Source organism: Palleronia sediminis, assembly GCF_004358695.1.
GTDB lineage: Bacteria > Pseudomonadota > Alphaproteobacteria > Rhodobacterales > Rhodobacteraceae > Palleronia > Palleronia sediminis.
Genome location: NZ_SNAA01000016.1, coordinates 1 through 55327 on the forward strand (window position 1 = coordinate 1; position 55327 = coordinate 55327).

Here is a 55327-nt window from a genome sequence, read left to right on the forward strand (position 1 = left end):
ACCGAACAACGAGCCAGATCAACCAACCCGCCGCCAGCCCCGGAAGACCGCCCCAACCGCGCCTCAGCGCCGCCGGTGAAGCGCTATCTACGGACCACCAACCAAACCCGCAAGAGGGAAAATCGCCTGCTCGCGAAAAAGAGAGCGTGACGTGGGGTGAGCCGCTGCCAAGCCCCCTTCCCCGCGCCGATCCTGCCGGAAAGCCGAAAGGTGCTGTCGCGCGTTTCCCGGTGGTCAGGCGCGCCGGCACCCCCCTAGACTCGGGCAACGATCACAGGACCGGGGACGGACATGACCGCACGCTATTACGCGCCCACCGGAGGGCATCCGCCGCAGGACCAGCTGCTGACCGACCGGGCGGCGTTCACCGACGCCTATGCCGTCATCCCGCGCGGCACGATGCGCGACATCGTCACCAGCTTTCTGCCGTTCTGGACGGGCACGCGGCTCTGGGTGTTGTCGCGCCCGCTCAGCGGATTTGCCGAGACGTTCTCGCAATACATCATGGAGGTCTCGCCGGGCGGCGGATCGGACCGCCCCGAGACCGACCCCGGCGCCGAGGCCGCGATCTTTGTCGTCGAGGGCACGGCCACCATCACAATCGAAGGCGTCGATCACACCCTTTCGCCGGGCAGCTATGTCTACATGCCGCCTGCGACGGACTGGGCGTTCCACAACGAATCGGACGCGCCGGTGCGATTCCACTGGCTGCGCAAGGCCTATGAGGCGGTCGAGGGGCTCGACCTGCCCGATGTCGTCGTGACCTCGGATGCCGAGGTCGCGCCCGTGGCCATGCCGGGCACGGATGGCGCATGGGCCACGACACGCTTTGTCGATCCCGCCGATCTGCGCCACGACATGCATGTCACCATCGTCACGCTGCAACCCGGCGCGGTCATCCCCTTTGCCGAAACCCACGTGATGGAGCACGGGCTCTACGTGCTCGAGGGCAAGGCAGTCTATCGGCTCAACCAGGATTGGGTCGAGGTCGAGGCGGGCGATTACATGTGGCTGCGCGCCTTTTGCCCGCAGGCCTGCTATGCCGGCGGGCCGGGTCCGTTCCGCTACCTGCTCTACAAAGACGTCAACCGGCACATGGCCCTGCGTCCGGCGCTGTCCGCGCCGATGCGCCGTGCGGACCTCAGGCAGGCGGCCGAATAGGCGCCACCCCGGCAATGGCGACGGTCAGCTCGGCCGCCGCCGACATCACGGCCGCGGCGATGGGGGCGCTGCGGTCGCGGTCCATCCGGCTCGTCGGTCCCGAGACCGAGATCCCCGCCACCGCCTCGCCGTGAACGTCGAAGACCGGCGCCGCGATGCAGCGCATCCCGACATTGCGTTCCTCGTCGTCTATGGCGTGACCGCGCGCCCGCGTCGCCGCGAGATCGGCGGCCAGCGCGTCGGCGCGTTGCAACGTCTTGGGCGTGAAGCCCGGCAGCCCGCTGGCCGCCGCGATCCCCGCCACGCGGGCGGCCGGCATCTCGGCCAGCAGAGCCTTGCCGATCCCCGAGGCATGCAACGGCGACAGGGTGCCCGGCGGGAAAAAGGCGCGGATGGCCTCATGCGTCTCTACCTGGCTGAGAAACAGGACCGAATCACCCTGCACGCGACCCAGGTTGGCCGTCTCGCCCGTGACCTCCATCAGGCGGCGCATGATCGGGCGGGCGCGTTCCACGAGGCTGGTGCGGCGCAGGAACTGCGCGCCGATGACGAAGGCGCGCGGCCCGACATGCCAATGCTGCTCGAGCCGGTCGAGCTCGACCAGCCCGCGCGATTCGAGCGTCACGAGAACGCGGTAAACGGTCGCGGGCGACTGGCCGAGATCGCCCGCCAGCGTCGAGAGCGACAGGCCCGAATGCTGCCCGAGATGGTCGAGGATCGCCATCGCGCGGTCGAGCGACTTGACCACCGCGGCGCCCGTATCGTCCCAGCCGCGCGGGCGTCCGCGCATCTTGCGGGTGGTCCCGCCGGCATCCCTGGGGGAATCCATCGACTGTGCCTTGCCAAACATGAAATTCGATTTCACGATATGAAAAATATAACGCCTTGGCAACACGCGTGAATCCGCCCCTGCGCGTTTTTGAAATCGTTTTTCAAAAAAATATCCCTGCGCCCGAAACACGGCTACACAAGGGCATACCCTATCAAGGAGACGGTCATGAGCTTCCAGAACCCGGTTTTCATCCCTGGCCCGACCAACATCCCGCGCGAGATCCTTCAGGCCTGCTCCATGCCGACGATCGATCACCGGTCGGCGCTGTTCGGCAAGATCCTGCATCCCTGCCTCGAGAACGTGCGCAAGATCCTCAAGTCGCGCAGCGCGCATGTCTTCATCTTTCCCTCGACCGGCACCGGCGGCTGGGAAACCGCGATCAGCAACACCCTGTCGCCCGGCGACAAGGTTCTCGCCGCGCGCAACGGCATGTTCAGCCATCGCTGGATCGACATGTGCCAGCGCCACAAGCTCGAGGTCGAGATCGTCGAGGCGCCCTGGGGCACGGGCATCCCCGCCGACCGCTACGAAGAGATCCTGACCGCCGACAAGGGCCACGAGATCAAGGCCGTGCTGGCCACCCATAACGAGACCGCGACGGGCGTGCGTTCGGACATCGCCGCGGTGCGCCGCGCGCTGGATGCGGCGGGCCACCCTGCCCTTCTGCTGGTCGACGGGGTCAGCTCCATCGGGTCGATGGATTTCCGGTTCGACGAATGGGGCGTCGATATCGCCGTCGCCGGGTCGCAAAAGGGCTTCATGCTGCCGCCGGGCCTTGCGATCCTCGGGTTCTCGGACCGCGCGATGGAGGCGACCCGCACGGCGCGCCTGCCGCGCACCTTCTTCGACGTGGCCGACATGGTCAAAGGCTATGCCGCGAACGCCTATCCCTACACCCCCGCCGTCGGGTTGATGAACGGGCTCAAGCTCTCGACCGAAATGCTGCTGGCCGAGGGGCTCGAGAACGTGTTTGCCCGCCATGCCCGTATCGCCGAGGGCGTGCGCGCCGCGGTTGGCGGCTGGGGGATGAGCCTTTGCGCGGCGTCGCCCGACCTCTATTCCGATACGGTCAGCGCCATCCGCACCCCCGAGGGGTTCAACGCGACGACGCTCGTCACCCATGCAGCGGAAACCTATGGCGTGGCCTTCGGAGTCGGCCTCGGCGAGGTGGCCGGCAAGGTCTTTCGGATCGGCCACCTTGGCAGCCTGACCGATGTCATGGCATTGTCGGGTATCGCCACGGCGGAAATGTGCATGGCCGATCTCGGCCTCGATGTGAAACTCGGCTCGGGCGTCGCGGCGGCGCAGGAATACTACCGCGCGCACCCGGCCGCGCTGCGAAAGGAAGCGGCATGAAGGACGACGCTCCGATGGAGATCCCCGGCTACGAGGACATGCTGGCCGCGCATGAGCGCATCCGCCCGCATATCCGCCGCACGCCGATCCTGACCTCGGACTATCTCAACGAACTGACCGGCGCGCAGCTTTTCTTCAAATGCGAGAACCTGCAGGAGCCGGGTGCCTTCAAGGTGCGCGGCGCCACCAACGCGGTTTTCGGGCTGAGCGAGGACGAGGCCCGGCTGGGCGTGGCGACCCATTCCTCGGGCAACCACGCCACCTGTCTCAGCTACGCGGCCGGGCGCCGGGGCATCCCGTGCAACGTGGTCATGCCGCGCACCGCGCCGCAGGCGAAAAAGGATGCCGTGCGCCGCTATGGCGGCACGATCACCGAATGCGACCCCTCGACCACCTCGCGCGAGGAGACCTTTGCCCGCGTGCAGGCCGAGACGGGCGGCAATTTCGTTCACCCCTACAACGATCCGCGCGTGATCGCGGGTCAGGGCACCTGCGCCAAGGAATTGATGGAACAGACCGACGGCGTCGATATCGTCATCGCGCCCATCGGCGGCGGCGGGATGATCTCGGGCACCTGCCTGACGATCTCGACCTTCGCACCCGAGACGCAGATCATCGCGGCCGAGCCCGAACAGGCCGACGATGCCTATCGCAGCTTCAAGGCGGGCCACATCATCGCCGACGACGCGCCCGAGACGATCGCCGACGGGCTCAAGGTTCCGCTCAAGGATCTGACCTGGCATTTCGTGTCGCGCCATGTGACCGATATCCTCACCACCTCCGAGGACGAGATCGTCGACGCGATGAAAACGACGTGGAAATATCTGCGCGTGGTCATGGAACCCTCTTGCGCCCCGCCGCTGGCCGCGATCCTCAAGAACAAGGACCGTTTCGCCGGCAAGCGGGTCGGCGTGGTCATCACCGGCGGCAATGTCGATCTCGACAAGCTGCCCTGGACACTTTGAAAAACGGAGTCTCTCACATGAACGCACCAGTGAAACTCGAAGGGCTCGAAGTCGGCTATGACGTGCCGGCCCTGCCCGGCATGGACGAGGCCGATATCCAGACCCCCTGCCTGGTCCTTGATCTCGATGCGCTCGAGCGCAACATCAAGAAGATGGGCGACTACGCCAGGGCCCACGGGATGCGTCACCGCGTCCACGGCAAGATGCACAAGTCCGTCGACGTGGCCAAGCTTCAGGAAAAGCTCGGCGGCGCCGTGGGCGTGTGCTGTCAGAAGGTGTCCGAGGCCGAGGTCTTTGCCCGCGGCGGCATCAAGGACGTGCTCGTGTCGAACCAGGTCCGCGATCCGCAAAAGATCGACCGCCTGGCCCGTATCCCCAAGCTCGGCGCGCGCGCGATCTGCTGCGTCGACGATCTCGAGAACGTGCCGCAGCTTTCCGAGGCGGCGCAGCGTCACGGCACCCAGATCGAGTGCCTGGTCGAGATCGATTGCGGCGCCGGCCGCTGCGGCGTGACCACCACCCCCGCGGTCGTGGAGCTTGCCAAGGCGATCGAGGCCGCCGACGGGCTCAAGTTCGCCGGCATCCAGGCCTACCAGGGCGCAATGCAGCATCTCGACAGCTATGACGAGCGCAAGGCCAAGATCGACGTGGCCGTGGCGCAGGTCAAGGACGCGGTCGACGCGCTCAAGGCCGAAGGGATCGAGTGCGACATCGTCGGCGGCGGCGGCACCGGCAGCTACTATTTTGAAAGCAACTCGGGCGTCTATAACGAGCTGCAATGCGGCTCCTACGCGTTCATGGATGCCGATTACGGCCGCATCCTCGACGCCGACGGCAACCGCATCGACCAGGGCGAGTGGGAGAACGCGTTCTTCCTGCTGACCCAGGTGATGAGCCACGCCAAGCCCGACAAGGCCATCTGCGACGCCGGCCTCAAGGCGCAATCGGTCGATAGCGGCCTGCCGGTGATCTACGGGCGCGACGACGTGGAATACGTCAAGTGCTCGGACGAACATGGCGTGATCGCGGACCCCAAGGGCGTGCTCAAGGTCGGCGAAAAGCTGCGCCTCGTGCCTGGCCATTGCGACCCCACGGCGAATGTCCACGACTGGTATGTGGGCGTGCGGGGCGGCAAGGTCGAAACCGTCTGGCCCGTCTCGGCCCGCGGCAAGGCCTACTGAGCGCGCTCGCACGTCCCGCACGGCCGCGCCTTGGGGCGCGGCCCATACCGCCCGCGCATCCGGCCCCCCCAGGGGTCACGGCGCGGGCGTTTCTTTTTTGTCCAAGGAGAACTTTGCCCATGTTCATCGTGCCCGAACGCGACATCGCCGATCTGATGACGCAGGAGGCCGCCTATGACGCGGTCGAAAAGGTGTTCGCGTCGATGGCGTCCGGCGACGCCTACAATTTTCCCGTCATCCGCGAGGCCATCGGCCATGTCGGCGCGCTCTACGGCTTCAAGGGCGGGTTCGATCGCGCGGGGCTGACGCTGGGGCTCAAGGCGGGCGGCTACTGGCCCGAGAACCTCGAGCGGCACGAGATCATCAACCACCAGTCGACGATCTTCCTGTTCGATCCCGATACCGGCCGCGTCAGCGCCATGGTGGGCGGCAACCTGCTGACGGCGCTGCGCACGGCGGCGGCCTCGTCGGTGTCGATCAACCACCTCGCGCGCAAGGACGCCAAGGTGATGGGCATGATCGGCGCGGGCCATCAGGCAAAGTTCCAGCTTCGCGCGGCGCTGAAGCAGCGTGCGTTCGAAAAGGTGATCGGCTGGAACCTCCACCCCGAGATGCTGCCCAATATCGAGGAGGTCGCGCGCGAGGCCGGCTTGCCCTTCGAGGCGGTCGAGCTCGACGGGATGCGCGAGGCCGATGTGATCGTGTCGATCACCTCGTCCTTCGAGGCGTCCCTTGCCGCCGATCAGGTCAGCCCCGGCACGCATGTCGCCTGCATGGGGACCGACACCAAGGGCAAGCAGGAAGTGGCGCCCGAGCTGCTGGCCCGTGCCACCGTCTTTACCGACGAGGTCGCGCAATCGGTCAGCATCGGCGAGGCGCAGCACGCCGTTGCGCAGGGCCTCATTGCCGAGGGCGATATCAACCAGATCGGCGCGGTGGTGAACGGCACCCATCCGGGCCGCAGCTCGGCGGACGAGATCACGCTGTTCGACGGCACGGGCGTCGGGCTACAGGATCTGGCCTGCGCTGCGGCGGTCGTGGCGCTCGCGCGTGAAAACGGGACGGCCATCGAGGTCGAGGTCTGAGGCCACACCCCATCGTCGGCCCGACAGGCGCCCCCCGGTTTCCGGGGGGCGTTTTCCGTTTCGCGCCGCGCCCCTCGGCCATGAAAAAGGCCCCCCGGAAACCGGGGGGCCCTGATCGTCCGCGGAGGCGGCCGGGTCAGACGTTGGCGGCCGTGGCCTCGGTCTTGGCCTTGAGGCCCGCGCCGTGTCCGGTCAGCCCGCCCGAGACTTCCTCGGTCGACTCGTCGGCCAGGGTTTCGGGCAGGATCAGGTTCAGCACGATGGCGATGAAGGCCGCGGGCAGGATGCCGCTTTCGCCCAGCACACGCAGCGTATCGGGCAGGTGCTGCAACGCGCTGACCGTGGTCGGCCCGGTATTCATCACCTCGAGCTGAAGACCCAGCCCGACTGACAGCGCCACCGCAAAGATCACCATGTTGCGCCGGTTCCAGTTCACGTCCGACAGCATCGACACACCGGCCGCGACGACCATGCCGAACATCACGATCACGCCGCCGCCCAACACCTCGATGGGCACCGTGCGGATGACGCCGCCGACCTTGGGCACGAGCCCGCAGACGATGAGAAAGATGGCGCCGATGGTCACGACATGGCGGCTCATCACGCCGGTCATGGCGATCAGCCCGACATTCTGGCTGAACGAGGTGTTCGGGAACCCGCCGAAGATACCGGCGACCGCCGAGCCGAGCCCGTCGGCATAGGTCGCGCCGGTGATCTCGGCATCGGTCGCCTCGCGCCCGGCACCGCCCTTGCAGATCCCCGACACGTCGCCCACCGTTTCCACCGCCGAGATGAAGGCCATCAGGCAGAAGCCGATGATCGCCGCGACGCTGAACTCGATCCCGTACTTGAATGGCTGCGGCAGCGCGAAGGCGGCCGAGTTCTCCCACGAGCCGACGATCGCCTCGAAGGGCAGCTTGCCGACGAGGATGCAGTAGACATAGCCCACGAGGATGCCGATCAGCACGGCCGAGATCGACAGCATCCCGCGCGCGAAGAACTTGAGCCCCAGCGTGACGAAGACCACGATCAGCGCCGGTGCCCAGCTTGCCATCGAGCCGTAGCTCTCGGACCCGCTGGCCTTGGCCGGCACGCCGCCCGCCGCGTATTCGATGCCGACCTTGACCAGCGCGAGGCCGATCATCGTGACCACCAGCCCGGTGACGAGCGGCGGCAGCGCAAAGCGGATGCGCCCGATGACGAGCCCGAGCGCCGCGTGGAACATGCCGCCGATCAGCACGCCGCCGAACAGCGCGGCCAGTGCGTCGACACCCTTGCCCGCGACGAGAGGGATCATGATCGGGATGAAAGCGAAGGACGTGCCCTGAACGATGGGAAGCGCGGCGCCCACGGGACCGATGGTCAGCGTCTGGAGCAGCGTGGCGACGCCGGCAAAGAGCATCGACATCTGGATAAGGTAGAGAAGTTCGGGGAAATCGGGGCTGTTGGAGCCGAAGCCGAAGCCCGCCGCCCCGGCCACGATGATCGCCGGGGTCACGTTCGAGACGAACATCGCCAGAACGTGCTGGATGCCCAGCGGAATGGCGCGATGCAGCGCCGGTGTATAGTTCGGATCGCGGAGCTGTTCCGGCGTCCCGATGGATGATGCGGCCATGGTGGTCCTCCCTTTAGCCTTTCGCCGACACCCCGATCAGGTGCCTCCTTCCGGCGCGACACGATATGGCGTGTCGAACCAATGCTCCTCCAGGTTCGGACCGTCTCCGATCCGGTCCACTACCGCGAATAGGCCCGGCGCGTGCAGCGGGGTGAGAACCCCGTGCCAGGTTCCGCGGTAGAGATTGATGCCCTGCCCCGGACGCGTCAGGAACGCGCGCGGGCGGCCGGGCCGCCCCCCGTCATCGGGGGCCACGACGACGAGAAACCCGTGCTCGGTCATCGGCAGGAAAGCCTGCGCGCCGTCGGGGTGCCGCTCGACCATGTCGAGCGTGTAGGGCAGGCTGCGCGGCTCGGCGCGGAACAGGCTGATGCCCGCGCGCCCGCCGTCGAACTCGAGCCGGGCGAGATCGTGATAGCGTCCGCACAGCCCCTGGTTGATGATCCTGTCGGGCGTGCCCTCCGCCTCGAGAACGTCGCCGAAGGGGGCGAAACCCGCCGCGGTTAGCGGCTCGGTGACGATCGAGCGGCTCATGCGGGCAGTTTCTCGCGCAGGCGCAGCTCGGCGATGCGCTCGACCTGTCGGCAGGCCTCGGCGAACTCGGTCGCGCGGTCATGTTCGATCCGGCGCCGGAACGCGTCCATGATCGACGCCTTGGTGTTGTCGCGGACCGCGATGATGAAGGGGAACCCGAACCTTGCCTGGTAGGCGTCGTTCAGCTCGGTGAATGTCGCGCGTTCCTCGTCGGTGAGCGAGTCGAGCCCGACCGACGCCTGTTCCGCCGTGGATTCGGCCGTCAGCCGCTTGGCCGCCGCCAGCTTGCCCGCGAGATCGGGATGCGCCGTCAACACGCCCAGCCGCTGTTCCTCGGAGGCCGAGCGGAAGATACGCGCCAGCGCCGAATGAACCCCCGTCGCACTGTCATGCGCGGGCCCGAGCTCGAGCGCATGGGCGCCCTCGGCGATCCAGGGCGAATGCTCGAACACCCCGCCGAACTCGGCCACGAAACTCTCGCGATCCATCTGCGATGGGCGCGGGCGGTCGACCGGCGGATGCTCGGCCGCCCAGTGCCGCGCGATCTCGAGCCGGGTTGCGAACCACACCCCGTCATGTGCGCGGAAATACTCGATCGCGCGCTTGAGCGCCGCGGCGCGGCTCGGCCGGCCGATCAGGCGGCAATGCAGACCGATCGACATCATCCGCGGCGCGCCGGCCTCGCCCTCGGCATAGAGCGTGTCGAAAGCATCGCGCAGCATCGCCTCGAAATCGTCGCCCGAGGCGAAACCCGCCTGGATTGCAAAGCGCATGTCGTTGCAATCCATCGTGTAGGGCACGACAAGCTGATCCTTGCCGCCAGCCTTCATCCAATATGGGAGGTCATCGGCGTAACTGTCTGCGATATAGTCGAAATCACCCTCTTCGGCGGCAAGGTCGTTGGTGTTCATCGAACACCGCCCCGTGTACCAGCCGCGCGGGGGGCTGCCCGTGACCTCGGTATGCAGGCGGATCGCCTCGCGGATCTGGGCGCGCTCGTCCTCGGCCGTCATGTCGCGATGCTCGACCCATTTCAGGCCATGCGACGCGATCTCCCAACCGGCGGATTTCATGGCGGCGACCTGTTCGGGGCTGCGCGCAAGCGCCGTGGCGACCCCGTAAACCGTGACGGGCAGATCCTTGAGCATCCGGTGGATCCGCCAGAACCCCGCGCGCGCGCCGTAATCGTAGATCGATTCCATGTTCCAGTGCCGCATGCCGGGCCAGGCCTGGGCGCCGGTGATCTCGGACAGGAACGCCTCCGATGCCGCATCCCCGTGCAGCACGTTGTTCTCGCCCCCCTCCTCATAGTTGAGAACGATCTGCACGGCGATCTTCGCCCCGTTGGGCCAGTTGGCCGCGGGCGGCGTCTTGCCGTAGCCGGTCATATCGCGGGGATAGCGGATCACGTCGTCGGTCCTCTCGGATGGGATGACCCTTTCTAAACCGAAAGACGCCCGCATTTTGTCAAATTAAACCGAAAGGTGCCTCTTGGCGCTCCGGTTTGCGCGGCGCGGCCCCTCGGCCCTACAAGGAGACCGCAAAACAGGAGCTTTCGCGATGGCCGGATATCTGACGACCCATGTTCTCGACACCGCGCGCGGCTGCCCGGCCGCGGGCCTGCGGATCGAGCTGTTCCGGCTCGACGGCGACACGCGCATCCATCTCAAGACGGTCGAGACCAATTCCGACGGGCGCACCGATGCGCAGATCCTGCCCGCCGACGAGTTCCGCACCGGCACCTACGAGCTTGTCTTTCACGCGGGCGCCTATCTCGACGCGACCGGCACGCCGCCCGAAAGCCCGCGGTTCCTCGATGCCGTGCCGATCCGCTTCGGCATGTCCGAAGAGGCCCATTACCACGTGCCGCTCCTGCTCTCGCCCTTTGGCTATTCGACCTATCGCGGAAGCTGAAACCGCTTTTCCGCGTCGCGCACGACCGAGGCGATACGGTCGATCATGAACTCCATGAACAGCCGCGTCTTGGGGTCCTGCCGCCTGCGATGCGTGAAAAGGCAGGCCATCTGGATCGGCTCGGGCGGGGTCTGCGTGGCCACGGGCACGAGCCGCCCGGCCTGAAGGTGATCCCCCACCTCGAAGATCGGCTTCATCGCGATGCCCTGCCCCGACAGCGCCCAGTCGGTCAGCACATCGCCATCGTCGCATTCATAGCGCCCCGCGATGCGATAGCGCCGCGGCCCGTCCCTGGCCACCAGCCGCCACTGGAACTCGGTCGCGCCGGGAAAGCGCAGATTGAGACATTCATGCCCGTCGGCCACGATCGCATCCCCGTCGCGTGGGTTGCCGTGTTCGGCGATATACGCGGGCGACGCGCAGAGAACCCGCGCCACATCCGCGATCTTGCGGATCCTGAGCGTGCTGTCCTCGGGCTGGCCGAGAAAGAAGGCGAGATCGAGCCCCTCGGTGGTCACGTCAACCTTGCGGTCGGTCAGGCGCAGGCGGACCGACACCGCGGGATAGGCGCGCAGGAACTCGGGGATATGCGGCGCGATGAGCCGGCGCCCGACCCCCAGCGGCGCCGCGACATAAAGCGATCCGCGCGGGTTCTCGGTGATGTCGACGATCTGTGCCTCGGCGCTCTCGACCGCCTCGAGCACGCCGCAGGCCCCGGTGTAGAAGGCCTGCCCCTGCTCGGTCGGGGTCAGGCTGCGCGTGGTGCGTTGGAACAGGCGCACGCCCAGGTGTTCCTCGAGCTGGGATATCCGCGACGAGGTGACGGCGGGCGACACGCGCAGGTCGCGCCCCGCGGCGGACATGCTGCCCAGCTCGTAGACGCGCACGAAGGTGCGGATATTGTCGAGATAGGACATTCGGGGCGGGCTTTCCGGTCGGTCGTCGTACCGCGACGCTAGCAAGGAATGCCCGGTCGTCAAAGCCCGGACGTCGCGGGATCGGCGCGGCCCGCATGGCGGCCGCGCCGGGATTGCGTCAGCCGACGACGTTGAACTCGGGGCCGTAGGGATAGCCCGTGATGTTCTCGTTCCCGTCCCCGGTGATAATAAGGATATCATGCTCGCGGTAGCCACCGGCGCCGGGCTGCCCCTCGGGGATGGTCAGCATCGGCTCCATCGAGATGACCATGCCGGGCTCGAGCACGGTGTCGATATCCTCGCGCAGTTCCAGCCCCGCCTCGCGGCCGTAGTAATGCGACAGGATGCCGAAGGAATGGCCATAACCGAACGTGCGATATTGCAGCATGTCACGCTCGGCGAAAAAGACGTTGATCTTTTCGGCCACCTCGGCGCAGGAGACGCCGGGTTTCAGCAGGCTCATGCCGTATTCATGCGCGCCGACATTGGCCTCCCAGACGTGGCGGCTGGCATCGTCGAGCTCGCGCACGAACAGCGTGCGCTCGAGCGCGGTGTAATAGCCCGAGATCATCGGAAAGGTGTTAAGGCTGAGGATATCGCCCACCTCGAGCGCACGCGCGGTGACGGGGTTATGGGCGCCGTCGGTATTGATGCCCGACTGGAACCACACCCAAGTGTCGCGATACTCGGCCTGCGGAAAGCGTTTCGCGATCTCGAGCTCCATCGCGTCGCGCCCCGCCATGGCGATGTCGATCTCGCGCGCGCCGACCTTGATCGCGTCGCGGATCGCGTAGCCGCCCACATCGGCGACCGCGGCGCCGTGGCGGATCAGCGCGATCTCGGCTTCGGACTTGTGCATCCGCTGGCGCATCGTCGCCGGGGCGATATCGACGGTCGAGGACGGCTTGAGGAACTCGTCGAGCAGCGCCTTTTGCGCCAGCGTCAGGTGATCGCCTTCGAAGCCCACGACCCGGCCCTCGCCCGTGACCGAGCGGATGGCGCGCCAGTAATTGTTCCGCTGCCAGTCGGTATAGGTGATGTTGTCGCCGTGGCTGCGCCGCCATGGCTGGGCCGCGTCGATGCCCGCGCTGATCGTCACGCTTTCGCCGGCGGTCACGACCAGCCCGTAGGGCCGCCCGAAACTGCAATAGAGAAAGCCCGAATAATAGGCGATGTTGTGCATCGAGGTCATCACGCAGGCATCGACGCCATGCTCGGCCATCGCGGCGCGCAACCCCTTGAGCCGCGCCTCGTATTCGGAGGCCTCGAAGGGCAGGACACGCTCGCCCTGGTGGAAACGGTAGAATTCGGGTCGGTCCATCGGAACACTCCTTACAAGCGTTCCGCGCGCGGGCGGGTCGATCTCGACTTGCCGCGGTCGCGGAAAAGCAAGATCCCGGCGTTCAGGACGGGTGCAAGGGGCGCGCGGAGTGCGCCGGCGACGCCATCGCCTGCCCAGCCCCGTCTATGGCGCGAAATCGGGATTCGGGCAAGATGGCACGGGCCCGCCCGCGCCCCGGCCGTCACAGCGGGTGCAGGTCGAAAACCTTGATCGCCAAGGCCACCGCGGCGGCCATGAACACCGTCTCGGCCAGCAGCAGCGCGGCCGCCGGGCGTCCCACCTTGAGGATCTCGGCGGGGCGCGTCCTCAGCCCGACCGCCGCGATGGCCACCAGCAGCAACCAGCCCGATCCGTCCTGTGCAAGCCGCTGCACCGCCTCGGGCAGGGGCAGCACCGTGTTCAGCGTCGCAAGTGCGACGAATGCGAGGACGAAGCCCGGCACCAGCGGCGGGCGCGCGCCCTCGGGCGCGGTCTCTCCGCTACGCAGAACCAGCGCCGCCAGGATCACCACCGGCGCCAGCATCGCCACGCGCAACAGCTTGACCAGCGTCGCGGTCTCGCCCGCCTCGTCCGAGATCGAGAACCCCGCCCCGACGACCTGCGCTACGTCATGCACGGTCGCGCCGATATAGATCCCCGCGGTCACGTCGTCGAAATGCATCGCATGGCTGAGCAGCGGATAGAGGATCATCGCCAGCGTCGACAGGATCGTGACGCCCACCACGGTGAACACCAGCCTGTCGTCGGACTTGGCATCGCGCGGCAGGATCGCGGCGATGGCCAGCGCGGCCGAGGCACCGCAGATCGCCACCGCCCCCGCCGACAGGAAGGCAAAGCGATAGCGGAACCCGAAAAGCCGGGAGGCCGCGAAGCCGAAGCCGATGGTCAGCGGCACCATGGCGACCACCATCGTCACCACCGGCCAGCCCAGCGCGCCGACCATGCCGAAACTGATCCGCAGCCCCAAAAGCGCCACGCCCAGCCGCAGCACGTCGCGCGCGGCGATCGCGATGCCGGGGCCGCAACGCGCGTCGTCGGCCATGAAGTTCAGCGCGATCCCGAAAAGCAATGCCAGCAGCATCGCCGGGGCGCCGTAATGCTCGGATATGAACTTGCTCGCCAGCGCGATGATCGCCGCCAGAAGCAGGCCGGGAAAGGCACCGCGCAGCCGCTGGCCAAGGCCCTTGACCGAGGGAAGGCTGACGCGGGGCGGCACCCGCCCCCGCATCTTCACGCGCCCGCGGCCAGCGTCCCGGCCTCGTCGAGATAGCGGATCGGCACCTCGATGCCGTCGGCTTCGGCCTCGGCCAGTGCCGCGCGACGGCGGGCGCCGGGCAGGCGCGTGCCCTCCATCCCGGCGATGAGGTCGAGCAGCGACGCCGTGCGCGCGCCGAACCCGTCCTCGGGGCGCAGCACGATCAGGGTCTGCCCGACCCGCGGCGCCGGCCCCTCGGCGTCGAAAAACGACGCGGCCTCGTGGCTGAAGGCGCTGCCGGTGAAGGCGGCGGCGAGCAACTCCACCATCAGCGCGAGCGACGTGCCCTTGGGCCCGCCGATGGGCACCATCGTTCCCGCGAGCGCCGCTTCGGGGTCGGTGGTCGGCTGCCCGTCGGGGTCGAGCGCCCATCCCTCGGGAATCGAGCGTCCCGCCTTTTTCGCCGCCATCACCTTGCCGCGCGCCACGCGGCTGAGCGAGAGGTCGATGACCAGCGGCGGCCCATCGGCGACCGGCGCGGCAAAGGCGATGGGGTTCGTGCCGAAGACCGGTGTGCTCGCCCCCCATGGCGCGATGGCCTTGGGGGCATTGGCGACCATGATGCCCACAAGCCCCGCCTGCGCGATCTTTTCGACCTGCACCGACAGCGCGCCGCAATGATGCGAATTGGCAATGCCCATGACCGCGGCGCCCGTTTCGCACGCGGCCGGGATCCCCGCCTCGAGCGCCGCGTCGAGCGCGGGATAGGCAAAGCCCCGGTCGGCGTCGATCAGCAGCGATGACGGGCCGCGATGCGTGACCGCGATCCGGGCGCCGGCATTGATCTTGCCCGACCGGACCTGCGCGGCATAGTCGCCCAGCCGCGAAAAGCCATGGCCCCCCTGCCCCTCGGCCTCGGCCGCGACAAGCGCGGCGGCGACCGAGGCGGCGGCCGGGTCGGGCACGCCCTGCGCGACGAGGGCGGCGGCGATGAGGCGGCGCGCCTCGGGCAATCCGATGCGGCGGGTCTGTGTCATGGAACGGGTCTCTCCGGGGGGTGTCGTGCTTTGGGAGCGTCCAGCGGGCGACCGCCCGCTGGACGCGGCCCGGTCAGGCCGAGCGATAGAGCTTGGTCATCGAGAACTCGCGATGTCCCAGCGCCTCGGCGGCGGTATTGCGGCCGTTGGCGGTGCGGCGGATCATCTCGATCAGGGCGTCGCCCGCCTCGTCGATCGTCATCTCGCGGCGCAGGATGCCCGAGACGTCGACATCGACATGCTCGCCCATGGTGCGCACCGTGCGCGGATTGGCGGTGATCTTGATGACCGGCACGATGGGGTTGCCGACCACGTTGCCCTGCCCGGTTGGGAAGGTATGGATCACCGCGCCGCCCGCGGCCATCAGCGTCACGCATTCGGCGGCCGCAGACGAGCTGTCCATGAAATAGAGCCCCGCGCCCGAGCGCGGCGCCTCGGCCGGGTCGAGAATGTCGATGAATTGCGAGGTCCGGCCGATCTTTTCGAGATTGCCCAGCGCCTTTTCCTCGATGGTCGTCAGGCCGCCCTCGATATTGCCCTTGGTGGGCTGGCTGTCGGACAGGTCGTCGGTCTGGTGGGCAAAGATGACCTCGTCCTGATAGGCCTTCCACATCGCGTACCAGCGGTCGCCCACCTCTTTCGACACGGCACGTTCGCGGCAGATATGCTCGGCGCCGGTGATCTCGGAGGTCTCGCCGAAAAAGCCCGTGATGCCCTCGGGCAGCAGCTTGTCATACATGTTGCCCACCGTCGGGCACGATCCGAGCCCGGTGGTCGTGTCGCTCTCGCCGCATTTGGTCGAGATCCACAGCTCGGAGATCGAACATTCCTCGCGCTGCATCTCGGTCGCGGCATGCACGAACTCCTTGGCGGCCCAGGACGCGGCGCGGATGGTCTCGAAATCGCCCTTCTGCTCGATCGAGAACTCGGCCACGGGCTTTCCGGTCTCGCGGATGCCGTCGGCGATCTTGCGCGTCCAGCCCGGCTCGATCCCGATCACCACCACGGCCGCCACGTTGGGGTTGGCGCCGGTGCCGATCATGGTGCGGAAATGCAGCTCGAGGTCTTCGCCGAACTGAAGACGGCCATAAGCGTGCGGGATGGCCAGCGTGCCCTTGACGTTGTTGGCCACCGCCTCGCAGGCCGCGTTCGAGATGTCGTCCACGGGCAGGATGAGGACATGGTTGCGCACGCCGACCCGGCCGTTCTCGCGACGATAGCCCTGTACGGTCATGTTGGAGAAGTTCGATGCCATGGGACGGGTTCCTTACCAGCGCTTCGTTTTGCAGTTGTGGGTGTGGACGTGTCCGCCCTTTTCGACATCGGCCGTGATCCTGCCGATATCCTCGCCGTACTTGATCGCGGTATCTCCGGCCTTGAGATCGCTCAGCGCGACCTTGTGGCCGATGGGCACGTCGGCCTTGGCCGTCAGGCGAAAGCTCGAATCGTCGTGGGTCACGACGCACAGCATGTCGGTGCCGGCGGTCAGGCCCTCGACCACCACGACGCCGACATTGTCGGCCGCCTCATGGACAAGCAGGTGCGGGATTTCGGACATACGGGGTTCCTTTTCTTTCGGCCTCGGGAAACGGGACGATCCCGGTCGCGGCGACGGTATCGCGGGGCACCCCGCGCAAGGCGGGCGGCGCCGCCCATGACGCGCGAACCATGCCGCGTTGTCTTGCGGATATCCAGACCGCCCGCGACCGGCGGCCCTCGGGCTAGGCGGGGTCTCGGTCCGTGCGCCCGAGATCGAACGCCTCGCCGGGAAAGAAACGCTCCAGCCGGATATCGGCGCTGCGGGCGTGCCCCTCCATCCCCTCGAGCCGGGCGATGCGGGCGGTCGCCTCGGCGACGGGGCGCATGCCCGCGCGGGTCGACCGCTGCCAGGTCACGAGCCTGAGGAACTTGTGGACGGACAGCCCGCCGGTATACCGCGCCGCACCCGAGGTCGGCAGGACATGGTTCGGCCCGCTGACCTTGTCGCCGAAGGCCACGGTCGTCTCTTCGCCGAGAAAGAGCGAGCCATAGCAGGTCAGCCGGTCGAGCCACCAGTCGAGATCGCCTGCAATGACGGTGAGGTGCTCGGGGGCATATTCGTCCGAGGTCGCGGCCATCGCCTCGCGGTCGGCGCAGACGATCACCTCGGCATGGTCGCGCCATGCCGACGCGGCGTTCTCGCGGTTGAGCGGCGGCAGCGCGGCGATCAGCGCGGGCACGCGGTCCATGACCGCGCGGGCGAGATCCTCGTCGTCGGTCACGAGCCAGACGGGCGAGTTGTAGCCATGCTCGGCCTGCGCCACGAGGTCGGCCGCGACGATGCCGGGATCGGCGGTGCAATCGGCCAGGATCAGGCTGTCGGTCGGACCCGCAATCATGTCGATGCCGACGCGGCCGAAGAGCTGGCGCTTGGCCTCGGCGACGAACTGGTTGCCGGGGCCGACGAGGATATCGGCCCGCGGCAGGCCGAACAGCCCGAACGCCATCGCCGCGATCCCCTGCACGCCGCCCATGGCCATGATCGCATCGGCCCCGCAGACATGGGCGGCATGGATGACGGCCGGCGCGATTCCGTGACCGGCGCGCGGCGGCGCGCAGGCGACGACATGACCGCAGCCCGCGACCCGCGCCGTCGTCACCGTCATCACCGCCGAAGAGACATGGCTGTAGCGCCCGCCCGGCACGTAGCAGCCGGCCGCCGCGACCGGGATCGCCTTTTGACCGGCGACGAGACCCGGCACGATCTCGACCTCGACATCGCGCAGGCTGGCCCTCTGCGCCTCGGCGAAACGGCGCACGTTGTCATGGGCAAAGCCGATATCGTCCTTGACCCGCTGCGGCACGAGGCGCGAGGCGGCTGCGATCTCGTCGCCGGTCAGCAGCACGTTGCCCGTATAGCCGTCGAGGCGCGCCGAATAACGCAGGGCGGCCGCCTCGCCCCCGGCCTCGATGTCGCGCAGCATGTCCTCGACGATGGCGCGGGTGTTCCCGGCATCGGCGGCGGGGCTGCGGGGGGCGGTCTTGAGATAGGCGCGGGTCATGCTGTCCGATCCTTGGGGGCGCGGGGGCTTGTGCCGGTCAGTCGTCGGACCCGTCCGGCCCGGTCACGCCGATCTCTACCCCGTTTTCGCGGCAGAGATCGACGACGCGGCGGGGCAAGGGCCGGTCGGTGAAGAACGCGTCGAGCCGCCCGAGATTGGTTACGCGCACGGGTGCCTTGCGCCGGAACTTGGAGTGATCGGCGACGAGGAAGGTCCGCCGCGAATGATCGAGAATCGCGCGGGTAACGCCCGCCTCGCGGATGTCGAAATCCAGGAGGTCCCCATCCTCGTCGAGCGCCGAGCATCCGATCACCGCGATATCGAACTTGAACTGCCGGATCGTCTCGAGCGTGAGATCGCCCACCAGCCCCCCGTCGGACCGGCGCAGCGTGCCGCCCGCCACGACCACGTCGCAATCGGGATTGGCGGCGAGCGTGGTGGCGACGTTGATGTTGTTGGTCACGGCGAGGATGTTGCGATGCGCGAGCATCCGTTCGGCCACGGCTTCGGTCGTGGTACCGATATTGAGAAACACCGAGCAATCGCCCGGAATGGCCGCGACGCAGGCCGCCGCGATGGATGCCTTGGCCTCGGCGTTGAGCGAGCGGCGTTCCTCGTAGCCGATATTCATCGTGCCCGATGGCAGGACCGCACCGCCATGCACACGCTCGAGCCGGCCGGCATCGGCCAGGTCCGACAGGTCGCGCCGGATCGTCTGAAGCGTGACGCCGAAATGATCGGCGAGGCCCTCGACCGTCACCTTGCCGTCGCGCCGCGCCATGTCGAGGATTTCGGGATGGCGGATCGTCTGGGACATATGTTCGCTTTGCTCCGCATCGGGCGTGGCCGCGCCGCGCCGACTCCCCAGCGTCACCTGTTCTGAAACAGTATGATACGGGGCGTAATTCATCCTAGGCATAAGCTCCCCGGACAAGCAGGAACAGAATACCGCAAAAAAGCGAAAATCAAGGGTTTCATTTCGCGCTTTGCAGTCCTAGGGTCCGGCAAAGCCGTCCACCTTGCCTTTCGGACAAGGGCTGGCGACGGTGAAAGGCATCGGACGGCCGGAAACGGCCCGCGACGGATCGCCCCGGAAAATGCCGGTGCGCCCCATGCGCCGCGAGGAGGCGGGTTCGACGCAAGGGGGGAAAGACGCATGAGCCTCGTGCTCGATCACGTATCCAGAACCGCCGGGGGCGAGACCCTCATCTATCCGACCGATCTCACGCTCGAGCCCGGCACGATGAACGTGCTGCTCGGCCCGACCAATGCGGGAAAGACCTCGCTCATGCGGCTGATGGCCGGGCTCGACAAGCCGGCGAGCGGGCGCATCCTGTGGAAGGGCGAGGACGTGACCGGCCAGCGCGTGCAAGATCGCAAGGTCGCGATGGTTTATCAGCAGTTCATCAACTACCCCTCGATGACCGTTTACGACAATATCGCTTCGCCCATGCGGCTGATGGGGCTCGACGCCGGCGAGATCGACCGCCGCGTGCGCGAGACCGCCGACCTGATGCAGCTCGGCCCCATGCTCGAACGCAAGCCGCTGGAGCTGTCGGGCGGCCAGCAGCAGCGTTGCGCGCTGGCCCGCGCGCTGGTCAAGAACGCGGGGCTGGTGCTGCTCGACGAGCCGCTAGCCAATCTCGACTACAAGCTCCGCGAAGAGCTGCGCGCGGAAATTCCCAGGATCTTTGCCGAATCCGGCTCGATCTTTGTCTATGCCACCACCGAGCCCGAAGAGGCGCTGCTGCTCGGCGGCAATTGCGCGACCCTGTGGCAGGGGCGTGTGACCCAGTTCGGCCCCACCCCCGAGGTTTACCGCAAACCCGCCGACGCCACCACGGCGCGCGTCTTTTCCGACCCGCCCATGAATTTCCTCGAGGTCGAGAAACGCGACGGCGTGCTGGCTTTCGGCGAGGGCGAGACGCTGCCCGCGGGGGCCTTCGGGCCCGAGCTGGCCACCGGGCGCTACACCGCCGGGTTCCGCCCCAATCACCTGTCGCTCGACCCCGGCGCGCAGACCATTGCCTTTGACGCCACGCTGGCCGTGACCGAGATCACCGGATCGGAAACCTATGTCCATCTCGACCACCACGGCGCGCGCTGGGTGGGGCTCGTCCACGGGGTGCGCGTGCTGCGCCCCGGCGAAAGCCTGACCGTCCATCTCGACCCGCGCCACGTCTACCTTTTCGACGAGGCCGGCGCGCTGGTGCGGCCCGCCCCCTATGCGGAGGCCGCGTGATGGCCAAGATTACCCTGTCGAACCTCGCGCATTCCTACCTGCCCGATCCACAATCCGAGGACGATTTCGCGCTCAAGGAAATGACCCATGACTGGCGCGACGGCGAGGCCTATGCCCTGCTCGGCTCGTCGGGATGCGGCAAGACCACCCTGCTCAACATCATCTCGGGGCTGCTTCGTCCCTCGCACGGGCGCGTCCTGTTCGACGGTCGCGACGTGACCGACCACCCCACGGCCGAGCGCAATATCGCCCAGGTGTTCCAGTTCCCAGTCGTCTACGACACGATGACCGTGCGCGAGAACCTCGCCTTCCCGCTCAAGAACCGGGGCCTGCCCGCCCCCGAGATCGCGCGCCGCGTGCAGAAGGTCGGCGACATGATCGGGATGGAGGCCGTGCTCGATCGCAAGGCGCGCGGCCTGACCGCGGATGCCAAGCAAAAGATCAGCCTGGGCCGCGGCATGGTGCGCGAGGACGTGAACGCGCTGCTCTTCGACGAGCCGCTGACCGTCATCGACCCCCATATGAAATGGGAGCTTCGGACCCAGCTCAAGAAACTGCATCACGATTTCGGGCATACGATGATCTACGTGACCCACGACCAGACCGAGGCGCTGACCTTTGCCGACAAGGTCGTGGTCATGTATGACGGCCGCGTGGTCCAGATCGGCACCCCGCAAGAGCTGTTCGAGCGTCCCGCCCATACCTTTGTCGGCTATTTCATCGGCTCGCCGGGCATGAACCTGTTCGACGCGCGGATCGACGGGACCAAGGCGCAGATCGGCGGCACCCGGTTCGATCTGGGCACGACCTACCCGCTCGGCGGCGGCCGGGTGAAGATCGGCGTGCGTCCCGAATACATCCGCCTGTCCGATACCGGGCTGCCTGCGCGGGTCAAGCGGGTTGAGGATGTCGGCCGCCACAAGATCGTGCGGCTCGAGATGGACGGCGCCGAGGTGAACGCCATCGCTGACGAATCCGGCACGGTCCCCGATGGCGGGACGCATGTGCAATTCGTCGAGGGCGGCGTGAACGTCTATGAAAACGACTGGCGCGTCGCGGCCCGCCGGGAAACGGAGGCCGCGGCATGAAGACCGACAACCAGAAGGCCTGGTTCCTCGTTCTGCCGGTGCTGGTGCTGGTGGCCTTTTCGGCGGTGATCCCGCTGATGACGGTGGTCAATTACTCGGTGCAGGACACGTTCGGCAACAACGTCTTCTTCTGGGCCGGGCTCGAGTGGTTCGACCAGATGCTGCATTCGGAACGGATGTGGAATGCGCTGGGACGCCAGCTTGCCTTTTCCTCCATCATCCTCGCCATCGAGATCCCGCTCGGCGTGTTCGTCGCGCTGAACATGCCCAAGAAAGGGTTCTGGGCCTCGTTCTGCCTCGTCGTCATGTCGCTGCCTTTGCTGATCCCGTGGAACGTGGTCGGCACGATCTGGCAGATCTTCGGCCGGGTGGATATCGGGCTTCTGGGCTATACGCTCGACGCGCTGGGGATCGACTACAACTACACCCAAGGGTTCTATGCCGCCTGGACGACCGTCATCGTGATGGATGTCTGGCACTGGACGTCGCTCGTTGCACTTCTGGCTTATGCCGGGCTGCAATCCATCCCCGACGCCTATTACCAGGCCGCCAAGATCGACCAGGCGAGCCGCTGGGCCGTGTTCCGCTATATCGAGCTCCCCAAGATGCTGGGCGTGCTGATGATCGCGATCCTGCTGCGGTTCATGGACAGCTTCATGATCTATACCGAGCCCTTCGTCGTCACCGGGGGCGGCCCCGGCAACGCGACGACGTTCCTGTCGATCGACCTCGTCAAGATGGCACTGGGGCAGTTCGACCTCGGCCCGGCGGCGGCGTTCTCGCTGATGTATTTCCTCGTGATCCTCGTGATCTCGTGGGTGTTCTACACCGTGATGGTTAACCTCGACCGGAGGGACGCGAAATGAGCGATGCGACCATCGAGGCCCCCGGCGCGGGCCACCTGCCCGAAGACCTGACCGCCGCGCGCAACGACGTGCGCACGGCGCGCCGGTTCCGGCCCTCGGGGTCGGCCGTGGTGATGGGGCTTTACCTGCTGTTCCTGATGCTGCCGATCTACTGGCTGCTGAACATGAGCCTCAAGACGAATACCGAGATCCTCGGGCAGTTCTCGCTCTGGCCGCAGAACCTGACCTTGCAGAACTACGCGACGATCCTGACCGATGCCTCGTGGTACATGGGCTATGTCAACTCGCTGATCTACGTCGTGCTGAACACCGCGATCTCGCTCACGGTGGCGCTGCCCGCGGCCTATGCCTTCAGCCGCTACAACTTCATGGGCGACAAGCACCTCTTCTTCTGGCTGCTGACGAACCGCATGGCGCCGCCCGCGGTCTTTGCCCTGCCCTTTTTCCAACTCTATTCGTCGGTCGGGCTGTTCGACACCCATATCGCGGTAGCGCTGGCGCATTGCCTGTTCAACGTGCCGCTCGCCGTATGGATCCTCGAGGGGTTCATGCGCGGCGTTCCCAAGGAGATCGACGAAACCGCCTATATCGACGGCTATTCCTTCGGGCGGTTCTTCATCAAGATCTTCATGCCGCTGATCTCGTCGGGGATCGGTGTCGCGGCGTTCTTCTGCTTCATGTTCTCGTGGGTCGAGCTTCTCCTGTCGCGCACGCTGACCAGCGTCGAAGCCAAGCCCATCGCCGCCACCATGACGCGCACCGTGGGCGCGGCCGGCGTCGATTGGGGCGTTCTGGCCGCGGCCGGGGTGCTGACCATCGTGCCGGGCGCGCTCGTGGTGTTCTTCGTGCGGAACTACATTGCCAAGGGCTTTGCCCTGGGGAGGGTGTGACGATGCAATGGATGGCCTGGACCTGGCCCACGGCGGCCTTTTTCCTCGTGATCGCGCTGTTGCTCGTGGTCTTCAGCATCCTCGCGATCAAGCGGCCCGAGACGCCGCGCGTGGGCGTGCTGGGGATCGAGACGACGCGGGGTGACCGATTGTTCATCACGCTGCTCGCCTCGGCCTTCATCAATCTCGCGTGGCTGGGCTTCGGCATCGCGCCGCAGGCCTGGGCGCTACTCGTCTGTCTTGGCGTCGCGGCGGTCATATTCCGCTATGTCTGACGGATTTCTTCGACGTTCACCAAACCATGGGAGGTAAACCATGAACGTTACACTCAGATCCTCGACCGCGCTTGCGCTGGTCTGCGGCCTCGCCGCCGGGCCGGCGCTCGCCGGCATGGAGGAAGCGCGCCAGTTCCTCGACACCGAAATCGACGGCATGTCCACCCTGACCCGCGAGGAGCAGGAGGCCGAGATGCAGTGGTTCGTCGATGCCGCCGAGCCGTTCCGGGGCATGGATATCAACGTCGTGTCGGAAACGATCACGACCCATGAATACGAGTCGCAGGTCCTCGCCCCGGCCTTTGCGGCGATCACCGGGATCAACGTGACCCACGACCTCATCGGCGAAGGCGACGTGGTCGAAAAGCTGCAGACGCAGATGCAGTCGGGCCAGAACGTCTATGATGCCTATGTCAACGACAGCGACCTGATCGGCACGCATTGGCGCTATGGGCAGGTGCGCAACCTGACCGACTGGATGGCGAACGAGGGCGCGGACGTGACCTCGCCGACGCTGGATCTCGAGGATTTCATCGGGACGCAGTTCACCACCGGCCCTGACGGCAATCTCTACCAGCTTCCCGACCAGCAATTCGCGAACCTCTACTGGTTCCGCTACGACTGGTTCAACGATCCCGAGATCAAGGCCGCCTTCCAGGAGGAATACGGCTACGAGCTCGGCGTTCCGGTCAACTGGGCGGCCTACGAGGATATCGCCGAGTTCTTCACCGGCCGCGAGATCGACGGCGTCGAAGTCTATGGCAACATGGACTACGGCAAGAAGGACCCGTCGCTCGGCTGGCGCTACACCGACGCGTGGATGTCCATGGCCGGGATGGGCGACAAGGGCAGCCCCAACGGCCTTCCGGTCGACGAATGGGGGATCCGCGTCAACGAGCAGTCCCAGCCCGTCGGCGCCTGCGTCGATCGCGGCGGCGCCACCAACTCGCCCGCGGCGGTCTATGCCGTCGACAAGGCGATCCAGTGGCTCCAGAAATACTCGCCGCCCTCGGCCGCGGGCATGACTTTCTCCGAGGCGGGTCCCGTCCCCGGACAGGGCAACATCGCGCAGCAGATGTTCATGTACACCACCTTTGTCGCGCCCCTGGTCGACAGCCCTGCGGTGATGAACGAGGACGGTACGCCGAAATGGCGCCTCGCTCCCAGCCCGCACGGCGTCTACTGGGAGGAAGGCATGAAGGTCGGCTACCAGGACGTGGGATCCTGGACGCTGATGAACTCGACCCCCGTCGACCGCGCCAAGGCCGCCTGGCTCTATGCGCAGTTCGTCACCTCCAAGACGGTGGACGTCAAGAAATCCGACGTGGGCCTCACCTTCGTGCGTGAAAGCACCATCGACTCGGATCACTTCACCGAGCGGGCCGGACGCCTCGGCGGCCTGATCGAGTTCTACCGCTCGCCGGCGCGCACCGCATGGTCGCCCACCGGCACCAACGTGCCCGACTATCCCAAGCTGGCACAGCTCTGGTGGCAGAATATCGGCGACGCCATGTCGGGCGCGAAGACCCCGCAAGAGGCGCTCGACAAGCTCTGCGCCGACATGGAAAGCGTCATGGAGCGGCTCGAGCGGGCCGGCGTCCAGGGCGAGTTCGGCCCCGCGCTGAACGAACAGCGCGATCCGTCCTACTGGCTCGAAGAGCAGCCGGGCGCGCCCAAGCCCAAGCTCGAGAACGAGGACGAAGAGCCGGAAACCATCGCCTATGACGAGCTGGTGAAATCCTGGCAGCAATAAGCCGCGATACCGTCTGAGACCGGGGCCGGCGCGTCGCAGGACGCGCCGGCCCTTTTCCGTGGCTCAGCCGAGCAGCAATTCCGCCTCGTGGCGACGGGCGATCAGGCGCGAGGCGCGATAGGCCTCGATCCCCTCGGGGCGGCCGAGTTCGAGGAAAAGCGACAGGATCTCGCCGCGCTGATCGTCCTGAAGCCCGTTCATCGCATAATCGCCGGGGTGAAAGGTCTCGGTCCAGGCACCATCGGCCAGCACGACCTCGTGACGGTCGCACATGATGTGCACATAGGTGACGCCCGCCCTTGGCATCGTCCGGGCGACGCCCGCCCGCGCGCGCAGATGCTTGGCCGCTATCAGCACTTCGGGCGTGGCGAACAGCAGCTCGGTATCCCCGCCCTGGATCAGCATGCGGTGGTTCGGCGACACCAGCATATCCGTTTCGGGGCAATCCGGCCCGAGCGATCCGGCGCGGATGAGCACCGGGCGCAGCTCGGTCCGGCGCATCATCTCGGACGGGGTCACATCGCGCGCGCCGACCCAGCTTACCGTCTGGAACCCGTTGTCGCGGGTCAACACCCGGTCGCCCGGCCGCAGATCCTCGACCGCGACGAGCCCGCGCCGCGTCAGGATGGCCGTGCCCGGCGTGAAGCAGATGCAGGGCGGCGGCGCGTCCACGCTTTCGACCGAGGCGATCCGCCCGATATCGTCGAAATCGACCCGCGTGCCATCGCTCAGCGTCGCGATCCCGCCATCCTGCAGGTCGTCGTCGATCCCGTCCTTTTCGCGGATGATCGCGCGGATCTCTCCCGGGTCGAGGGTAAAGGTCTCGCCGCTTTCCAGCGTGACGGAAACCGGACCTTCGACATAGAGCGTGTCGTTCTCGTCGGCCCCCTTGGCCGATCCGCCGCGCGAGCCGGACCCCGACCCCGAGCCGTACAGATGGGACGAGCCGCCAAAGACCGTGTCGGTCCCGCCGCCCTGCAGCCCGACAAAGAACCGGTCGCCGCCCGATTTCGAGCCCGAGCCGCCCTTGCCACCGATCAGCAGGTCCTCGCCTGCGCCGCCGTAAAGATCGTCGTTGCCCGAGCCGCCGAGGATCACGTCGTCGCCATCGTCGCCCGTCAGCACATCGCGGCCCTTGCCGCCCTCGATCGTATCGTCGCCGGCACCGCCCGAGATCGCATCGTCGCCCGATCCGCCGCGGATCGCGTCATCGCCCGCGCCGCCCGCCAGGCAATCGTCGCCCTTGCCGCCGTCGATGGTGTCGTCCCCGGCGCCCCCGGCAACGGTATCGGCGCCCGAGCCCGCGTCGATCCGGTCGTCGCCGTCGCCGCCCAGGATCAGGTTGTCGCCATCGTCGCCGTCGATCCGGTCGTCGCCCCCGAGGCCGCGGATCGTGTCGTCACCGTCCCTGCCCCGCAGCGTGTCGTCGCCATCCGTACCGACGATCGAGTCGTCGCCCTTGGTACCGTTTATCCGTGCCATGTTCGTTTCCCCCAGGCGACCCTGTCGAGTGACGGGCCTCCGGTCCTGTGCCTCGTGCCGGATCGGGCGCCGCCCCCCGCGGTCGCATCGCGGGACCGGAAAGAGGCGCGGGATCGGGCGGTTGATGCACCGACGGATCGGCACATACCAAGCGGCGACCGAAAGGATCGCCGCCGTCATGTTCCTATCCGACATCCCGCGGCGGTAATCAATTCTTCATCTTTGCGCGATACGGCACCAAACCCGATCAATTTACGCACAATTGCGCCCGATTGGCCGGTTTGTCGCAAAATATGAAACACTCCGCGATCACGGCCGGAACCGGCTTGCGGTTCGGCACGATCCGTTGCCCCCCTGTCGGGGTGAACCCAGGGGCAAGGGCGATGAACGGCACGGATGGCGGGCCGCCGCCGGCAGAGGACGCGGCGCAAGCGGCCGAGGCGCTGTTCGGGGATCCGGTCGACCGGATCACCGCGCCCGGCGGCCGCCGCAGGGCGAGCGTCCGGGTGCATCTCGGGGGGCGGTCGGTGATCGCCTCATGGCGCGCCGACCCGGCGCGGCGCGCGCGCGAGATTGCGCTGCTCGAGGCGCTGGCGCGCGAGGATGCGCCTGTGCCGCGGTTTCTCGGCCAATCGCGCGGCTGGAGTTTCCAGAGCGACGCGGGCAACCGTCGCCTGACCGCCGAGCTTGAAAGGCAGGACGCGCAGGGCCGCGAGACGGTCGCGGCCGCCGCCCTCGAAAGCCTGCTGCAGATCAAGCGCGCGGCGCGGCGGCTCGGGCTCGTAGCCGACCTGCCGCCCATCGCCAACGGGCCCGAATGGCTGGGCAGTTTTGCGCGCGGGCCGGTGCGCCTCGCCGAAAGGCTGGGCATCCCCGCGCCGGATTACGATGCGGCCGCGCTGGCCCATGGGCTGACCAGCCTGCCGCTGGCCTTCATCAAGTGGGACGCGCGGCCCGGCAATGCCGCGATCGCCGCGGATGGCCGCGTGATCTGGTTCGACTGGGAGGATTACGGCCGCCGCGCGGGCGTCGAGGATGCGGCGTTCCTTGTCGCGGACGAGTTCTGGCCCCTGCCCGCCGACAGCTCGCGCGACCTGTTGCGGCGTACCGGCTTTGTCGCGCCCGGTCACGAGCCGCTTTTCATCCGCTTTGCCGTGTTGCAGGGGATCGAGCGCTGCCGCCTCATCCTCGGGCAGCAGGGCCGGCACGGATGGCAGGACGCGGCGCGGATGCGGCGCTATGACCGGATCGGGGTCAGCCGCGAGCTTGCCCTTCGCGTCACCGCGACGGCCGCCGCGCTGGCCGGAATGGACGGTGCGGCGCAACCGCTGGCGCGCTGGCTCGACCACGCCGCCATGGCGCTGCCGGAGTAGCCGCGGGCGGCGTCGCGCTCAGTCGGCGTCCTCGTCCTCGACCCGGCGCGCCACCCTGTCGAAGAACGGGCCCAGCGCCTCGGTTCCCGCATCGGTCAGCGCGTAGTCGCGCGCGCGCCGCGCCAGCGCGGCGGACATCGGGCGGGCCACGCCGATCAGGTCGTAATGGCGCAGCGTCCGGTCGTTGGTTTCCCAGCCGCCCGTCGCCGCCTGCCGCAGGATCTTGCGCAGCCGGCTGCAGGCGTGAAGCATCGCATAGGTTGCAAGCGGCCCCGAATCGGTGTCGGGCAATTCCTCGGCCACGATGCGCAGCGACATGGCTGCGTCGAGCGGCCAGAACTCGTCCGAGATCAGCGCCGCGACATCCTCGAACCCGCCGCGGCGCCCGACCATGCCCCAGTCGAACCACATCACCGGGTCGTCATCCGACAGCGCGGCATTGCCCGGCCGCGCGTCCCACTTGGTAAAGACCTGCGGCCCGGCAATGAGCGATTGCGCGAGCCCCGGCACGTCATAGCGCGGCGCGGCGATGCCAAGCCGTTCGGCCAGGCGCACCGGCCCGAGCGAGAAATCGGCCAGCCAGTCCGAGGCCATGCCGATGAAGGGCAGTTCCTGCGCGATGCCCGTGGCGGTCGCGATCCTGCGGATCGCGGCCAGCGACGCCACCGCGTCGGCCGCGATGGTCTCGCGCATGATGCTCTTGGTCGCGGCGAGCGCGTCGGACAGCCGTGCGCCGCCGCAATCCTCCTGGATCAAGACCCCGCCGCCGAAGGCCAGCAGCCTCGGGACATGGCCGTCGGCCCCGTCGAGGATGCCCAGCACCAGCGCCTCGCGCAGCCGCTCGGCCCGGTCGGGGCGGCGCGTGGCGATGACGCGGCGCCCGTCGCCCAAGATCAACCGCAGACTGGCGCGGCGCGGCCCGCCCGGCGCCTCGATCCGCTGAACGGAGGTTCCCAGGAGCCGCCCCGCCTGCCCGGCCAGCGCATCGAGATCGGCCCGCATCGCGGCGGCGTCGGGTTGGGTGAAACTGCCGAAACCTGGGGGCGGCGGGGGAATTGCGGTCTGCGCCTCGGCCTGGATCATGCTGTCGGTCTTTCCTGCTGCGGGGGCGATAAGCCCATCAGTTCGGAGGCGAGCCGTGCCTCGTGATGGCGGAGCGTGATGCGGGCCGAGGCGCCATAGGCGCGTGGATCCTCGGCCAGTTCGGGAAACAGGGCGTGGATCTCGGCGCGGGCCTCGCGGGCGAGGCTGCCCATGCCGATCCGGCCGGGGTGAAAGCTCTCGCTCGGGGCGCCTTCGGCAAAGACGATCTGGTGGTCGTCGAAGAGCATGTGGTGATATTCGACCTCGCCGCCCGGATCGACGGTGATCGTACGGCCATTGACCAGCATCCGGGCGGGAACCAGTACTTCGGCCTCGTCGAAATACAGGCCGAGCTGGCGATGGGCGAGCAGTATCCGGTGCTGCGGCGACACCCGCAGGGCGCGCGTATTGCCGATGGCGCCCTGCGCAAAGCGGATGGGGGCAAGATGACCGTCTGCCGGCACGCGGGTCCGGCCGATCCACCGGATCGACTGGAACCCCGCGTCGCGGGTCAGCACCCGGTCGCCCGTGCGCAGATCCTCGATCGCGACCGCGCCCTCGGCCGTCGTGATTCGCGTGCCCGAGGCGAAACAGACGATATTGATCCGGTCGAAATTCTCGATCTTGGTGTTCTGCCATGTGACGGTGGATTTCGACGCCTCGTCCCATCCGGCCCCGTTCTGGGTATATCCCTGCGCCTGTAGCGCGGCGATGAGATCGGCACGTTCGGCCGGGCTGCTCGTGGCGATGGTCAGCTCGTCGTAATCGCTGCCCGACCCGGCCATGATCCTGTTGGCCATCGACGGGTCGATCCCGCCCAGCCGAACCGTGTCGTCGCCCCTGCCTGCGTCGAGTTCAAAGGCCCGCGCCCCATTTGCGGCATCGCCCAGCCAAATCGTGTCCGCGCCTTCTCCCGTCATCAGCTTGCGCGCGTGGAAATCGTAGCCGTCGCCGATGACGATCGTGTCGCGCCCGTCCCCCGCGTTCAGATCGCCCCAGAAATCGGCGTTCTTTCCGACGGTCAGCACGTCGTCCCCGCGCCCCAGTGTGATCCCGTCCAGCTCGGACTGGTGGCCGAAGGTCAGTGCATCGTCGTTCTCGCTCCCCCGGATCTCGCCCGCGACCACGCTGCCGGCCGCGCCGTTCACGGTAAGGGAATGGGCTTTTCCGGCCTGGATCGTGGCAAGCGTGACGTTGTTCTCGATGGCGACATCGGCCGCGATATTCGGCCCGATGACCATTCCGAAGACATGCGGGTTCGCGCCGTCGAACTCGACCGAGACCGAGATGGGCGCCCCCGCGCTTGTCCCGAGTTGGATTTCCTGGTCGGCCGTCGGGGCGATGACGACGCTGTCGCCGTCGGAAAGATCGACCGCCTGAAGCTTGTCGGCCTCGACCCGGAACAGGCCGGGGCCGTCCACGACGATATCGTCGGGGTCGAGCTCGCCTTTTCCGACAACCGTGTATTGCGCCATGGCCCAGTCCCCTCGGTCCGGCCGCCCGTGATCGGGCGACCCCACGCCCCGAGGTCATGCATTGCGCGTCGAACGTCGTGCGAAACCATCGGGTTGTGGAGGAGAGTTTTGCCCCGGCAATGCGGACAATCCGCGACGCGAATGTGGCGATTTACGCCCAACTCGCCGTCATTCGACGCAATCGGGGGCATCCGTTGCGTGATCGTGGTTAATCGACGGGTGGCGCGCGAGGGCGCTCAGGCCTCGGCCTTTTCGGCCGTCGCGCGGATCCGCTCGACCATGGCGCGCAGCCCGTTGGAGCGTTGCGAGGACAGATGCTCGTCCAGACCCAGCCGCCGCAATTCGGCCGGGGCGTCGACCGCGCGCACCTCGTCCAGCGGCAGCCCGGCATAGAGCGCATGCAGCACCGCGATCAGACCCTTGACGATCATCGCGTCGCTGTCGCCGCGGAAATCGAAGCGGCCATGCTCGAGCGTGGGCACCAGCCAGACCTGGCTCGCGCAGCCCTCGACCTTGGTCGCGGGCACCTTGAGCGAGGCGTCGAGCGGTTCGAGCGCGCGGCCCATCTCGATCACGTGGCGATAGCGGTCTTCCCATTCGTCCAGGAACTCGAAGGTTTCGGCGATTTCCTCGAAGGCGGGGGTGGCCATGGGTCGGTCTCCGTCGGTCTGGGCGTGACCCCGAGGTAAGCGCAGCACCCCCCGAGGGCAAGCGGCCCGCGCCGCGCTTTCCAACGCCGCCCTGCCCTGCTAATCCGGGCGGGAACAGACGGTCGGAGGGGAATATGGGCCGATATCTCGTGGCGACGGCCATCGTGCTGAGCCTTGCTGGCTGCGCCTCGCGGCTCAATCCGCTCAACTGGTTCGGCGGTGCCGAGGCCCGGCCCGCGGTGGCGGGCGCCCGCGCGGTCGAGACCGATCAGCGGCCCCTGATGCCGACCGTTACCGATCTGCGTGTCACCGCCAACCCCTATGGCGCCGTCATCCAGGCCACCGGCATTCCGCCGGTTCAGGGCTATTGGGACGGCGAGCTGGTGCGCGTCGCCTCGGCCGAGGCGGGCGTCGCGGTCTTTGCCTTTCGCGCCGTCCCGCCCCTGAGGGCCACGGGCGTCGCGACCCCGCGCTCGCGCGAGATCACGGTCGGGGCGGAGCTGTCGAACCGCGAACTCGACGGCATCCGCGAGATCCGGGTATCGGGGGCCTCGGGGGCGCTGTCGGTCCGGCGCTGAGCGCCGTCAGGTCAGGTCGAACACCACGACATCCCCGCCCCGCGCGGCCAGCCCGATCTCGCCATCGAGAAGCCGTGCGGCATCGCGGCCGAACACCTCGGCGCGCCAGCCCTGCATCGCCGCCACGTCGCGCTTGCCCGCGGCGATGAAATCCAGGTCCGACGAGGTCGCGATGAGCTTTTGCGCCACGCCGGCCATTTCGGCCTTGGCCTTGAGCAGGACGCGCAGCAGGTCGGCCTGCGCGGGGTTCACGTTCAGGTTCTCGCGGCTGCGGTCGGGCTGCGGCGCGTTCCTGGCATCGGTGGCCAGGCCACGCTCCACCGCGCGCAGGATGCCGGCCGCGATCTCGCCGCGGCGCGCATCGCGCCCGAGCAGGCGCGCGCGGCCCAGATCCTTGTCGTTGCGCGGCTTGGACGAGGCCAGTTCGATCAACGCATCGTCCTTGAAGACGCGGTTGCGCGGGACGTTGCGTTTTTGCGCGTATTCCTCGCGGAAGGCGGCGAGTTCGCGCACCAGCGCCAGGAATTTCGGCGAATGGGTGCGCGTCTTTATGCGCAGCCAGGCATCGGCGGGTTCCGTGCGGTAGGTCGCGGGATCGGTGAGAATGCCGATTTCCTCTTCGACCCAGGCGGTACGGTTGGTTTCCTCGAGTCGCGCGGCGAGATCCTCGTAGATGATGCGCAGATGGGTCACATCGGCCAGCGCATAGACCTTTTGCGCGTCGGTCAGCGGCCGGCGCGACCAATCCGTGAAACGCGAACTCTTGTCGACGGTCTGGTGCGCGATCTTGCGCGCGAGCGTTTCATAGCCCGCCTGCTCGCCATAGCCGCAGACCATCGCCGCGACCTGCGTATCGAAAAGCGGCCTCGGGATCACGTCGCCGTCATGCAGGAAGATCTCGAGATCCTGCCGCGCCGCGTGGAACACCTTGACCACGCTTTCGTCGCGAAACAGCTCGTAGAGCGGGGCCAGCGACAGGCCATCTGCCAGCGGATCGACCAGCACCGCCTCGCCCCCGCCGGGGCCCGGAATCGCCAGCTGCACGAGGCAGAGCTGCGCGTAATAGGTCCGTTCGCGCAGGAACTCGGTATCGACGGTGACATAGGGATGCGCGCGGGCGCGGGCGCAGAACGCGGCAAGGGCATCGGTGTCGGTCAGGGTGACGATGGGGGCTGTATCGGGCAATGGGGCACTCATGCTGGCGGAATATGCGAGGCGTCGGGAATATGGAAGATCAGGCGGCGTCGCGAAGGCTCTCGGCCACCCCTCGCAGAACCTGCGGGTATAAATCGTGCTCGGCCGCCCGGACCCGCGCGGCGAGGGTCTGCGCCGTGTCGTCCGGCGCGATGGGCACGGCCATCCGGCCCAGCACCGGCCCCGCGTCGAGATCGGGCACGACCTCGTGGACCGTGCAGCCGGCCTCGGTGTCGCCCGCCGCGATGGCCCGCGCATGGGTGTCGAGCCCGCGGTATTTCGGCAGGAGCGACGGGTGGATGTTGAGCATCCGCCCCTCAAATCGCGAAACGAAGCCGGGGGTGAGGATACGCATGAACCCGGCCAGGCAGATCAGGTCTGGCGACGCGGCCTCGAGATGGCGCAGCATCTCGGCCTCGAACCCCGCGCGGTCGCCGCCAAAGAGCCGGTGATCGACGCAGGCCGTGGGGATGCCCATGTCGCGCGCGCGGTCCAGCCCCGCCGCATCGGGCCGGTTCGACAGCACCAGCACCGGGCGCGCGGGATGATCGCCCGTCATGCTTTCGGCCAGCGCGACCATGTTCGAGCCGGCGCCCGAGATCAGGATCGCGACCCCGATCACAGCAGCGTTCCGGCATAGCGGATGCCCGCCCCTTGCGTCACGCGCCCGATGCGGCAGGGCGAGAGGTCATGCGCGGCCCAAAGCGCCTCGGCCTCGTCGGCGCGGGACGCGGGCACGGCGGCGATCATGCCGATGCCGCAGTTGAACACCTTGAGCATTTCGGACGGCGCCACGTCGCCCGCCTCGGCCAGCCATCGGAACACGGCAGGCAGATCCCAGGCGTCGAGGTCGATCTCGGCCCCTAGGCCATCGGGCAGGACGCGCGGCAGGTTCTCGGTCAGACCGCCGCCGGTGATATGGGCCAGCGCATGGACGAGGCCGGGCTTGGCGATCGCCTCGAGCACGGGCCGCACGTAAAGCCGCGTGGGCACCAGCAGCGCCGCGCCCAAGGGCCCTTCGGCAAAGGGCGCGGGGTCGTCCCATCCAAGACCCGCCCGCTCGACCACGCGCCGCACCAGCGACAGCCCGTTGGAATGGACCCCCGACGAGCCGAGCCCGATCAGCACGTCGCCCTCGGCCACGTCGCGCGGCAGGTCGGCGCCGCGCTCCATCGCGCCCACGGCAAAGCCCGCGAGGTCGAAATCGCCCGCGCGATACATGCCGGGCATCTCGGCCGTCTCGCCGCCCACCAGCGCGCAGCCCGCCTCGACGCAGCCGCGCGCGATGCCCTCGACCACCCGCGCGGCGGTCTCGGTATCGAGCGTGCCCGTCGCGAAATAGTCGAGAAAGAACAGCGGCTCGGCCCCCTGGCAGACGAGGTCGTTCACGCACATCGCCACGAGATCCACCCCGACCCCGTCGACATGGCCGGTGTCGATGGCCACGCGCAGCTTGGTGCCGACACCGTCGGTCGCGGCCACGAGGATCGGGTCGGCATAGCCCGCGGCGCGCGGATCGAACAGCGCGCCGAACCCGCCGAGTCCCGCCATGGTGCCGGGGCGTTCGGTGGCGCGTGCCGCGGGTTTGATCCGGTCGACCAGCGCGTTGCCCGCGTCGATATCGACACCGGCCTCGGCATAGGTCAGGCCGTGTCCCGTGCGCTTGGTCTCGCTCATGTCCGGGGGCCCTTTCGACGGTTTGCGCGGGGTTATCCAAACCCGCGCGCCGTTGCAACGCCCGCGTCGCACCATGGCGGCGCGCTTGACCGTGGCGGCGGGGCGCTCTAGGCCCGTGGCTCAGGTGGGGCCTGTAGCTCAACGGTTAGAGCAGAGCGCTCATAACGCTTTGGTTGGGGGTTCGAATCCCTCCGGGCCTACCAGACCGAGCCCCGCCCGGTCAGGCGTTCCAGACGACCCGCCCGAGCATCCCGGTATCGTATCCGCCCGAGGCCGCTGCGCGCGCGGCGAACCGCTCCGTGGCGCAAAACGCTAGCAGGGCCTGCATCGGCGGCTCGAAATACCCGCGGCGATCGACCAGCAGATCGAAGCGTTCCTCGACCAGCGGCCGGAACTCGAGCCCGAAGGATCGCGCCACCGCCTCGAGCCCGAAGGCGATATCGGCCTCGCCACGGCGCACGGCCTCGACGGCCTCGTCCTCGGTGCGGGCCTCGTCGGCGAGGATGAGCGCGCCGAGGTCCAGCTCCTCGGCCGCCGCGAGTTCGCGAAAGAGCGTCTCGGTGCCCGATTCCGGCTGGCGCGGGACGACGCGTCGCCCGGCGAGATCGGGCAGCCCCTCGGGCGCGCGGTCGCCGGGCCGGAACACCAGCCCGCGCCGCCGCGCGGCAAAGGCGATCAGCACGGCATCCAGACCCGAGGCGACCCGCTCGGCCGCGTCGACGTTCCAGCGGTCCGAGCTCGCATCACGGACATGCAGCCCCGCCATCACGCCCTCGCCGCGGGCGAAGCGGTCGAGCCCGTCGAGCGAGCCGTCGTAATAGGTAGCGAGCCCGCAGCGCGACTGCCTGATCGCCCAGTCGAGCAGCGGATCGTGGCTGCCCAGCGCGATCGCGGGGCGCGGCGCGGACTGCTCGGGCGCGGCCCCGCCGCCGGTCTGCGACCGGGCGATCCAGTCGCGAATCCCGTCCGCGGGAAACAGGAGCTTGCCGGTCGCGCGCGCGCAGGGCACCTCGCCCGAGGCGGCGAGGTCATAGACCTTGCGTTCCTTGAGGCGCAACAGCTCGGCCAGTTCCTTGACGGTGAGGTATTCGTGGTCGGGAAAGGCCGTATCCGTCATGGTCATCCACTGGCAGCACCGGGGCGGCGGCATCGCGCCGCCCCGGCAAGCCTATCAATTCTCGGGCGCGTTGGGGAAGAAAAGCTGCTGCCCCGCGACCTCGAAGCCAGCGATGGCCGACTGCCCCTCTTCGGAGACGAGCCAATCGGCAAAGCTCTGCGCGGCCTCGGCATTGACCGAGGGGCATTTCTCGGGGCTGACCGGGATCACGCCGTACTGGTTGAACAGATCCTCGTCGCCCTCGACCTGGATCTCGTAATCCTGCTTGTTGTCGAAGCTGATCCAGGTGGCGCGGTCGGTCATGACATAGGCGCCCATGCCGATCCCCGCGTTGAGCGTCGCGCCCATGCCCGACCCGGTCTCGCGATACCAGTCGCCCGAGGCCGCGGTCGGATCGACGCCCGCATCCTCCCAAAGCGCCATCTCTTTCTTGTGGGTGCCGCTGTCATCCCCGCGCGAGGCGAAAAGCGCGCCCTGCTCGGCGATCTGCGACAGCGCGGGCTGCGCGTCCTGCATCCCCGCGACGCCGGCCGGGTCGTCGGCGGGCCCCACGATGACGAAGTCGTTGTACATCAGGTCCGTGCGTTCGGTGCCGAAGCCCGATTCGACGAATTTCTCTTCGGCGGCCTTGGCATGGACCAGCAGCACGTCGCCGTCGCAATTCTCGGCATTGGTGATGGCCTGCCCGGTGCCCACGGCCACGACGTTGACCTTGATGCCGGTCTCGTCCTCGAAGATCGGCAGGAGATAGTCGTAAAGGCCCGAATTGGCCGTCGAGGTCGTGGATTGCACGATGATCGACTGATCCTGCGCCAGCGCCCCGCCCGCCAGCAGCACCGCCATCGCGGTCGTCCCGAGTGTTCTTGCAAGCATGGAAATATCTCCGTTTCCGTTGGGTGGTCAGACGACGATCTTGCCGCCGAGGTAATCCCGCGCCGCCGCGCAGCGGGGTCGGGGAAAGAAATCCGGGGCGGGGCTGTGCTCGGCCACGCGGCCGCGGTGCAGGAACACCACGTCGTCGGCCATGCGCCGGGCCTGCCCCATGTCATGGGTGACGAAGACGATGCGCACGCCGCGCGCCCGCGCGTCCGACACGATACGCTCGATGGCCAGCACCGAGGCCGGGTCGAGGCTGGCGGTCGGCTCGTCGAGAAACAGCACCTCGGGGTCGGTGGCCAGCGCACGGGCCAGCGCGAGGCGCTGCGCCTCGCCCCCAGACAGGAGCCGCGCAGGCTGCGCGGCCTTGTGCGCGAGCCCGACGTGATCGAGCAGCGCCGCGCGCCGCCCCGCATCCTTGCCGCGCGCCTTGAGCACGAAATCGAGGTTCGCCGCGACCGACCGGCGCAGCAGCACGGGTTTCTGGAACACCAGCGCCTGCCGCCGCGTGACCTCGCGCGGGGCATGGCCGCCCCAGTCGATGCGGCCCGCGCTAGGCTCGATCAACCCGTGGAGAAGCTTGAGAAGCAGGCTCTTGCCCGACCCGTTCGGGCCCATGACCATGGTGCATCCTATGGCGCCAAGATCCAGCGCGAGCCCGTCGAGGACCGTCGTCTCGCCGAAACGCAGTACCAGATCGCGCACCGTCAGCGGCAGCATCGGCGCCTCGGAGGACCGGCGCGCCGCACCCGCGGCGGGGAGGCTCAGCGCGTCAGACATAGGCGTGCCGCGCGGCCGTGATGCGAACCGATTGCACCGCCGCATTCACCCCCAGCGCGATCACCAGCAGCACGATCCCCAGCGCCAGCGCCAACGCCAGATCGCCCTTTGACGTCTCGAGCGCGATGGCCGTCGTCATCACGCGGGTCAGGTGGTCGATATTGCCGCCGACGATGATGACCGCCCCCACCTCGGCCACGGCGCGGCCGAACCCGGCCAGCCCGACGGTCAGAAGCGAATAGCGCGCGTCCCACAAAAGCGCCCGGATCGTCTGGAGCCGCGTGAGGCAGAGCGAACGGAACTGCTCGGCATATTCGGTGTGCAGATCCTCGAGCACCTGCCGCGACAGCGCCGCGACGATGGGCGCGATCAGGATCGTCTGGGCGACGATCATCGCCGTGGGCGTATAGAGAAGGCCCAGAAAACCCAGCGGGCCGGATCGCGACAGGTGCAGATAGACCAGCAGCCCCACCACCACCGGGGGCAGCCCCATGAGCGCGTTCATCACGATCAGCACGACATCGCGCCCCCGGAACCGCCCGATGGCCACCAGCGCCCCGATGGGCAGGCCGACGAGGCAGGCGATGACGGTCGCCGACAGGCTGACGCGCAGCGACAGCAGCACGATCTCGAGCAGGTCTGCATCGCCCGACAGCACCAGCGCCACCGCAAGCCCAAGGGCATCCCCTATATCGTGCACGCGCCCCCCTTTGGTGCATAATTTCCAGCCAGACGATAGCTATGCAGCTTTCCCGAGCGAGTTCAAGGCTGGCCTTTACCGGGAAACCCGCGCAAACAGGGATGGAATCGGTCTTCCGCAAAAGGGATCGACACAAATGGTACTGCATAATTTACGGAACCCCGAATGAGCACCGCCGACGACCTGCGGCCCGGCGAGCGGGCGATAGACACGGACCCGCCCGGCGATGCCGCGCTGCGCTTCATCGGGCGGATCGAGACACCCTGGGCGCGGCGCGAGGATTGTCCGCGGCAAGGGCGGCTCGACGGGCCGGAATGCCGCGTCGTGCTCGATCCCGCCTGGCACGACGCGCTCGAGGGTCTCGAGGCCTATGACCGGATCGAACTGCTCTACTGGCTCGACCGCAGCCGTCGCGACCTCGTTCGGCAAAGCCCGAAAAACGACGGCCGGACCGTCGGCACCTTTGCCCTGCGCTCGCCCGTCAGGCCGAACCCTATCGGCACGAGCATTGTGCACCTCGAGCGGATCGAGGGCGGCACGCTGGTCGTGCGCGGGCTCGACTGCCTCGACGGCACGCCCCTGATCGACGTGAAGCCCGACCGCTGCGCCTTTACCCCGCTGGCTCCCGCCAAGCCGGGCGAGGACACCGCCCCGTGACGACCCCCTTTCCGAGGAATGCCATGTACCGAAATCTCGTTCTCGCCCTGGGTCTCGGCCTGTCGATGACCGCCGCTCATGCCCAGGACCTGTCGCTTTACGCGGCGGGCAGTCTCAAGGCCGCGATGTCCGATATCGCGCGCGACTATACGCAGGCCCATGGCAGCGGGGTTGCCACGACCTTCGGGCCCTCGGGGCTGCTGCGCGAGCGTATCGAGGGCGGCGAGGCCGCGCATGTCTTTGCCTCGGCCAACATGCGCCACCCCCGCACGCTGGCCGAGGCCGGCAAGGGCGGGCCGGTCGCGCTCTTCGCGCGCAACGGGCTGTGCGCGCTCGCGCGGCCCGGTCTCGAGGTGACGACCGACAGTCTGCTCGACACCATGCTGGACGAGGACACCCGGCTCGGCACCTCGACGCCCAAGGCCGATCCGTCGGGCGACTACGCCTTTGCGCTGTTCGACAAGACCGACCACGCCGAGGCGCTCAAGGCCAAGGCGCTGCAACTGACGGGCGGCCCCGACAGCGCGACGCCGCCCGAGGGGCGCAACGCCTATGCCTGGGTGCTCGACAGCGATCAGGCCGACCTGTTCCTGACCTATTGCACCAACGCGGTTCTGGCCCGCAACGAGGTGCCGGACCTGCAGATCGTGCAGGTGCCCCCGGCCCTGGCGGTCGGGGCCGATTACGGGCTGATCGTGCTGGACGACGCCCCGGCCGAGGCATGGCGGCTCGCGCTCTATATCCTGTCGCCCGCGGGCCAGTCCGTGCTGGCCGATTACGGCTTCGACGTGGGCGCGCGCCCACGGGAGGACTGAGATGCGCGCGGTCCTTCTGACGCTCGCGCTGCTGTTGGCCGCGCCGCTCGAGGCGCGCAGCGTCACCGACAGCGCCGGTCGCACCGTCGAGATCCCCGACACGGTCAACACGGTCTTTGCCGCCGGCCCCCCGGCCGCGATCCTCGTCTATATCCTCAAGCCCGAGGCACTGACCGGCTGGCCGCGCGCGCTGCGCCCGGAGGAGCGGGACTATATCGCCGCGCCCTTCCGCGACCTGCCCGAGACCGGGCGCATCACCGGCCGCGGCGGCGAGGCCAATCTCGAACGCGTGCTCGAGATCGCGCCCGATCTCATCATCGATTTCGGCTCGGTCCGCGACACCTATACCGATCTCGCGAACCGCGTTCAGGACCAGACCGGCATTCCCTACCTGCTGATCGACGGGCGGTTCGAGAACACGGCCGGGGCGCTGCGCCTGCTGGGCGACGCGCTGGGCGTGCCCGAACGGGCCGAGGCGCTGGCCGCGGATGTCGAGGCCACATTCGCCCGGATCGACGCCATGCTCGAGGCCATCCCCGAAAAGGATCGCCCCCGTGTCTATCTGGCCCGCGGACCCGAAGGGCTCGAGACCGGGATGAAGGGGTCGATCAATACCGAGATCATCGAACGCGCGGGCGGCCGCAACGTGGCCGATGACGGTGGCGCGACGCGCGGGCTGGTACAAAGCTCGATGGAGCAGGTGATCGTCGCCGATCCCGACACGATCGTGACGTGGGATCCGAACTTCTACGCCGCTGTCTTCGACGATCCGCTCTGGCAGGGCGTCGATGCGGTCGATGCGGGCCGGGTCTACCTGTCCCCCACGGCGCCTTTCGGCTGGATCGACCGCCCGCCCTCGCTCAACCGCATGATGGGGCTGATCTGGATGGCGGGGCTGCTTTATCCCGACGGTTGGGAGGGCGACCTCCGCGAGGACACGCGGGCGTTCTACAAGCTCTATTACCACGTCGATCTCGACGACGACGCGCTGGAAAGGCTGCTCGAATGGGCCGAGGGACGACCGCCGATGTGACCGCACCGCGCCCCGCGCCGACGCTTGCGGGATGGCTGACGCTGGGGCTCGCCGCCCTGTCGATCGGCGCGCTCATGGTCGGCCCCTATGGCCTGACGCCCGGCGAGGTGGTCGCGGCGCTCGTCGGCCGGGGCGATCCGCAGGCGGCGGTCGTGGTGTGGAACATCCGCCTGCCGCGCGTCGGCGCCGCGCTGCTGGTGGGCGCGGCGCTGGCCGCCGCCGGGGCGAGCTACCAGGCGCTGTTTCGCAATCCGCTCGTCTCGCCCGATATCCTCGGGGTCTCGGCCGGTGCAGGGCTCGGGGCGGTGGCGGGGATATTCCTGTCGCTGCCGGTGGCCGCGATCCAGCTTTCGGCCTTTGCGGGCGGGATGGCGGCGGTGGCGGTCGTGGCGTTCGTCGCGTCACTGGTGCGCAATACCGACCGCACGCTGACGCTGGTGCTGATCGGCGTGGTGATCGGGGCGCTGGCCGGTGCCGCGACCTCGCTGCTCAAGGTCATGGCCGATCCATATGACCAGTTGCCCGCGATCACCTTCTGGCTGCTCGGCTCGCTCGCCGCCGTAACCTCGGGCGACATCCTGCCCGCCCTGCCCGCGGTGGCGGCCGGGCTTGTGCCGCTGGCGCTTTTGCGCTGGAGGATCAACGTGCTGAGCCTCGGCGACGAGGAGGCCAGCGCGCTCGGGGTCGAGGCCGCCCGCACCCGGTTTCTCGTCATCGTCGCCGCGACGCTCATCACCGCCAGCGTCACTGCGCTGGCCGGTGTCGTGGGATGGGTCGGGCTCGTGATCCCGCATATCGCGCGGATGCTGGTCGGGCCGGGGTTCGGGCGGCTCTTGCCGGCCTCGGCGCTGATCGGCGCGGGCTACCTGCTGGTCGTCGACACGCTGGCGCGCACGATGGCGCAGATCGAGGTGCCGCTGGGCATCCTGACGGCCGTTATCGGGGCGCCGTTCTTCGTATGGCTCCTGGCGCGCGGACGGCGGGGGTGGTCGTGATGCTCGAGGCGCGGGACCTGTCCATCGGCTACGGCACGACGGTCGTCGGCACCCGCCTGTCGCTGGTCGCGCGCCCCGGCGACGTGGTGTGCCTGCTGGGGCCGAACGGCTGCGGCAAGACCACGCTGTTCCGCACGATCCTGGGTCTGCTGCCGGCGCTGGCAGGCAGCGTGATGCTGGGGGGCAAGCCGATCGCGCAACAGCGCCGCGCCGAGATCGCGCGCCGCATCGCCTATGTCCCGCAGGCCCATGCCCCGCCCTTTCCCTTCGAGGCGCTGGACGTCGTGCTGATGGGCCGCACGGCGCGGCTGGGCCTGTTCGGGCAACCCGGCGCCCGCGACCGCGCGGCCGCGCGTCACGCCATGGCGCGGCTGGGCATCGCGGACCTTGCGCATCGCGACTATTCCCGCCTGTCGGGGGGGCAGCGCCAGCTCGTGCTGATCGCCCGCGCGCTGGTGCAGGAGGCCGCGCTGATCGTCATGGACGAGCCGACCGCGAGCCTCGATTTCGGCAACCGCGCGCAGGTGCTGGCCCAGATCGCGGGGCTGACGCGCGACACGGGCGCGGCGGGCTGCGGCGTCATCCTGTCGACCCACGACCCCGATCAGGCCTTTGCGCTGGATGCGAGGGTGCTCTTGATGAAAGACGGCCGGCCCCATGCCGAGGGGCCGGCCGATACGGTTCTGACCGCGCGCAACCTCAGCGCGGTCTATGGCATCCCCGTCACGGTCGAGACGACGCGCGGCGGGCGCAAGGTTTGCCTGCCGTCGCTCGACCTTCAGTCCGCGCCGACGATGACGTCGGACGCCTTGACGATGGCATAGGCCGTCTTGCCGACCTCGAGCCCCAGATCCTCGACCGAGGCATTGGTGATCATCGCCGTGACGGTCGCACCGCCGCCGAGGTCGATCTGCACGGTCGAGTTGACCGCGCCCTTGTCGATGGCCTTGACGGTACCGGCGAGCTTGTTGCGTGCGCTGAGTTTCATGGTCCCTATCTCCTGCGTGTCGCTTGACGCATCATGGTATGGCCCGTGGCGGCGAATGCAATGCGAGGCCGCCGCAGTGTCGACCCGGACCGCGACAGAACGATGACCGACCGCACCGATCCCGCCTTTCGTTTCGACCTGCGCGATTTCAACGGCGCGCTGGGCGATATCGGAACGCTGCTGCCGCTGACCCTCGGGGCCATCGCGCTGGTCGGGCTGTCGGCACAGACCGTGCTCATGGGGTTCGGGCTGGTCTATATCGCGTCGGGGCTGATCTACCGCTTGCCCGTCCCCGTCCAGCCGATGAAGGCCATCGCGGCCGTCGCCCTCGTCGGAGGGGTGACGCCCGGCGCGATGGCCATGGCGGGGGTCGCCATCGGGCTGATCCTCGTCGTTCTGGGCAGCAGCGGGGTCATCGACCGGATCGCGCGGCTGGTGCCGCAATCGGTCATGTCGGGCCTGCAACTGGGCCTCGGGGTGGCGCTCGGCTGGCTGGCGCTGACGCTGATGGCCGGGCAGCCGCTCATCGCGGCGGTATCGCTTGCCGTGGCGGCGGCGGCGCTGCGGCGGGGCACCCATGCCGCCCTCGCCGCGTTGCTATGCGGTGCGGCGCTGGGCTGGATCGCGGGCCATCCGGGCCTTGCCCCGGAGGCCGCTCCCCATGCCGGCACATGGCCGCCCGCCCTGCCCGTCGCGGACGATCTACGGGTCGCGCTGTTCGACCTCGCGCTGCCGCAACTGGCGCTGACGGTGACGAACGCGGTCTTTCTGACGGTGCTGGTCGCGGGCGACAGTTTCGGCGCGCGCGCCGCGACGGTGACGCCCCGCCGGTTGTGCCTGACCTCGGGGGCGGCGAACCTGCTGCTCGCGCCGCTGGGCGCGCTGCCCATGTGTCACGGCGCGGGCGGGCTGGCCGCGCATCACCGCTTCGGCGCCCGGACCGGAGGCGCCCCGATCATGCTCGGCGCGGTGCTGATGGCGCTGGCCTTCCTGCCGCACGAGATCCGCGGCCCGGCCCTGCAGGCGATCCCCGCAGCCACGCTGGGCGCGCTCTTGCTGATTGCCGCGATCGAGCTCGGGGCCAGCCGCCGCCTCATCGACGCCCGCCCCTCCTGCCGGCCCGTCATCGCGGTCACGGCGGCCATGACGCTGATCGCGAACCCGCTGATCGGCCTTGTCGCCGGCACAATGGCCGAGATCGCCCGCAAGCTGATCCTGTCGCAGAGGCGGGCAAAGCAGGAGTGACGACGGCGGCATGACGCCCAAGGGGCGCGCGGCCCCTCGCCAGACGGGCCTTGCGTACATATCTCAGACCGAGGCCCGTTCGCCGCCACAGGAGAGCCCCCCATCGCCCCGGTTCCACCGTCATCGCGTGTCGATCTGCCGCCGTCCGGCGATCCTGTCGCGCGCGCGTATCTCGACGCCTGCCGGGCGCGGATCGATGGCTTTGTCGCGCGGCATTTCACATGGCCGGGGACGCTGCGGCTGCATCGCGCGGCCTTCGGTCGGGATATCCTGCGCGCGCCTTGCAATGTCGTGCTGTCGCCCGTGCTTGTTCTGAGCCGGGTCGGCGCGGCGCTTTTCCGTCGGGTCGGTTGGGTCCGCTGGGCGGAGTGGCTGTCGCGACGGCGGATCCTGCTGCCGACCGCGGTTTCGCGCCGGGTCGAGATCCTGCTTGCCGCCGAGCTTCTCGATCTCGCGCCCGCGGGCGTGGTCGATCCGGGCGACCCGGATACGCTGGCCCGCGCCGTGCTGGAGGCGCCGCAGTTGCGCGCGGCGTTCCGCGATTGCGCCAGCCCCGACGCGGCCCATGGCCTCGCGCAGAGGATCGAGGGGGCGGTCGGGGAATACGCGGGCACCCGCTCGGCCGTGGCCGAGATCACGGTGACGGCCTGCGTGCTGGTCGTGGGCGCGCTCGTGTTCCAGGCGCTGACGCCGGGCATGATCTCGATGGCGCCGGGCGTGGCCGATGCACTGGCCCGCAGCACCGCCATCGCGTCTTTCCCCTTGGGCGAGACGCTGGGCGGCGCGTGGTACGGGATTTTCGGCATAGGCGCGTCGCCCTGGCTGATCGGCGCGACGGTCGCGGCCTCGGTCATGGCGGGATCGGTCTTTGCAGCCTTTGCGGGCATCGTCGCCGACCCGGTGCAAAGCCTGGCCGGCATCCACCGCCGCCGCCTCGCGCGCCTTCTGGATACGCTCGAGGCGGATATCGCGGGCCGGCGCGACAGACCCTTCACCGCCCGCGAACACATCTACGCCCGCGCCTTCGACCTCTGGGACGCGGCGGCGAGCGCGTTCCGGCTGTTTCGAAACTAGGAGCGGAGCCCTGCTCAGCCCCGTTTCAGCGCGCTCAGGACCGTTCGGGTGGCGGCGACCAGCGGTTCATGGGTTTCGCGCAGGATCTGCACGCGGTCGAACCTGTCCGGGTCGCGCTCCACCGCCGCGCGCAGCGCCCGCCCGAAGGCCATGCGCAGCTCGGTGCCGATGTTGAACTTGCAGATCGCCGAGCCATGCGCCAGCGCGCGCCGCTGTGCGACCGGCACGCCCGAGCCGCCATGAATGACCAGCGGAACCTGCGTGACCGCCTCGATGGCGCGGATGCGCTCCTCGTCCAGACCGCCTTGCCTGTCCTGTTGCAGATGGACGTTGCCCACCGAGATCGCCATCGCGTCGACGCCCGTATCCCGCGCAAAGCGCGCGGCCTCGTCGGGGTCGGTTCCGGCCGAGATTTCGCCGCCGGAATAGCCCACGAACCCGATCTCGCCCTCGCAGGAGACGCCCGCGGCGTGGGCCATGTCGACGATGGCCGCGGTTTCGTCGATGTTGCGGGCCAGCGGTTTGCGCGAGCCGTCATACATCACCGAGGTAAAGCCGCTGTCGATTGCGATGCGGCACTCTTCGGTCGTGTAGCCGTGATCGAGATGGGCGACGACTGGAACGGACGCGGTTTCGGCGAGGTGGCGGAACATCGCGCCCAGCACCGGCAGCGGCGTATGTTCGCGGCAGGAGGGCCCGGCCTGCAGGATCACCGGGCAATCCTCGGCCTCGGCGGCGGCGACATAGGCGCGCATGTCCTCCCACCCGAGGGTGACGAGCCCCGCCACGGCATAGCCGTCGCGCAGCGCGGGTTGCAGGACCTGCGACAGGGTGACGAGGCTCATTTGAACTTGGCCACCATGTCCATGATGCCGGGAATGGTATGGAGCTGCTCCGCGTGGGTCGGCTGGAAATACTGCTTGAGGCTGCGCTGGCTGAGGCCGCCAAGGATGGTGAAGTAATACATCTCGTAGCCCGGCAGCACGGCGCAGGGGTGATAGCCCTTGTCGATCAGCACCGTCGAGCCGTTCATGATGTGATAGGCGGCGCCGGGCTCGTTCACTTTGCGCTGCAGCATCTGAAGGCCCGAGCCGTAATCGGGACGGAACCGGAAATTGTAGGTCTCGTCGTGGCGGGTCTCGATCAGTTCGCCCGTCTCGTCGCGGCGGTCGGTGTCGTGCTTGTGCGACGGAAAGCCGGACCAGCCGCCCTGCCCCACCGTGTAAAGCTCGGACACCAGCAGGCGGCCGACCCGGTCGTGATGCCCGGCGCCCAGGATATGCTTGATCTTGCGATGGGTCTTGGTGTCGTCGGACCCGTATTGTACCACGTCCAGATCGGCGGCCCGGACCGCGAAAGGCGCGAGTTTGGTGTCGTAGCGCGCCCCGGCGACAAAGGTTTCGGTGGCGTCCGTGGTGCAGGTGATGCGGACGCTGGCGCCGGAGGGGACATAGACGCCTTCGGGCTCGCCATCCCAGACGTTCTCGGTCCGCTGGCCGATCCCGTCAAAGGCGGTCCCGTCCACCTCGACATTCACGGTTCCGGTGGCCGGAACGACGCAGGTCTCGTAGCCCGCCACGGAGTAGTCGAAGCTCTCGCCCTCTTTCAGCTTGACGATGTTGAAGTAATTCAGCGGGACGAGGTCGTGATCCGCGTCGACGATGGGCATGTTGGCATTGTCATGGGGCGCGATATGCATCGGCCTCTCCTTTCAGGGTTCTGTGGGGCCGGGATGGTCGGCCAGGAAATCGTCGAGCTGTCGCGCGTCGGGCATCGCCGGGGCGCAGCCCGGCTGGCTGACGACGATCGAGGCGCAGGCCGAGCCGCGCAGCACCGCCTCGCGCAGGGGCCGGCGCTCGGCGATGCCGGCAAGCAGCCCCGCGATGAAGCTGTCGCCCGCCCCGTTGGGCTTGACGGCCGTGACGGGATAGATGCCGGTGCGGATTTCCTCGCCGCGCGCAAAGGTGATCGCACCGCCCTCGCCCATCTTGTAGATCACGAGCTTGCCCGAGGCGGCCAGCGCACGCGCCTTTTCGAGCCCCTTGTCGATGCCGCCCGCCATGAAGCCGAACTCCTCGTCGTTGCCGACGATCATGTCGCTCTCTTCGCCGGCGCGGGTCAGCGTCTCGGACGCGACCTGTGCCGAGGGCCAGCTATAGGGGCGATAGTCTATGTCGAAGATCACCGGGATGCCGGCCTTGCGGGCGTTCTCGAACGCGCGGAAGGTCGAGCCGCGCGACGGCTCGGCGGCAAAGACGGTCCCGGCGGTGATCAGGGCGCCGAAATCCGCGTAATCCACCCGGTCCACGTCGTCTCGCGTGACCTGGAAATCGACGGCGTTGTTGCGGTAGATGCAGAGCTGGAAATCGTCCATCGTGCTTTCGTAGACGGCGAGCGAAACGCGGTATTCGCCGCCCAGAACCTTCACGTATCGGGTGTCGACGCCGTAATGGCGCAGCCGGTTGGTGCAGAACCGCCCCACGGTGTCGTCGCTGACCGAGGTCACGAGCGCCGATGCCATGCCCAGCTTGCACAGCCCGGCGCAGATATTGGCCGAGGATCCGCCCAGATCGGCGCGAAAGGTCTCGGCATTCTCGGCCTTGGTGCCCTGCGGATCGGCGAACAGGTCCATGCCGGCCCGTCCGAACACCGCGAAACGGCCCTTTTCGATGCCCCGGATCAGATGCTCCATCAGATCCCCCGCCGCTGACCGGCGCGCCCGGCTTCCTGTTCCTCGTGGGCCTTGCGGACGCTTTCGCTGTCGGTGACATTTGGCGTGCCCACCTCCCACCAGGCGTGGCCTTCGGTGGTCCAGCCCTCGTAGGCATCCACGTCCATGACGATCACGTAGCTCTTGTCCGACCGCTTGGCGCGCTTGAACGCCTCGGCCAGTTCCGCGGGGGTGTCGACCTTTTCGGCCGCGGCCCCCATCGAGGCGGCATGGGCCACGAAATCCACGCCGAAGGGCTCGGGGATCGTCGGGCAATCGGAGAGCAGGTTGTTGAAGCTTTCGTTGCCGGTATTGTTCTGCAGCTTGTTGATGACCGCAAAGCCGCCATTGTCGAGAACCAGCACGATCAGCTTCTTGCGGCTGAGGACGCTGGAATAGAGGTCCGAGTTCAGCATCAAGTATGAGCCGTCGCCGCAAAAGGTTATGGTATCGCGGTCGGGCTCCCGCTCCATCTGGGCGATGCGGGCGCCCCAGGCCCCCGCGATCTCGTAGCCCATGCAGGAAAAGCCGAACTCGACATCGACCGTTCCGGTCTCGAGCGTGCGCCAGTTGGCCGTGACCTCGGCCGGCAGGCCGCCGGCCGCGGCCACCACCCGGTCGCGCGGATGGCAGAGATCGTTCACGATGCCGATGGCCTGCGCGTAGGAGTTCGGCCGATTGCCGGGCGCGACGTTGCGCGCGACATAGGCATCCCAGTCGCGGCGTTCCTCGCGCGCGAAACGCACCCACGCCTCGGGCGCGGTGTAGTCGAGCGCCGCGTCCAGCGCCGCCAGCGACAGCCTGGCATCGCCCACGACCGGCAGCGCCATGTGCTTGCCCGCGTCGTGGCGCGCGGCGTTGATCGAGACGATCCGCGCATCCCCGGCAAAGGCGGTCCATGACCCGGTGGTGAAATCCTGCAACCGGGTTCCGACGGCGAGGATCACGTCGGCCTTGCCCGCCACGGCATTGGCGCTGTTCGATCCGGTCACGCCGATGGGGCCTGTATTCAGCTCGTGCGTCGCCCGCATGTTCGCGCGCCCGGCGATGGTCTCGACCACCGGGATGCGGTGCCGTTCGGCAAAGGCGGTCAGTTCCGCCACCGCGCGCGAATACTGCACCCCGCCGCCCGCGACGATCACCGGGCGCTCGGCGGCCCGGATCGCGGCGGCGGCATCGGCGATCTCGGCCGCGTCGGGCGACTGGCGGCGGATGCGGTGTACCCTCTCGGCAAAGAACTCGGCCGGATAGTCATAGGTCCAGCCCTGCACATCCTGCGGCAGCGCGATGAAGGCCGGTCCGCAATCGGCCGGGTCGAGCATGGTAGCGATCGCGGCGGGAAGCGACTGGATCACCTGCGCCGGATGACAGATGCGGTCCCAGTAGCGGCTGCACGGCCTGAAGGCGTCGTTCACCCCGAGGGTCGGATCGTAGAAGTTCTCCATCTGCTGGAGCACCGGGTCCGGCAACCGCGTGACGAAGGTATCGCCGCAAAGCATGAGCATCGGCAGGCGGTTGGCATGGGCGAGCCCGGCGGCCGTCAGCAGGTTGGCGGTGCCCGGCCCGGCCGAGGCGGTGCAGAACATGAAGCGCTGGCGTAGCCATTGCTTGGCATAGCCCGCGGCGGCAAAGCCCATGCTGGTCTCGTTCTGCCCGCGATAGAGCGGCAGCTCGTCCCGCACGTTATGCAGCGCCTCGCCGAGACAGGTCACGTTGCCATGGCCGAAGATGCCGAAACCGCCGCCGCACAGGCGCATCCGCGTTCCGTCGATCTCGATATACTGGTTGACGAGCCAGCGGATGATCGCCTGGGCCGTGGTCAGCCGGACGGTGTTCTCGGATGCGGGCATGCGGCGCAAACCTCCCTGAAACTTCTGGCGGCCGGCGAAAGCCGCTTGCGGGTCGTCGGGGCTCAGGATACAGCTTTTGCAACCGGTTGCAAATTGAAATGCAAGGACGCTGGAATGACGCAGATCGGCATCGGAATCCTCGGCGGCGGCTACATGGGCAAGGCGCACGCGGTCGCCATGTCCGCGGTGGGGGCCGTCTTCGACACGGCGCTGCGCCCCCGGCTGGAGATGGTCTGCGCCGCCTCGCCCGAAAGCGCCGAACGGTATCGCGCGGCCTACGGTTTCGCGCGGAGCACCGGCGATTGGCAGGCGCTCGTCTCGGACCCGCTGGTCGATGCCATCGTGATCGCCACCCCGCAGGATACGCATCGCGCGATCGCCGAGGCGGCCTTTGCCCTCGGCAAGCCGGTGTTCTGCGAAAAACCGCTGGGCGCCTCACTCGACGACAGCGCGGCGATGGTCGCCGCCGCCGAAGACTCCGGCGCGGTTAATATGGTGGGCTTCAACTATATCCGCACGCCGGCAAGCCAGTTCGCGCGCCAACTCATCGCCGATGGCGAGATCGGCGAGGTGACGTGGTTCCGCGGCGAGCATACCGAGGATTTCCTCGCCGATCCGCAGACCCCCGCAAGCTGGCGGACGAGCGGAATGGCGAACGGCACGATGGGCGATCTGTCGCCACACATGATCAACGGGGCGCTCGCCCTGATGGGGCCGATCACGCGGGTGATCGGCAGCTACGAGACGGTCCATGCCTCCCGCCCCGGCGGCGCGGTGACGAATGACGATCACGGGCAGATGATGTGCCGTTTCGAGAACGGCGCGATGGGGCAGATGTATTTCTCGCGCATCTCGACGGGGCGCAAGATGGGCTATGCCTACGAGATCTCCGGCACGAAAGGCGCGCTCCGCTTCGATCAGGAGGACCAGAACGCACTCTGGCTCTATCGCAGCGAGGGCCCCGAGGCGACGCGCGGATTCACCAGGATCCTGACGGGCCCCGCCCATCCCGATTACGCGGCCTTCTGCCAGGGGCCGGGACACGGCACCGGCTACCAGGACCAGATCATCATCGAGGCGCGGGATTTCCTGCGCGCGATCGAAACCGGCAAGGCCATCTGGCCGACCTTTCGCGACGGGCACGAGGTGAACCGGGTGATCGCCGCGACGCTCGCCTCGGCCGATGCCGGGTCATGGAAAGATATCAGCGACTTCTGACGACGGGAGACACCGAAGAATGACCATCCGCATCGGCAACGCGCCCTGTTCCTGGGGTGTGGAGTTCGCCAACGACCCGCGCAATCCGACATGGCGGCATGTCCTCGCCGAATGTGCCGCGGCGGGCTACAAGGGGATCGAGCTCGGCCCCGTGGGCTTCATGCCCGAGGACCCGGACGTGCTGCGCGACGGGCTGCACGAGCATGGGCTGGAGTTGATCGGCGGCGTCGTGTTCCGCCCCTATCACGACCCCGATGCCTGGGACGACGTGCTGGACGCGACCCACCGCACCGCCAGGGCGCTGCGCGCGCATGGCGCGAAACACCTCGTGCTGATCGACTCGATCTCGCCCCGCCGCGCGCCGACCGCGGGCCGCGCCGCCGAGGCCGAGGCGATGGACAAGGCCGAATGGGTGGCCTACCGCGACCGCATCGCGGAATCGGCGCGCATCGGGACCGAGGAATACGGGCTGACCGTCGGCATCCACGCCCATGCGGCGGGTTTCATGGATTTCGAGCCCGAGCTCGAGCGGCTGCTGGACGAGGTCGACGAGAAGATCCTCAAGATCTGCTTCGACACCGGGCACCATTCCTATGCGGGCTTCGACCCGGTGGCGTTCATGCGAAAGCATATCGGCCGGATTTCCTACATGCATTTCAAGGATATCGACCCCGAGGTGAAAGCGCGCGCGATCGAGAACCGTACCGGGTTCTACGATACCTGCGGCCAGGGCATCTTTTGCAACCTCGGCGAAGGCGATGTCGATTTCCCCGCCGTTCGGCAGGTGCTGCTCGACAATGGTTTCGAGGGCTGGTGCACGGTCGAACAGGATTGCGATCCGACGCTCGATCCCAACACGCTCGGCGATGCCCGCAAGAACCGCGAATATCTCGAATCCATCGGCTTCAAGTAAGGGGCACGGACATGACGAAACTGAAATGGGGCATGATCGGCGGCGGCGAAGGCAGCCAGATCGGCCCGGCGCATCGCCTGGGCGCGCAGGCCGATGGCCGGTTCGCGTTCATCGCGGGCGCGCTCGACCATCGCCCCGAAGAGGGACGCGCCTATGCCCGGCGCCTCGGCATCGCGGCCGACCGGGCCTATGGCGACTGGACCGAGATGCTGGCCGGCGAACGGGATCGCGACGACCGGATCGACCTCGTCACGGTGGCGACCCCGAACGCCACGCATTTCGAGATCACCAAGGCCTTCCTCGAGGCGGGCTTCAACGTGCTTTGCGAAAAGCCGATGACCATGACGGTCGAAGAAGGCGAGGAAATCGTCCGCGTGGCCGAGCGTTCCGGCAGGATCTGCGCGGTGAACTACTGCTATTCCGCCTATCCGATGGTGCGGCAGGCGCGCGCCATGGTGCGCAACGGCGAGATCGGCAAGGTCCGGCTGGTGGTCGCGAATTTCTCGCATGGCCATCACGGCGATGCCGCGGATGCCGACAACCCCCGCGTGCGCTGGCGCTATGATCCCGCGATGGCCGGGATCTCGGGGCAGTTCGCCGATTGCGGCATCCACGCGATGCACATGGCGAGCTTTGTCTGCGATGACGAGGTCGAAAACCTGTCGGCGGATTTCGTCTCGACCATTCCCAGCCGCGAGCTCGAAGACGACGCGATGGTGAATTTCCGCATGTCGGGCGGCACGGTCGGGCGACTCTGGACCTCGTCGGTTGCGATCGGGCGGCAACACGGTTTCGACATCCAGGTGTTCGGCGAGACCGGCGGGCTACGCTGGGCCTCGGAGCAGCCAAACCAGTTGCTCTATACGCCGGTCGGCGGACGCACCCAGATCATCGAAAAGGGCGAGGCCGGGCTGCATGAGGATGCGCGGCGCCTCTCGCGCGTCTCCATCGCCCATCCCGAGGGGTTTCCGCTCGCGGTTGCCAATATTTACTGCGATCTCGCGGATGCCATCGCCGGTGAAACGCGGGACGGCCTGCCCGATGCCGCCGCAGGCGTGAGGTCGATGGCGGCCGTGCATGCGGCAGTGGCATCGGCCCGCAAGGACGGCGCCTGGACCGATGCCCGCCCGCCGATGTTCCGTCAGGAGTAGTTTCGGACGCGCCCGAGATCCGTTTCGCCCAGATCGGTCGGAACCTCGGGCGCGTTCACCGCATGTGACCGCGCCCCGGTCGCCGGCAGGGGCCGCAACGTGCCCCTTTCGACGACGGGGCAGGAATAGAGCCGCGCCTCGGGCCGGCGGCCCGGATCCTTGAGCAGCGCGAGCATCAGTTCGATCGAGGAGGACACGATCTCTTGGATCGGCTGGTGGATGGTGGTCAGGTTGATGCTTTCCCACCGCGCCATTTCCATGTCGTTCAGCCCGATGATGCCGATATCGTCGGGGCAGGACAGGCCGCTTTCGGCGATGGCCGACAGCGCCCCGATCGACAGCACGTCGTCGCCGCAGAAATAGGCTTCGGCCGGTTTCGATTTCAGCAGGTCGAGCATGGCTCGGCGGCCCGCGTCGAACGAATAGGCCTCGGCAAAGGAAAAGCTGCTGCGGATTTCGGGATGGAGCGCCAGTTCCGCGTCGAACCCCGCATGGCGATCCTCGGTCGAGGTCGCGTCTTGCGGACCGCCGAGGAAAGCCACGTCCCGGTAGCCGCGCGCGATGAGCGCCCTTGCGGCCGTCCTGCCGGCCTCGCGGTTGTCGATGGTGACGACGTGAACCTGCGGAGAGGGCGAAAAGCGGCCGAAGGAATGGACGACCGGGATACCGGCATCCCGGAACGCCTCGGAGAACTTGGGCGGCAAGGTCGACGAGGCCACCACGACCCCGTCCACGGAATATTGCCGCAGCATCCTGATCGAGCCTTCGGGCTCGATCTCGTCGGTCAGGTTGACCAGCAACGGTCGCAGCCCCGCCCCCTGCAAGCCGCGGGTGAACAGGTCGAAGACCTGTAGGAAGATCGGGTTGCGAAAGTTGTTGGACACCAGCCCGATCAGCTTTGTCCGCCCCGTGGTCAGCGACGAGGCCAGCGCATTGGGGCTGTAGCCGAGTTCCCGCGCGGCCTTTTCCACCTTGCGGCGCATCTTTTCCGAGACCGAGGCCCCGTCGGTGAAGGTACGCGACACGGCCGAGTGCGACACCCCTGCCCTTTCCGCCACGTCTTTCAACGTCACCGCCACAACCCCGCCTCCTCGCGCCGTGGCACCGCCGCCCTGTCGACGGACGTCGCCCCCATCTGGATTGCATGTAAGCTAGCCGTACTGCAACCGGTTGCAAGAAGCGTCGGGATGTGTTTTGCTCGACTCGTTGTTCCGCACCGGTCCAGCGTGATCGGATCGGCGAACGCGAACTCAGGGAGGATGAACATGATCTCAGCGGCAAAGAAGGTTCTCTTGGCGACGGCGGTGGCGACGCTGCCGATGGTATTGGCATCGACGGCCTCGGCGGAGGGCGAGAAATACGTGCTCGTGAGCCACGCGCCCGACAGCGACAGCTGGTGGAACACCATCAAGAACAGCATCGCCCTGGCGGGCGAGCAGATGGATGTCGAGGTCGAATACCGCAACCCGCCCACGGGCGACATCGCCGACATGGCGCGCATCATCGAACAGGTCGCGGCCTCGGGGCCGGACGGGATCATCACCACCCTCGCCGATTTCGACGTGCTGAGCGGCCCGATCCGGTCAGCGGTCGACAGCGGCGTCGACGTGATCATCATGAACACCGGCTCGGCCGAACAGGCGCGCGAACTCGGCGCGCTCATGTATGTCGGTCAGCCCGAATACGACGCGGGGTTCGCCGCCGGTCAGCGTGCCAAGGATGACGGCATCACGTCGTTCCTGTGCGTCAACCACGCGATCCAGCAACCGACGCTGGTGCAGCGGTGCCAAGGCTTTGCCGATGGCCTGGGCGTCGAGCTCGGAAACCAGATGCTCGACAGCGGCACCGACCCCGCCGAGATCAAGAACCGCGTGATGGCCTATCTCTCGGCCAATCCCGACACCGACGCGATCCTGACGCTGGGCCCGCTCTCGGCCGATCCAACCCTGCTCGCACTCGACGAGAACGGCATGGCCGGCGACATCTATTTCGGCACGTTCGACCTTGGCGAAGAGATCGTGAAGGGCATCACCTCGGGCGTGATCGAATGGGGCATCGACCAGCAACCCTTCCTGCAGGCCTATCTGCCGGTGGTGATCCTGACCAACTATCACCGCTACGGCGTGCTTCCGGGCAATAACATCAACTCCGGCCCCGGATTTATCACCGCCGACAACCTCGGCAAGATCGAGGAGTTCGCGGGCGAGTACCGCTGACGATCACCAATGCGAGGGGGCTGGCGACCCGGCCCCCTTTTTGCTCTCGACGCTGCGAGACGAGTTTGAACCCTTGGGGGAGTTGAGCATGACGAACGCGGCCCAACCAGCGGCACCGGACGAACGCATCAAGGAGATATCGGCGTTCCGCAAGGCGCTGATCCGCCCCGAGCTGGGCGGTATCGTCG

The 55327-nt window shown here is 67.9% G+C and carries 55 protein-coding genes and 1 tRNA gene (1 of these 56 cut by a window edge); 27 read left to right on the forward strand and 29 right to left on the reverse strand.

Annotated elements, in window-relative coordinates; translation table 11 throughout:
• Nucleotides 1-291: 291 nt before the first annotated feature.
• Nucleotides 292-1161 carry a bifunctional allantoicase/(S)-ureidoglycine aminohydrolase gene (locus E2L08_RS13215; RefSeq protein ID WP_133397568.1) on the forward strand — a complete coding sequence of 290 codons (870 nt, stop codon included), beginning with the start codon at nt 292-294 and terminating at the stop codon, nt 1159-1161.
• On the opposite strand, the gene bhcR is transcribed toward E2L08_RS13215, so the two are convergent.
• Nucleotides 1142-1990 (reverse strand): HTH-type transcriptional regulator BhcR, encoded by an 849-nt coding sequence (gene bhcR / locus E2L08_RS13220; protein WP_133397569.1) that lies wholly within the window; start codon nt 1988-1990, stop codon nt 1142-1144. The genes E2L08_RS13215 and bhcR overlap by 20 nt on opposite strands.
• A 168-nt stretch (nt 1991-2158) precedes the next feature.
• On the opposite strand from bhcR, the gene bhcA reads away from it, so the two are divergent.
• The 4 genes from bhcA to bhcD all read left to right on the forward strand — a co-directional run bounded on the left by bhcA (nt 2159) and on the right by bhcD (nt 6580).
• Nucleotides 2159-3349 carry an L-aspartate--glyoxylate aminotransferase BhcA gene (gene bhcA / locus E2L08_RS13225; RefSeq protein ID WP_133397570.1) on the forward strand — a complete coding sequence of 397 codons (1191 nt, stop codon included), beginning with the start codon at nt 2159-2161 and terminating at the stop codon, nt 3347-3349.
• 14 nt (nt 3350-3363) lie between these two features.
• Nucleotides 3364-4314, forward strand: coding sequence for a beta-hydroxyaspartate dehydratase BhcB (bhcB, locus tag E2L08_RS13230; protein WP_370450688.1), 951 nt, complete (start codon nt 3364-3366; stop codon nt 4312-4314).
• Between the two features lie 17 nt (nt 4315-4331).
• Nucleotides 4332-5495: a 3-hydroxy-D-aspartate aldolase BhcC gene (gene bhcC, locus E2L08_RS13235; protein ID WP_133397572.1), complete on the forward strand. Its 1164-nt coding sequence runs from the start codon at nt 4332-4334 to the stop codon at nt 5493-5495.
• A 119-nt stretch (nt 5496-5614) separates the two neighbouring features.
• Nucleotides 5615-6580, forward strand: a complete 966-nt coding sequence (gene bhcD / locus E2L08_RS13240; protein WP_133397573.1) for an iminosuccinate reductase BhcD — start codon at nt 5615-5617, stop codon at nt 6578-6580.
• Between the two features lie 136 nt (nt 6581-6716).
• Here the strand turns inward: bhcD and E2L08_RS13245 are convergent, their stop codons facing one another.
• From E2L08_RS13245 to puuE, 3 genes are read right to left on the reverse strand one after another with little or no spacing between them, the layout of a single operon-like run.
• Entirely contained in the window at nt 6717-8195 is a 1479-nt protein-coding gene (locus E2L08_RS13245; protein WP_133397574.1) for a uracil-xanthine permease family protein, read from the reverse strand.
• A gap of 36 nt (nt 8196-8231) precedes the next feature.
• A complete protein-coding gene (locus E2L08_RS13250; RefSeq protein ID WP_133397575.1) occupies nt 8232-8729 on the reverse strand; it encodes an ureidoglycolate lyase in 498 nt (165 codons plus the stop codon).
• A complete protein-coding gene (gene puuE / locus E2L08_RS13255) occupies nt 8726-10138 on the reverse strand; it encodes an allantoinase PuuE (RefSeq protein WP_240758236.1) in 1413 nt (470 codons plus the stop codon). Before puuE ends, E2L08_RS13250 begins: the two co-directional genes overlap by 4 nt.
• A gap of 151 nt (nt 10139-10289) precedes the next feature.
• On the opposite strand from puuE, the gene uraH reads away from it, so the two are divergent.
• The gene (uraH, locus tag E2L08_RS13260) at nt 10290-10643 is read left to right on the forward strand and encodes a hydroxyisourate hydrolase (protein ID WP_133397576.1); all 354 of its coding nucleotides are present in this window, start codon (nt 10290-10292) and stop codon (nt 10641-10643) included.
• Here the strand turns inward: uraH and E2L08_RS13265 are convergent.
• From E2L08_RS13265 to E2L08_RS13300, 8 genes are all read right to left on the reverse strand, one after another.
• Nucleotides 10628-11560, reverse strand: a complete 933-nt coding sequence (locus tag E2L08_RS13265) for a LysR family transcriptional regulator (protein WP_133397577.1) — start codon at nt 11558-11560, stop codon at nt 10628-10630. The two genes, uraH and E2L08_RS13265, sit on opposite strands and share 16 nt — an antisense overlap.
• Nucleotides 11561-11678: 118 nt before the next feature.
• A complete protein-coding gene (locus tag E2L08_RS13270; RefSeq protein WP_133397578.1) occupies nt 11679-12881 on the reverse strand; it encodes an aminopeptidase P family protein in 1203 nt (400 codons plus the stop codon).
• A 202-nt stretch (nt 12882-13083) separates the two neighbouring features.
• The gene (locus tag E2L08_RS13275) at nt 13084-14130 is read right to left on the reverse strand and encodes a YeiH family protein (RefSeq protein WP_133397635.1); all 1047 of its coding nucleotides are present in this window, start codon (nt 14128-14130) and stop codon (nt 13084-13086) included.
• Nucleotides 14131-14132: 2 nt separating this feature from the next.
• Entirely contained in the window at nt 14133-15134 is a 1002-nt protein-coding gene (locus E2L08_RS13280) for an Ldh family oxidoreductase (protein WP_133397579.1), read from the reverse strand.
• A gap of 73 nt (nt 15135-15207) precedes the next feature.
• Nucleotides 15208-16389 carry a UxaA family hydrolase gene (locus E2L08_RS13285; protein ID WP_133397580.1) on the reverse strand — a complete coding sequence of 394 codons (1182 nt, stop codon included), beginning with the start codon at nt 16387-16389 and terminating at the stop codon, nt 15208-15210.
• A gap of 12 nt (nt 16390-16401) precedes the next feature.
• Nucleotides 16402-16692, reverse strand: coding sequence for a UxaA family hydrolase (locus tag E2L08_RS13290; protein ID WP_133397581.1), 291 nt, complete (start codon nt 16690-16692; stop codon nt 16402-16404).
• A 163-nt stretch (nt 16693-16855) separates the two neighbouring features.
• On the reverse strand, nt 16856-18175 hold the full coding sequence (hisD, locus tag E2L08_RS13295) for a histidinol dehydrogenase (protein WP_133397582.1): 1320 nt from the start codon (nt 18173-18175) through the stop codon (nt 16856-16858).
• 37 nt (nt 18176-18212) lie between these two features.
• Nucleotides 18213-18992 carry a DeoR/GlpR family DNA-binding transcription regulator gene (locus tag E2L08_RS13300; protein WP_133397583.1) on the reverse strand — a complete coding sequence of 260 codons (780 nt, stop codon included), beginning with the start codon at nt 18990-18992 and terminating at the stop codon, nt 18213-18215.
• 339 nt (nt 18993-19331) lie between these two features.
• Here E2L08_RS13300 and E2L08_RS13305 point away from each other — a divergent pair, with 339 nt between their 5' ends.
• From E2L08_RS13305 to E2L08_RS13330, 6 genes are read left to right on the forward strand one after another with little or no spacing between them, the layout of a single operon-like run.
• A complete protein-coding gene (locus E2L08_RS13305; protein ID WP_133397584.1) occupies nt 19332-20417 on the forward strand; it encodes an ABC transporter ATP-binding protein in 1086 nt (361 codons plus the stop codon).
• A complete protein-coding gene (locus tag E2L08_RS13310) occupies nt 20417-21505 on the forward strand; it encodes an ABC transporter ATP-binding protein (protein ID WP_133397585.1) in 1089 nt (362 codons plus the stop codon). Before E2L08_RS13305 ends, E2L08_RS13310 begins: the two co-directional genes overlap by 1 nt.
• Nucleotides 21502-22371, forward strand: a complete 870-nt coding sequence (locus E2L08_RS13315; RefSeq protein WP_133397586.1) for a carbohydrate ABC transporter permease — start codon at nt 21502-21504, stop codon at nt 22369-22371. The genes E2L08_RS13310 and E2L08_RS13315 overlap by 4 nt, the downstream gene beginning before the upstream one ends.
• The gene (locus E2L08_RS13320) at nt 22368-23261 is read left to right on the forward strand and encodes a carbohydrate ABC transporter permease (protein WP_206077016.1); all 894 of its coding nucleotides are present in this window, start codon (nt 22368-22370) and stop codon (nt 23259-23261) included. The genes E2L08_RS13315 and E2L08_RS13320 overlap by 4 nt, the downstream gene beginning before the upstream one ends.
• Before the next feature lie 2 nt (nt 23262-23263).
• The gene (locus tag E2L08_RS13325) at nt 23264-23536 is read left to right on the forward strand and encodes a DUF2160 domain-containing protein (protein WP_133397637.1); all 273 of its coding nucleotides are present in this window, start codon (nt 23264-23266) and stop codon (nt 23534-23536) included.
• Between the two features lie 40 nt (nt 23537-23576).
• A complete protein-coding gene (locus tag E2L08_RS13330; protein WP_133397587.1) occupies nt 23577-25289 on the forward strand; it encodes an ABC transporter substrate-binding protein in 1713 nt (570 codons plus the stop codon).
• 63 nt (nt 25290-25352) lie between these two features.
• Here the strand turns inward: E2L08_RS13330 and E2L08_RS13335 are convergent, their stop codons facing one another.
• Nucleotides 25353-26771 (reverse strand): Hint domain-containing protein, encoded by a 1419-nt coding sequence (locus E2L08_RS13335; protein ID WP_168771154.1) that lies wholly within the window; start codon nt 26769-26771, stop codon nt 25353-25355.
• Nucleotides 26772-27154: 383 nt separating this feature from the next.
• On the opposite strand from E2L08_RS13335, the gene E2L08_RS13340 reads away from it, so the two are divergent.
• Entirely contained in the window at nt 27155-28144 is a 990-nt protein-coding gene (locus E2L08_RS13340) for a protein kinase family protein (protein ID WP_133397589.1), read from the forward strand.
• A gap of 18 nt (nt 28145-28162) precedes the next feature.
• On the opposite strand, the gene E2L08_RS13345 is transcribed toward E2L08_RS13340, so the two are convergent.
• The 3 genes from E2L08_RS13345 to E2L08_RS13355 form a co-directional block, all read right to left on the reverse strand.
• Entirely contained in the window at nt 28163-29227 is a 1065-nt protein-coding gene (locus tag E2L08_RS13345; RefSeq protein ID WP_133397590.1) for a hypothetical protein, read from the reverse strand.
• A complete protein-coding gene (locus tag E2L08_RS13350; RefSeq protein ID WP_133397591.1) occupies nt 29224-30702 on the reverse strand; it encodes a Hint domain-containing protein in 1479 nt (492 codons plus the stop codon). The genes E2L08_RS13345 and E2L08_RS13350 overlap by 4 nt, the downstream gene beginning before the upstream one ends.
• A 236-nt stretch (nt 30703-30938) precedes the next feature.
• Nucleotides 30939-31352, reverse strand: a complete 414-nt coding sequence (locus E2L08_RS13355; RefSeq protein ID WP_133397592.1) for a SufE family protein — start codon at nt 31350-31352, stop codon at nt 30939-30941.
• 134 nt (nt 31353-31486) lie between these two features.
• On the opposite strand from E2L08_RS13355, the gene E2L08_RS13360 reads away from it, so the two are divergent.
• On the forward strand, nt 31487-31930 hold the full coding sequence (locus E2L08_RS13360) for a hypothetical protein (protein ID WP_133397593.1): 444 nt from the start codon (nt 31487-31489) through the stop codon (nt 31928-31930).
• A 6-nt stretch (nt 31931-31936) separates the two neighbouring features.
• On the opposite strand, the gene rnd is transcribed toward E2L08_RS13360, so the two are convergent.
• From rnd to purM, 3 genes are all read right to left on the reverse strand, one after another.
• Nucleotides 31937-33097: a ribonuclease D gene (gene rnd / locus E2L08_RS13365; protein ID WP_133397638.1), complete on the reverse strand. Its 1161-nt coding sequence runs from the start codon at nt 33095-33097 to the stop codon at nt 31937-31939.
• Between the two features lie 67 nt (nt 33098-33164).
• Nucleotides 33165-33746, reverse strand: coding sequence for a phosphoribosylglycinamide formyltransferase (gene purN / locus E2L08_RS13370; protein WP_133397594.1), 582 nt, complete (start codon nt 33744-33746; stop codon nt 33165-33167).
• A complete protein-coding gene (gene purM, locus E2L08_RS13375) occupies nt 33743-34801 on the reverse strand; it encodes a phosphoribosylformylglycinamidine cyclo-ligase (protein ID WP_133397595.1) in 1059 nt (352 codons plus the stop codon). The genes purN and purM overlap by 4 nt, the downstream gene beginning before the upstream one ends.
• Nucleotides 34802-34928: 127 nt before the next feature.
• Between purM and E2L08_RS13380 the strand changes: the two genes are divergently transcribed.
• Nucleotides 34929-35004 (forward strand) — tRNA-Ile (locus E2L08_RS13380).
• Nucleotides 35005-35021: 17 nt separating this feature from the next.
• Here E2L08_RS13380 and E2L08_RS13385 read toward each other — a convergent pair.
• The 4 genes from E2L08_RS13385 to E2L08_RS13400 are packed head-to-tail and all read right to left on the reverse strand — an operon-like array spanning nt 35022 to nt 38274.
• A complete protein-coding gene (locus tag E2L08_RS13385) occupies nt 35022-35924 on the reverse strand; it encodes a substrate-binding domain-containing protein (RefSeq protein WP_338069522.1) in 903 nt (300 codons plus the stop codon).
• A 48-nt stretch (nt 35925-35972) separates the two neighbouring features.
• Nucleotides 35973-36791, reverse strand: coding sequence for an ABC transporter substrate-binding protein (locus E2L08_RS13390; protein WP_133397596.1), 819 nt, complete (start codon nt 36789-36791; stop codon nt 35973-35975).
• Nucleotides 36792-36818: 27 nt separating this feature from the next.
• Complete coding sequence (locus tag E2L08_RS13395) at nt 36819-37574, reverse strand: ATP-binding cassette domain-containing protein (protein WP_133397597.1); 756 nt, start codon at nt 37572-37574, stop codon at nt 36819-36821.
• Nucleotides 37567-38274 carry an ABC transporter permease gene (locus tag E2L08_RS13400; RefSeq protein ID WP_133397598.1) on the reverse strand — a complete coding sequence of 236 codons (708 nt, stop codon included), beginning with the start codon at nt 38272-38274 and terminating at the stop codon, nt 37567-37569. Before E2L08_RS13400 ends, E2L08_RS13395 begins: the two co-directional genes overlap by 8 nt.
• Nucleotides 38275-38439: 165 nt before the next feature.
• Between E2L08_RS13400 and tsaA the strand changes: the two genes are divergently transcribed.
• Genes tsaA through E2L08_RS13425 form a run of 5 tightly spaced genes read left to right on the forward strand, consistent with a single transcriptional unit; the run spans nt 38440 to nt 42598 of the window.
• Complete coding sequence (tsaA, locus tag E2L08_RS13405) at nt 38440-38931, forward strand: tRNA (N6-threonylcarbamoyladenosine(37)-N6)-methyltransferase TrmO (RefSeq protein WP_133397599.1); 492 nt, start codon at nt 38440-38442, stop codon at nt 38929-38931.
• Between the two features lie 23 nt (nt 38932-38954).
• Entirely contained in the window at nt 38955-39746 is a 792-nt protein-coding gene (locus E2L08_RS13410) for a molybdate ABC transporter substrate-binding protein (protein WP_133397640.1), read from the forward strand.
• A 1-nt stretch (nt 39747) separates the two neighbouring features.
• Nucleotides 39748-40779, forward strand: coding sequence for an iron ABC transporter substrate-binding protein (locus E2L08_RS13415; RefSeq protein WP_133397600.1), 1032 nt, complete (start codon nt 39748-39750; stop codon nt 40777-40779).
• A complete protein-coding gene (locus tag E2L08_RS13420) occupies nt 40752-41774 on the forward strand; it encodes a FecCD family ABC transporter permease (protein ID WP_133397601.1) in 1023 nt (340 codons plus the stop codon). The genes E2L08_RS13415 and E2L08_RS13420 overlap by 28 nt, the downstream gene beginning before the upstream one ends.
• Nucleotides 41774-42598, forward strand: coding sequence for an ABC transporter ATP-binding protein (locus E2L08_RS13425; RefSeq protein WP_206077017.1), 825 nt, complete (start codon nt 41774-41776; stop codon nt 42596-42598). The genes E2L08_RS13420 and E2L08_RS13425 overlap by 1 nt, the downstream gene beginning before the upstream one ends.
• Here the strand turns inward: E2L08_RS13425 and E2L08_RS13430 are convergent.
• The gene (locus E2L08_RS13430; RefSeq protein ID WP_133397602.1) at nt 42553-42762 is read right to left on the reverse strand and encodes a TOBE domain-containing protein; all 210 of its coding nucleotides are present in this window, start codon (nt 42760-42762) and stop codon (nt 42553-42555) included. The two genes, E2L08_RS13425 and E2L08_RS13430, sit on opposite strands and share 46 nt — an antisense overlap.
• A 102-nt stretch (nt 42763-42864) precedes the next feature.
• On the opposite strand from E2L08_RS13430, the gene E2L08_RS13435 reads away from it, so the two are divergent.
• Nucleotides 42865-44007 (forward strand): putative sulfate/molybdate transporter, encoded by a 1143-nt coding sequence (locus E2L08_RS13435; RefSeq protein WP_133397603.1) that lies wholly within the window; start codon nt 42865-42867, stop codon nt 44005-44007.
• Nucleotides 44008-44199: 192 nt separating this feature from the next.
• On the forward strand, nt 44200-45081 hold the full coding sequence (locus tag E2L08_RS13440; protein WP_338069523.1) for a DUF6635 family protein: 882 nt from the start codon (nt 44200-44202) through the stop codon (nt 45079-45081).
• A gap of 14 nt (nt 45082-45095) precedes the next feature.
• Here E2L08_RS13440 and E2L08_RS13445 read toward each other — a convergent pair whose 3' ends face one another.
• Genes E2L08_RS13445 through iolD form a run of 4 tightly spaced genes read right to left on the reverse strand, consistent with a single transcriptional unit; the run spans nt 45096 to nt 49641 of the window.
• Nucleotides 45096-45926, reverse strand: a complete 831-nt coding sequence (locus E2L08_RS13445; RefSeq protein WP_133397605.1) for a class II fructose-bisphosphate aldolase — start codon at nt 45924-45926, stop codon at nt 45096-45098.
• Entirely contained in the window at nt 45923-46780 is an 858-nt protein-coding gene (locus tag E2L08_RS13450) for a 5-deoxy-glucuronate isomerase (protein ID WP_133397606.1), read from the reverse strand. Before E2L08_RS13450 ends, E2L08_RS13445 begins: the two co-directional genes overlap by 4 nt.
• A 12-nt stretch (nt 46781-46792) precedes the next feature.
• Nucleotides 46793-47773 carry a 5-dehydro-2-deoxygluconokinase gene (iolC, locus tag E2L08_RS13455; RefSeq protein ID WP_133397607.1) on the reverse strand — a complete coding sequence of 327 codons (981 nt, stop codon included), beginning with the start codon at nt 47771-47773 and terminating at the stop codon, nt 46793-46795.
• A complete protein-coding gene (gene iolD / locus E2L08_RS13460) occupies nt 47773-49641 on the reverse strand; it encodes a 3D-(3,5/4)-trihydroxycyclohexane-1,2-dione acylhydrolase (decyclizing) (RefSeq protein ID WP_133397608.1) in 1869 nt (622 codons plus the stop codon). Before iolD ends, iolC begins: the two co-directional genes overlap by 1 nt.
• 114 nt (nt 49642-49755) lie before the next feature.
• Between iolD and E2L08_RS13465 the strand changes: the two genes are divergently transcribed.
• Genes E2L08_RS13465 through E2L08_RS13475 form a run of 3 tightly spaced genes read left to right on the forward strand, consistent with a single transcriptional unit; the run spans nt 49756 to nt 52923 of the window.
• Entirely contained in the window at nt 49756-50859 is a 1104-nt protein-coding gene (locus E2L08_RS13465) for a Gfo/Idh/MocA family protein (RefSeq protein WP_206077018.1), read from the forward strand.
• Nucleotides 50860-50878: 19 nt separating this feature from the next.
• Nucleotides 50879-51772 carry a TIM barrel protein gene (locus E2L08_RS13470; protein WP_133397609.1) on the forward strand — a complete coding sequence of 298 codons (894 nt, stop codon included), beginning with the start codon at nt 50879-50881 and terminating at the stop codon, nt 51770-51772.
• 11 nt (nt 51773-51783) lie between these two features.
• Nucleotides 51784-52923 carry a Gfo/Idh/MocA family protein gene (locus E2L08_RS13475; protein ID WP_133397610.1) on the forward strand — a complete coding sequence of 380 codons (1140 nt, stop codon included), beginning with the start codon at nt 51784-51786 and terminating at the stop codon, nt 52921-52923.
• Here the strand turns inward: E2L08_RS13475 and E2L08_RS13480 are convergent.
• The gene (locus tag E2L08_RS13480; protein WP_133397611.1) at nt 52914-54002 is read right to left on the reverse strand and encodes a LacI family DNA-binding transcriptional regulator; all 1089 of its coding nucleotides are present in this window, start codon (nt 54000-54002) and stop codon (nt 52914-52916) included. The two genes, E2L08_RS13475 and E2L08_RS13480, sit on opposite strands and share 10 nt — an antisense overlap.
• A 186-nt stretch (nt 54003-54188) precedes the next feature.
• Here E2L08_RS13480 and E2L08_RS13485 point away from each other — a divergent pair, with 186 nt between their 5' ends.
• Both E2L08_RS13485 and E2L08_RS13490 read left to right on the forward strand, forming a co-directional pair.
• Nucleotides 54189-55139: a sugar ABC transporter substrate-binding protein gene (locus tag E2L08_RS13485; protein ID WP_133397612.1), complete on the forward strand. Its 951-nt coding sequence runs from the start codon at nt 54189-54191 to the stop codon at nt 55137-55139.
• Between the two features lie 88 nt (nt 55140-55227).
• A protein-coding gene (locus E2L08_RS13490) for an ABC transporter permease (protein WP_133397613.1) crosses the window boundary here: on the forward strand, nt 55228-55327 show its 5' end (the start). The gene runs 1022 nt beyond the window's last position; the window shows 100 of its 1122 coding nt (coding positions 1-100); it begins with the start codon at nt 55228-55230; its stop codon lies beyond the right edge, outside the window.

Bases quoted from the DNA above. Each gene is read 5' to 3' on its own strand.
- E2L08_RS13215 (WP_133397568.1), top strand. From the start codon at position 292: ATGACCGCACGCTATTACGCGCCCACCGGAGGGCATCCGCCGCAGGAC.
- bhcR (WP_133397569.1), bottom strand. From the start codon at position 1,990: ATGGATTCCCCCAGGGATGCCGGCGGGACCACCCGCAAGATGCGCGGA.
- bhcA (WP_133397570.1), top strand. From the start codon at position 2,159: ATGAGCTTCCAGAACCCGGTTTTCATCCCTGGCCCGACCAACATCCCG.
- bhcB (WP_370450688.1), top strand. From the start codon at position 3,364: ATGGAGATCCCCGGCTACGAGGACATGCTGGCCGCGCATGAGCGCATC.
- bhcC (WP_133397572.1), top strand. From the start codon at position 4,332: ATGAACGCACCAGTGAAACTCGAAGGGCTCGAAGTCGGCTATGACGTG.
- bhcD (WP_133397573.1), top strand. From the start codon at position 5,615: ATGTTCATCGTGCCCGAACGCGACATCGCCGATCTGATGACGCAGGAG.
- E2L08_RS13245 (WP_133397574.1), bottom strand. From the start codon at position 8,195: ATGGCCGCATCATCCATCGGGACGCCGGAACAGCTCCGCGATCCGAAC.
- E2L08_RS13250 (WP_133397575.1), bottom strand. From the start codon at position 8,729: ATGAGCCGCTCGATCGTCACCGAGCCGCTAACCGCGGCGGGTTTCGCC.
- uraH (WP_133397576.1), top strand. From the start codon at position 10,290: ATGGCCGGATATCTGACGACCCATGTTCTCGACACCGCGCGCGGCTGC.
- E2L08_RS13265 (WP_133397577.1), bottom strand. From the start codon at position 11,560: ATGTCCTATCTCGACAATATCCGCACCTTCGTGCGCGTCTACGAGCTG.
- E2L08_RS13270 (WP_133397578.1), bottom strand. From the start codon at position 12,881: ATGGACCGACCCGAATTCTACCGTTTCCACCAGGGCGAGCGTGTCCTG.
- E2L08_RS13275 (WP_133397635.1), bottom strand. From the start codon at position 14,130: ATGCGGGGGCGGGTGCCGCCCCGCGTCAGCCTTCCCTCGGTCAAGGGC.
- E2L08_RS13280 (WP_133397579.1), bottom strand. From the start codon at position 15,134: ATGACACAGACCCGCCGCATCGGATTGCCCGAGGCGCGCCGCCTCATC.
- E2L08_RS13285 (WP_133397580.1), bottom strand. From the start codon at position 16,389: ATGGCATCGAACTTCTCCAACATGACCGTACAGGGCTATCGTCGCGAG.
- E2L08_RS13290 (WP_133397581.1), bottom strand. From the start codon at position 16,692: ATGTCCGAAATCCCGCACCTGCTTGTCCATGAGGCGGCCGACAATGTC.
- hisD (WP_133397582.1), bottom strand. From the start codon at position 18,175: ATGACCCGCGCCTATCTCAAGACCGCCCCCCGCAGCCCCGCCGCCGAT.
- E2L08_RS13300 (WP_133397583.1), bottom strand. From the start codon at position 18,992: ATGTCCCAGACGATCCGCCATCCCGAAATCCTCGACATGGCGCGGCGC.
- E2L08_RS13305 (WP_133397584.1), top strand. From the start codon at position 19,332: ATGAGCCTCGTGCTCGATCACGTATCCAGAACCGCCGGGGGCGAGACC.
- E2L08_RS13310 (WP_133397585.1), top strand. From the start codon at position 20,417: ATGGCCAAGATTACCCTGTCGAACCTCGCGCATTCCTACCTGCCCGAT.
- E2L08_RS13315 (WP_133397586.1), top strand. From the start codon at position 21,502: ATGAAGACCGACAACCAGAAGGCCTGGTTCCTCGTTCTGCCGGTGCTG.
- E2L08_RS13320 (WP_206077016.1), top strand. From the start codon at position 22,368: ATGAGCGATGCGACCATCGAGGCCCCCGGCGCGGGCCACCTGCCCGAA.
- E2L08_RS13325 (WP_133397637.1), top strand. From the start codon at position 23,264: ATGCAATGGATGGCCTGGACCTGGCCCACGGCGGCCTTTTTCCTCGTG.
- E2L08_RS13330 (WP_133397587.1), top strand. From the start codon at position 23,577: ATGAACGTTACACTCAGATCCTCGACCGCGCTTGCGCTGGTCTGCGGC.
- E2L08_RS13335 (WP_168771154.1), bottom strand. From the start codon at position 26,771: ATGGCACGGATAAACGGTACCAAGGGCGACGACTCGATCGTCGGTACG.
- E2L08_RS13340 (WP_133397589.1), top strand. From the start codon at position 27,155: ATGAACGGCACGGATGGCGGGCCGCCGCCGGCAGAGGACGCGGCGCAA.
- E2L08_RS13345 (WP_133397590.1), bottom strand. From the start codon at position 29,227: ATGATCCAGGCCGAGGCGCAGACCGCAATTCCCCCGCCGCCCCCAGGT.
- E2L08_RS13350 (WP_133397591.1), bottom strand. From the start codon at position 30,702: ATGGCGCAATACACGGTTGTCGGAAAAGGCGAGCTCGACCCCGACGAT.
- E2L08_RS13355 (WP_133397592.1), bottom strand. From the start codon at position 31,352: ATGGCCACCCCCGCCTTCGAGGAAATCGCCGAAACCTTCGAGTTCCTG.
- E2L08_RS13360 (WP_133397593.1), top strand. From the start codon at position 31,487: ATGGGCCGATATCTCGTGGCGACGGCCATCGTGCTGAGCCTTGCTGGC.
- purM (WP_133397595.1), bottom strand. From the start codon at position 34,801: ATGAGCGAGACCAAGCGCACGGGACACGGCCTGACCTATGCCGAGGCC.
- E2L08_RS13385 (WP_338069522.1), bottom strand. From the start codon at position 35,924: ATGACCATGACGGATACGGCCTTTCCCGACCACGAATACCTCACCGTC.
- E2L08_RS13390 (WP_133397596.1), bottom strand. From the start codon at position 36,791: ATGCTTGCAAGAACACTCGGGACGACCGCGATGGCGGTGCTGCTGGCG.
- E2L08_RS13395 (WP_133397597.1), bottom strand. From the start codon at position 37,574: ATGTCTGACGCGCTGAGCCTCCCCGCCGCGGGTGCGGCGCGCCGGTCC.
- tsaA (WP_133397599.1), top strand. From the start codon at position 38,440: ATGAGCACCGCCGACGACCTGCGGCCCGGCGAGCGGGCGATAGACACG.
- E2L08_RS13410 (WP_133397640.1), top strand. From the start codon at position 38,955: ATGTACCGAAATCTCGTTCTCGCCCTGGGTCTCGGCCTGTCGATGACC.
- E2L08_RS13415 (WP_133397600.1), top strand. From the start codon at position 39,748: ATGCGCGCGGTCCTTCTGACGCTCGCGCTGCTGTTGGCCGCGCCGCTC.
- E2L08_RS13420 (WP_133397601.1), top strand. From the start codon at position 40,752: ATGGGCCGAGGGACGACCGCCGATGTGACCGCACCGCGCCCCGCGCCG.
- E2L08_RS13425 (WP_206077017.1), top strand. From the start codon at position 41,774: ATGCTCGAGGCGCGGGACCTGTCCATCGGCTACGGCACGACGGTCGTC.
- E2L08_RS13430 (WP_133397602.1), bottom strand. From the start codon at position 42,762: ATGAAACTCAGCGCACGCAACAAGCTCGCCGGTACCGTCAAGGCCATC.
- E2L08_RS13435 (WP_133397603.1), top strand. From the start codon at position 42,865: ATGACCGACCGCACCGATCCCGCCTTTCGTTTCGACCTGCGCGATTTC.
- E2L08_RS13445 (WP_133397605.1), bottom strand. From the start codon at position 45,926: ATGAGCCTCGTCACCCTGTCGCAGGTCCTGCAACCCGCGCTGCGCGAC.
- E2L08_RS13450 (WP_133397606.1), bottom strand. From the start codon at position 46,780: ATGCATATCGCGCCCCATGACAATGCCAACATGCCCATCGTCGACGCG.
- iolC (WP_133397607.1), bottom strand. From the start codon at position 47,773: ATGGAGCATCTGATCCGGGGCATCGAAAAGGGCCGTTTCGCGGTGTTC.
- iolD (WP_133397608.1), bottom strand. From the start codon at position 49,641: ATGCCCGCATCCGAGAACACCGTCCGGCTGACCACGGCCCAGGCGATC.
- E2L08_RS13465 (WP_206077018.1), top strand. From the start codon at position 49,756: ATGACGCAGATCGGCATCGGAATCCTCGGCGGCGGCTACATGGGCAAG.
- E2L08_RS13470 (WP_133397609.1), top strand. From the start codon at position 50,879: ATGACCATCCGCATCGGCAACGCGCCCTGTTCCTGGGGTGTGGAGTTC.
- E2L08_RS13475 (WP_133397610.1), top strand. From the start codon at position 51,784: ATGACGAAACTGAAATGGGGCATGATCGGCGGCGGCGAAGGCAGCCAG.
- E2L08_RS13485 (WP_133397612.1), top strand. From the start codon at position 54,189: ATGATCTCAGCGGCAAAGAAGGTTCTCTTGGCGACGGCGGTGGCGACG.